39 protein-coding genes are annotated in these 43,304 nt (G+C 70.1%); 32 read left to right on the forward strand and 7 right to left on the reverse strand.

What is annotated here, in order from left to right; genetic code table 11:
• The 13 genes from chrA to GRF61_RS11470 form a co-directional block, all read left to right on the forward strand.
• A partial coding sequence (gene chrA / locus GRF61_RS11410; RefSeq protein WP_169150781.1) for a chromate efflux transporter occupies nucleotides 1–905 on the forward strand: 905 nt, incomplete at its 5' end.
• A gap of 365 nt (nucleotides 906–1,270) precedes the next feature.
• Nucleotides 1,271–1,969: a TetR/AcrR family transcriptional regulator gene (locus GRF61_RS11415; protein ID WP_169150782.1), complete on the forward strand. Its 699-nt coding sequence runs from the start codon at nucleotides 1,271–1,273 to the stop codon at nucleotides 1,967–1,969.
• A gap of 102 nt (nucleotides 1,970–2,071) precedes the next feature.
• On the forward strand, nucleotides 2,072–4,576 hold the full coding sequence (locus tag GRF61_RS11420) for an acyl-CoA dehydrogenase (protein WP_169150783.1): 2,505 nt from the start codon (nucleotides 2,072–2,074) through the stop codon (nucleotides 4,574–4,576).
• Nucleotides 4,577–4,587: 11 nt separating this feature from the next.
• Nucleotides 4,588–5,871: an acetyl-CoA C-acetyltransferase gene (locus GRF61_RS11425; RefSeq protein WP_169150784.1), complete on the forward strand. Its 1,284-nt coding sequence runs from the start codon at nucleotides 4,588–4,590 to the stop codon at nucleotides 5,869–5,871.
• A complete protein-coding gene (locus GRF61_RS11430) occupies nucleotides 5,868–7,979 on the forward strand; it encodes a 3-hydroxyacyl-CoA dehydrogenase NAD-binding domain-containing protein (RefSeq protein WP_169150785.1) in 2,112 nt (703 codons plus the stop codon). Before GRF61_RS11425 ends, GRF61_RS11430 begins: the two co-directional genes overlap by 4 nt.
• Nucleotides 7,976–8,383 (forward strand): acyl-CoA thioesterase, encoded by a 408-nt coding sequence (locus tag GRF61_RS11435; RefSeq protein WP_248281206.1) that lies wholly within the window; start codon nucleotides 7,976–7,978, stop codon nucleotides 8,381–8,383. The genes GRF61_RS11430 and GRF61_RS11435 overlap by 4 nt, the downstream gene beginning before the upstream one ends.
• 115 nt (nucleotides 8,384–8,498) lie before the next feature.
• Nucleotides 8,499–9,776 (forward strand): outer membrane protein transport protein, encoded by a 1,278-nt coding sequence (locus tag GRF61_RS11440; protein ID WP_169150786.1) that lies wholly within the window; start codon nucleotides 8,499–8,501, stop codon nucleotides 9,774–9,776.
• Between the two features lie 122 nt (nucleotides 9,777–9,898).
• Nucleotides 9,899–12,289, forward strand: a complete 2,391-nt coding sequence (locus tag GRF61_RS11445) for a 3-hydroxyacyl-CoA dehydrogenase/enoyl-CoA hydratase family protein (RefSeq protein WP_169150787.1) — start codon at nucleotides 9,899–9,901, stop codon at nucleotides 12,287–12,289.
• A gap of 23 nt (nucleotides 12,290–12,312) precedes the next feature.
• Nucleotides 12,313–13,509, forward strand: a complete 1,197-nt coding sequence (locus GRF61_RS11450; RefSeq protein WP_169150788.1) for an acetyl-CoA C-acyltransferase — start codon at nucleotides 12,313–12,315, stop codon at nucleotides 13,507–13,509.
• A 682-nt stretch (nucleotides 13,510–14,191) separates the two neighbouring features.
• Nucleotides 14,192–14,953: a GntR family transcriptional regulator gene (locus GRF61_RS11455; RefSeq protein WP_169150789.1), complete on the forward strand. Its 762-nt coding sequence runs from the start codon at nucleotides 14,192–14,194 to the stop codon at nucleotides 14,951–14,953.
• Nucleotides 14,954–15,004: 51 nt separating this feature from the next.
• Nucleotides 15,005–16,021 carry a TRAP transporter substrate-binding protein gene (locus GRF61_RS11460; RefSeq protein WP_169150790.1) on the forward strand — a complete coding sequence of 339 codons (1,017 nt, stop codon included), beginning with the start codon at nucleotides 15,005–15,007 and terminating at the stop codon, nucleotides 16,019–16,021.
• A gap of 179 nt (nucleotides 16,022–16,200) precedes the next feature.
• Nucleotides 16,201–17,253: an aromatic ring-hydroxylating dioxygenase subunit alpha gene (locus GRF61_RS11465; RefSeq protein ID WP_169150791.1), complete on the forward strand. Its 1,053-nt coding sequence runs from the start codon at nucleotides 16,201–16,203 to the stop codon at nucleotides 17,251–17,253.
• A 273-nt stretch (nucleotides 17,254–17,526) separates the two neighbouring features.
• Complete coding sequence (locus GRF61_RS11470; protein WP_248281207.1) at nucleotides 17,527–18,501, forward strand: PDR/VanB family oxidoreductase; 975 nt, start codon at nucleotides 17,527–17,529, stop codon at nucleotides 18,499–18,501.
• 169 nt (nucleotides 18,502–18,670) lie between these two features.
• On the opposite strand, the gene GRF61_RS11475 is transcribed toward GRF61_RS11470, so the two are convergent.
• Nucleotides 18,671–19,603 carry a LysR family transcriptional regulator gene (locus GRF61_RS11475; RefSeq protein ID WP_169150792.1) on the reverse strand — a complete coding sequence of 311 codons (933 nt, stop codon included), beginning with the start codon at nucleotides 19,601–19,603 and terminating at the stop codon, nucleotides 18,671–18,673.
• Nucleotides 19,604–19,921: 318 nt separating this feature from the next.
• Between GRF61_RS11475 and GRF61_RS11480 the strand changes: the two genes are divergently transcribed.
• Nucleotides 19,922–20,779, forward strand: a complete 858-nt coding sequence (locus tag GRF61_RS11480; protein ID WP_169150793.1) for an oxidoreductase — start codon at nucleotides 19,922–19,924, stop codon at nucleotides 20,777–20,779.
• Nucleotides 20,780–20,950: 171 nt separating this feature from the next.
• Nucleotides 20,951–21,751 (forward strand): enoyl-CoA hydratase-related protein, encoded by an 801-nt coding sequence (locus GRF61_RS11485; RefSeq protein WP_169150794.1) that lies wholly within the window; start codon nucleotides 20,951–20,953, stop codon nucleotides 21,749–21,751.
• 45 nt (nucleotides 21,752–21,796) lie between these two features.
• Here the strand turns inward: GRF61_RS11485 and GRF61_RS11490 are convergent, their stop codons facing one another.
• Nucleotides 21,797–22,567: a YdcF family protein gene (locus GRF61_RS11490; protein ID WP_169150795.1), complete on the reverse strand. Its 771-nt coding sequence runs from the start codon at nucleotides 22,565–22,567 to the stop codon at nucleotides 21,797–21,799.
• A 73-nt stretch (nucleotides 22,568–22,640) separates the two neighbouring features.
• Between GRF61_RS11490 and GRF61_RS11495 the strand changes: the two genes are divergently transcribed.
• The 4 genes from GRF61_RS11495 to fliW all read left to right on the forward strand — a co-directional run bounded on the left by GRF61_RS11495 (nucleotide 22,641) and on the right by fliW (nucleotide 25,701).
• Nucleotides 22,641–23,927 carry an O-acetylhomoserine aminocarboxypropyltransferase/cysteine synthase family protein gene (locus tag GRF61_RS11495; RefSeq protein WP_169150796.1) on the forward strand — a complete coding sequence of 429 codons (1,287 nt, stop codon included), beginning with the start codon at nucleotides 22,641–22,643 and terminating at the stop codon, nucleotides 23,925–23,927.
• A 15-nt stretch (nucleotides 23,928–23,942) separates the two neighbouring features.
• Nucleotides 23,943–24,530 carry a DUF2802 domain-containing protein gene (locus GRF61_RS24560; RefSeq protein WP_211165908.1) on the forward strand — a complete coding sequence of 196 codons (588 nt, stop codon included), beginning with the start codon at nucleotides 23,943–23,945 and terminating at the stop codon, nucleotides 24,528–24,530.
• Complete coding sequence (locus GRF61_RS11505; RefSeq protein ID WP_169150797.1) at nucleotides 24,527–25,162, forward strand: SPOR domain-containing protein; 636 nt, start codon at nucleotides 24,527–24,529, stop codon at nucleotides 25,160–25,162. Before GRF61_RS24560 ends, GRF61_RS11505 begins: the two co-directional genes overlap by 4 nt.
• Before the next feature lie 98 nt (nucleotides 25,163–25,260).
• Nucleotides 25,261–25,701: a flagellar assembly protein FliW gene (gene fliW, locus GRF61_RS11510; RefSeq protein ID WP_169150798.1), complete on the forward strand. Its 441-nt coding sequence runs from the start codon at nucleotides 25,261–25,263 to the stop codon at nucleotides 25,699–25,701.
• Between the two features lie 87 nt (nucleotides 25,702–25,788).
• Here the strand turns inward: fliW and GRF61_RS11515 are convergent, their stop codons facing one another.
• Nucleotides 25,789–26,124, reverse strand: coding sequence for a tetratricopeptide repeat protein (locus GRF61_RS11515; RefSeq protein WP_169150799.1), 336 nt, complete (start codon nucleotides 26,122–26,124; stop codon nucleotides 25,789–25,791).
• A 67-nt stretch (nucleotides 26,125–26,191) separates the two neighbouring features.
• On the opposite strand from GRF61_RS11515, the gene GRF61_RS11520 reads away from it, so the two are divergent.
• The 7 genes from GRF61_RS11520 (at nucleotide 26,192) to sfsA (ending at nucleotide 33,514) form a co-directional block, all read left to right on the forward strand.
• The gene (locus tag GRF61_RS11520) at nucleotides 26,192–26,572 is read left to right on the forward strand and encodes a RidA family protein (RefSeq protein ID WP_169150800.1); all 381 of its coding nucleotides are present in this window, start codon (nucleotides 26,192–26,194) and stop codon (nucleotides 26,570–26,572) included.
• Between the two features lie 198 nt (nucleotides 26,573–26,770).
• Nucleotides 26,771–28,789 (forward strand): ATP-dependent DNA helicase RecG, encoded by a 2,019-nt coding sequence (gene recG, locus GRF61_RS11525; RefSeq protein ID WP_348982384.1) that lies wholly within the window; start codon nucleotides 26,771–26,773, stop codon nucleotides 28,787–28,789.
• Between the two features lie 101 nt (nucleotides 28,790–28,890).
• Nucleotides 28,891–29,763 carry a 4-hydroxybenzoate octaprenyltransferase gene (gene ubiA, locus GRF61_RS11530; protein WP_169150802.1) on the forward strand — a complete coding sequence of 291 codons (873 nt, stop codon included), beginning with the start codon at nucleotides 28,891–28,893 and terminating at the stop codon, nucleotides 29,761–29,763.
• 39 nt (nucleotides 29,764–29,802) lie between these two features.
• A complete protein-coding gene (gene pyrF, locus GRF61_RS11535) occupies nucleotides 29,803–30,633 on the forward strand; it encodes an orotidine-5'-phosphate decarboxylase (protein WP_169150803.1) in 831 nt (276 codons plus the stop codon).
• Nucleotides 30,634–30,641: 8 nt separating this feature from the next.
• Nucleotides 30,642–32,135, forward strand: a complete 1,494-nt coding sequence (gene ubiD / locus GRF61_RS11540; RefSeq protein WP_169150804.1) for a 4-hydroxy-3-polyprenylbenzoate decarboxylase — start codon at nucleotides 30,642–30,644, stop codon at nucleotides 32,133–32,135.
• Nucleotides 32,136–32,236: 101 nt separating this feature from the next.
• Nucleotides 32,237–32,647 (forward strand): YccF domain-containing protein, encoded by a 411-nt coding sequence (locus GRF61_RS11545; protein WP_169150805.1) that lies wholly within the window; start codon nucleotides 32,237–32,239, stop codon nucleotides 32,645–32,647.
• 162 nt (nucleotides 32,648–32,809) lie between these two features.
• Nucleotides 32,810–33,514, forward strand: a complete 705-nt coding sequence (sfsA, locus tag GRF61_RS11550; protein ID WP_169150806.1) for a DNA/RNA nuclease SfsA — start codon at nucleotides 32,810–32,812, stop codon at nucleotides 33,512–33,514.
• A gap of 118 nt (nucleotides 33,515–33,632) precedes the next feature.
• Here sfsA and dacB read toward each other — a convergent pair whose 3' ends face one another.
• Nucleotides 33,633–35,108: a D-alanyl-D-alanine carboxypeptidase/D-alanyl-D-alanine-endopeptidase gene (gene dacB / locus GRF61_RS11555; RefSeq protein ID WP_169150807.1), complete on the reverse strand. Its 1,476-nt coding sequence runs from the start codon at nucleotides 35,106–35,108 to the stop codon at nucleotides 33,633–33,635.
• A 122-nt stretch (nucleotides 35,109–35,230) separates the two neighbouring features.
• Here dacB and rfbB point away from each other — a divergent pair, with 122 nt between their 5' ends.
• Genes rfbB through GRF61_RS11580 form a run of 5 tightly spaced genes read left to right on the forward strand, consistent with a single transcriptional unit; the run spans nucleotide 35,231 to nucleotide 38,981 of the window.
• Nucleotides 35,231–36,289, forward strand: coding sequence for a dTDP-glucose 4,6-dehydratase (rfbB, locus tag GRF61_RS11560; RefSeq protein WP_169150808.1), 1,059 nt, complete (start codon nucleotides 35,231–35,233; stop codon nucleotides 36,287–36,289).
• Between the two features lie 10 nt (nucleotides 36,290–36,299).
• A complete protein-coding gene (gene rfbA / locus GRF61_RS11565) occupies nucleotides 36,300–37,193 on the forward strand; it encodes a glucose-1-phosphate thymidylyltransferase RfbA (protein WP_169150809.1) in 894 nt (297 codons plus the stop codon).
• Nucleotides 37,193–37,753: a dTDP-4-dehydrorhamnose 3,5-epimerase gene (rfbC, locus tag GRF61_RS11570; RefSeq protein ID WP_169150810.1), complete on the forward strand. Its 561-nt coding sequence runs from the start codon at nucleotides 37,193–37,195 to the stop codon at nucleotides 37,751–37,753. The genes rfbA and rfbC overlap by 1 nt, the downstream gene beginning before the upstream one ends.
• Entirely contained in the window at nucleotides 37,744–38,640 is an 897-nt protein-coding gene (gene rfbD, locus GRF61_RS11575; RefSeq protein ID WP_169150811.1) for a dTDP-4-dehydrorhamnose reductase, read from the forward strand. The genes rfbC and rfbD overlap by 10 nt, the downstream gene beginning before the upstream one ends.
• A complete protein-coding gene (locus GRF61_RS11580; protein WP_169150812.1) occupies nucleotides 38,637–38,981 on the forward strand; it encodes a hypothetical protein in 345 nt (114 codons plus the stop codon). Before rfbD ends, GRF61_RS11580 begins: the two co-directional genes overlap by 4 nt.
• A 55-nt stretch (nucleotides 38,982–39,036) precedes the next feature.
• On the opposite strand, the gene lysA is transcribed toward GRF61_RS11580, so the two are convergent.
• Entirely contained in the window at nucleotides 39,037–40,299 is a 1,263-nt protein-coding gene (gene lysA, locus GRF61_RS11585) for a diaminopimelate decarboxylase (RefSeq protein WP_169150813.1), read from the reverse strand.
• Nucleotides 40,296–40,541 carry a lipoprotein gene (locus GRF61_RS11590; RefSeq protein ID WP_169150814.1) on the reverse strand — a complete coding sequence of 82 codons (246 nt, stop codon included), beginning with the start codon at nucleotides 40,539–40,541 and terminating at the stop codon, nucleotides 40,296–40,298. The genes lysA and GRF61_RS11590 overlap by 4 nt, the downstream gene beginning before the upstream one ends.
• Here GRF61_RS11590 and cyaY point away from each other — a divergent pair.
• On the forward strand, nucleotides 40,540–40,866 hold the full coding sequence (gene cyaY / locus GRF61_RS11595) for an iron donor protein CyaY (RefSeq protein WP_169150815.1): 327 nt from the start codon (nucleotides 40,540–40,542) through the stop codon (nucleotides 40,864–40,866). The two genes, GRF61_RS11590 and cyaY, sit on opposite strands and share 2 nt — an antisense overlap.
• Nucleotides 40,867–40,873: 7 nt before the next feature.
• On the opposite strand, the gene GRF61_RS11600 is transcribed toward cyaY, so the two are convergent.
• Nucleotides 40,874–43,261, reverse strand: coding sequence for a penicillin-binding protein 1A (locus GRF61_RS11600; RefSeq protein WP_169150816.1), 2,388 nt, complete (start codon nucleotides 43,259–43,261; stop codon nucleotides 40,874–40,876).
• Nucleotides 43,262–43,304: the final 43 nt, after the last annotated feature.

Genomic DNA, 43,304 nt, shown 5'->3' on the forward strand with positions numbered 1-43,304 from the left:
CGCTCATCCTGTTCGCCTACGGCCTGACCGAGTACCGGGCGCTCGCCGACGCCGGCTGGGTGCATGGCCTGAAGGTGGTTGCGGTGGCGGTGGTGGCGCAAGCCGTCTGGGGCATGGCGAAGACGCTGTGCCCGGACCGCCCGCGCGTCGCGCTGGCGCTGCTGGCTGCGCTGCTGACGCTGCTGCTGCCCTCGGCCTGGACCCAGCTCGCCGCCATCGCCGCGACCGGGCTGGCCGGCCGCTGGTGCCTGCGCCTGGCGCCGTCGGCGGCGGCGCATCCGGCGCCGCATGCGGTTTCACCGCGCCTGGGCATGACGGCCCTGGGCGCGCTCGTGCTCCTGCTGCTCGGCCTGCCGCTGTGGGCCTCGGCCAGCGCTTCGCCCAGCGCGGCGCTGATAGACGGCGTGTTCCGCGCCGGGGCGCTGGTGTTCGGCGGCGGCCACGTCGTCCTGCCCCTGCTGCAGTCGGCCACCGCCGCGGCCGGCGTGGTGGGCAATGCCGATTTCCTCGCCGGCTACGGCGCCGCGCAGGCGGTTCCCGGGCCCTTGTTCTCCTTCGCCGCCTTCCTCGGCGCGGTGGCCGACTGGCCCCTGCAGGGCTGGCGCGGCGGGCTGGTGCTGCTGGTGGTGATCTTCCTGCCGGCATTCCTGGTGCTCCTGGCCGCGCTGCCCTTCTGGGAACGGCTGCGCCGCCGCCGGCGGGTGCAGGCCGCGCTGGCCGGCATCAACGCCGGCGTGGTCGGCATCCTGCTGTCGGCGCTCTACGATCCGGTGTGGACCAGCGCCATCCACACCCGTACCGACTTCGCCCTGGCCCTGGCCTGCTTCGGCCTGCTCGTGCCGGGCCGGGTGCCGCCAGCGGTGGTGGTAGGGCTGGCCGCGCTGGCGGGGCAGCTGGCCGCCTGAGTCTGGCGGCCAGGCGTTCAGTGATTCGGACCGCACCGGTGATTTCGATGTAATGGGCGTCGATCCGGGCGATTTCTTCTTCGCTGCTTGGGGCAGATGCGTTCCGCGCCTGTTTCATCGCTGCCGGATGCGGCCGTCGGCAGGTCGTGCCAGGCGGGCGCCATCGTCCCACAGCGGGCGCGGTTGATGGCCCGGCACAATGCATGAGCACTTTCTCGCCCGTACCAGGGGCGCCACACGCGCGTGGCCGTTTTCCCAGGAGCGGGATAAGGGCTTTCCCGCGGTGAGGTCGCAAGGCTTGACATGCCATAAATGAAACGTATGATTCAAACAAACGTTTGAATCGACTCCGCCCGAGACGCCAGATGAACGACAGCGCGCTTCCCCGCCAGGCTTCCGAAACCCGCGACCGCATCCTGGATGCCGCCGAGGCGCTGTTCGTGGAGCACGGGCTGGAGGCGACTTCGATGCGGATGATCACCGGCAGGGCGAACGCCAACCTGGCCGCGGTGAACTACCACTTCGGCAGCAAGGACGCGCTCATCCAGGAAGTATTCCGCCGCCGTCTCACCGAGCTGAACCGCCAGCGGCTGGCGGCGCTGGACCGGCTGGAGGCGGAAGCGCAGGGCGCGCCGCTCAAGCCCAGCCGCATCGTCGAAGCCTTCTTCGGCACCGCGCTGGCGCTGGCGGCCGACACCGAGCACGGCGGCCACACCTTCATGCGCCTGCTGGGCCGTACTTATACCGAGCCGAACGCCTTCGTGCGCCAGTTCCTCGCCGAGGAATATGCCGAAGTGCTGGAGCGTTTCCTCGGCGCGCTCTACCGCGCGCTGGCGGACGTGCCGCGGGAGGAAATCCTGTGGCGCTTCCATTTCATGATGGGGGCGATGTCCTACGCCATCGCCGGCACCGATGCGCTGCAGCTCTTCGCCGGCACCTTCGACGATGCCGACCCGCAGCGGCTGATGCCGCGGCTGATGTCCTTCCTGCTTGGCGGCCTGCGTGCGCCGCTGCCGGTATTCAGCGCCGCGCGCGATGCTGCCGAGGGCGCCGCCGCCGCATAAAGAAACGCAGGTAGCAGGCGGGCGGCAAGGCCCGCGAACAGTCAGGTTCGAATCAAACGCGACCGCGCCGCAGACGCGCGGCGACGGAGACAGGAGACGACGATGATCTGGTGGCTGCTGGTTTTCTTCCCTCCCGTGGCAGGCGCGCTCGCCTATGGGCGAGCGCCTTTTTTTGCCTGGTACGCGGCGGGTCTGCTGTGGCTTGGCGCCTTGGCCTGGGCGGGCGGCTGGCCGCCGGCGGTGGCCTGGGTGGTGATCGTCCTCTATGCGCTGGCGCTGGGCGTGTTCCTGCTGCCGGCGCTGCGCCGCCGCCTGGTCAGCGCGCCGCTGTTCAAGGGCTTCCGCCGAGCGCTGCCGGCGATGTCGCAGACCGAGCGCGACGCGCTGGAGGCCGGCACCGTGTGGTGGGAAGGCGAGCTGTTCGCTGGCAAGCCGGACTGGCGCCGCTTCGCCGCCTATCCCTGGCCGCGGCTGAATGTCGAGGAGCAGGCTTTCCTCGACAACGAGACCAGCGAGCTGTGCCGCCGGGTGCAGGACTGGGAGGCCACCAGCCAGCACGACATGTCGCCCGAGGTCTGGCGCTACATCAAGGAGCAGGGCTTCCTCGGCATGATCATTCCCAGGGAATACGGCGGCAAAGGCTTCTCCGCCTATGCCCATTCCCAGGTGGTGACCAAGCTCTCCACCCGTTCCTCGGCGCCGGCGGTGACGGTGATGGTGCCCAACTCGCTGGGCCCGGCGGAGTTGCTGCTGCACTACGGCACGCCGGAGCAGAAGCGCCACTACCTGCCGCGGCTGGCCTGCGGCGAGGACATTCCCGCCTTCGCTCTGACCAGCCCCTGGGCCGGCTCGGACGCCGCCTCCATCCCGGACGCCGGCGTGGTCTGCCGCGGCCAGTGGCAGGGGCGCGAGGTGCTGGGCATGCGGGTGAGCTTCGACAAGCGCTACATCACGCTGGCGCCGGTATGCACCGTGTTCGGCCTCGCCTTCCGCCTCTACGACCCGGACCACCTGCTGGGTGGCGTCGAGGACATCGGCATCACCTGCGCGCTGGTGCCGCATGAGCACCCCGGCGTGGACATCGGCCGCCGCCACTTTCCGCTCAACGCGGTGTGGATGAACGGCCCCATCCGCGGCCAGGACGTGTTCATGCCGCTGGACTTCATCATCGGCGGGCCGAAGATGGCCGGCCAGGGCTGGCGCATGCTGATGGAGTGCCTGGCCGCCGGCCGCAGCATCTCGCTGCCCGGCTCCAACACCGGCATGCAGAAGCTCACCGCCCGCGCGGTCGGCGCCTACGCCCGGGTGCGCTACCAGTTCAAGACCGCCATCGGCCGCTTCGAGGGTGTGGAAGAGGCGCTCACCCGCATCGGCGCCAATACCTATCTATGCGACGCCGCGCGGGTGATGACCGCCGGCGCCATCGACCTCGGCGAGAAGCCCTCGGTGGTGTCGGCCATCGTCAAGTACCACGTCACCGAGCGCGCGCGGCAGACGGTGAACGACGGCATGGACGTCATCGGCGGCAAGGGCATCTGCCTTGGCCCGCAGAACTTCCTCGGCCGTGCCTACCAGCAGATTCCGGTGGGCATCACGGTGGAGGGCGCCAACATCCTCACCCGCAGCCTGATCCTGTTCGGCCAGGGCGCGATCCGCTGCCATCCCTATGTGCTGGAGGAAATGCACGCCGCCGGCAAGGGCGACCTCGCCGCCTTCGACCGCGCCTTCTGGGGCCACATCGGCTACACCCTGTCCAACGGCGTGCGGGCGCTGGTCATGGGCCTCACCGGCTCCCACTTCGTCGGCGTGCCGGCGGACGTGGCGCCGGAAACCCGCCGCTACTACCAGCAACTCACCCGCTTCTCCGCCGCCTTCGCCTTCCTCGCCGACCTCTCGATGGGCACCATGGGCGGCGCGCTCAAGCGCAAGGAAAAGCTCTCCGCCCGGCTGGGCGACATCCTGTCGCTGATGTACTTGGCCTCGGCCACGCTGAAGCGCTTCGAGGCCGAAGGCCGCCAGGCGGAAGACGCGCCGTTGATGCACTGGGCGATCTGGGACTGCATGTTCCGCGCGCAGAACGCCTTCGAGGGCGTCATCGCCAACTTCCCCAACCGCTTCTTCGCCATGCTGCTGCGCCGGCTGGTGGTGTTCCCGCTGGGCCGGCCCTACGTGGTGCCGTCCGACCGCCTCGGCCATGAAGTCGCCAAGCGCCTGATCTCGCCCTCGCCGACCCGCGACCGCCTCACCGCCGACGTCTTCCTGCCCACCGCAGTCGACGAACCGGTGGCTGCGCTGGAAGCGGCGCTGCTCGCCACCGTGGCGGCCGAGCCCATCGAAGCCAAGGTGCGCCGGGCGCAGAAGGAAGGCCGCTTCAAGCCGCGGCCGGCGCCCGGCGGCGGTGTGGACGCGGTGTGGCTGCAGGCGCGCGAAGACGGCGTCATCGACGACGACGAGTTGTCTATGCTGAAGCGACGGGGCGAACTGCGCGACAAGGTGATCCGGGTGGACGATTTCCCCTTCGAGTTCGGGGCAACGGTGGCGGCTGGCACGGGCGGCAGCGCGGCGGCCGCGCCCGGCGCCGCCGCGCCCACGCGGGCGGTGGCCTGAGGGCGGCGCACATGGATCGCAGCATCTACATCATCGACGGCGCCCGCACGCCTTTCCTCAAGGCGCGCAACGCGCCCGGCCCCTTCTCGGCGGCCGACCTCGCCACCGCCGCTGGCCGCGCGCTGCTGCTGCGCCAGCGCTTCGCGCCGGCCGAGCTGGACGAAGTCATCCTCGGCTGTGCCAGCCCCTCGCCGGACGAAGTGAACATCGGCCGGGTGGTCGCCCTGCGCATGGGCTGCGGCGCTGCGGTGCCCGGCTGGACGGTGATGCGCAACTGCGCCAGCGGCATGCAGGCGCTGGATTCCGCCATTGCCAACATCCAGGCCGGCCGCTCCGGGCTGGTGCTGGCCGGTGGCGTGGATGCGCTGTCGCGCGCGCCGTTGCTGTTCTCTGATGCGATGGTGCGCTGGTTCTCCGCCTGGTACGCGGCGCGCGGGCCAGTGGCGCGCCTGCAGGTGCTGCGCGGCTTCCGCCCGGCTTACCTCGCGCCGGTGATAGGCATCGTCAAAGGGCTGACCGATCCGGTGGTAGGCCAGACCATGGGCCAGACCGCCGAGAACCTGGCCTGGGAGTTCGGCATCTCCCGCGAGGAGATGGACGCTTATGCGCTGGAGAGCCACAGACGGGTGGCGGCGGCACAGGATGCCGGCCACTTCAACGACGAGATCGTGCCGCTGGTGAGCCCGGACGGCGATCTCCACGCCAGCGACGACGGCCTGCGCCGCGACGCTTCCACCGAGGGGCTGGCCAAGCTCAAACCCTTCTTCGACAAGCGCTACGGCCGCGTCACCCCCGGCAACAGCTCGCAGATCACCGACGGCGCCGCCTGGCTGCTGCTGGCCTCGGCAGCGGCGGTGGAGCGCCACCGCCTGCAGCCGCTGGGCCGCATCGTGGACAGCGCCTGGGCCGGGCTGGCGCCGGAGCGCATGGGCCTGGGGCCGGTGTACGCCAGCGCGCCGCTGCTGGCGCGCAACCAGCTCGCCAGCGCCGACATCGACGCCTGGGAGATCAACGAAGCCTTCGCCGCCCAGGTGATCGCCTGCCTGCGCGCCTTTGGCGACGAGGCCCTGTTCCTGCGCGAATTCGGCCGTCCGGCGCCCGGCGCGCCGGAGGCGGCGCGGCTCAATGTGGATGGCGGCGCGGTGGCGCTGGGCCATCCGGTGGGCGCCAGCGGCGCGCGCATCGTTCTCCACCTGCTGCGGGTGCTGCGGCGCACCGGCGGCAAGCGCGGCATCGCCGCCATCTGCATAGGCGGCGGGCAGGGCGGGGCGATGCTGGTGGAGAACCTGGCATGAACGCGGAAGCCAGCGCCCTGTTGCGCGCGGCGGCCGGCGGCCGCCACTGGCGCCTCGCCGAAGAAGCCGGCGGCCCCACCTGGCTGTGGCTGGACAAGGCCGAGTCCGCCACCAACACCCTGTCGCGGGCGGTGATGGACGAGCTGGACGAAGTGCTGGGCCGGCTGGAAGCGGCGCCGCCGCGCGCCCTCATCATCGCCTCCGCCAAGCCGGCCGGTTTCATCGCCGGCGCGGACGTCAGCGAGTTCGAGCAGCTGGATTCCGCCACCGCCGCCCGCGCCCTGGTGACGCGCGGCTGGGCGCTGTTCGAACGCGTTGCCGCGCTGCCCTTTCCCACGCTGGCGCTGATCCGCGGCCACTGCCTGGGCGGCGGCCTGGAACTGGCGCTGGCCTGCCGCTACCGGCTGGTGGTGGATGACAAGGACACCAGGCTGGCGCTGCCGGAGGTGATGCTGGGCATCGTGCCCGGCTGGGGCGGCATGAAGCGGCTGCCGGCGCTGATCGGCCCGCCGGCGGCGCTGGACATGATGCTGGCCGGCAAAAGCGTGGACGCGCGCCGCGCCAAGCGCCTCGGCCTCGCGGACGACTGCGTGCCGGCGCGGGTCATGGAGAACGCCGCCCGCATGCTGGTGCTCTCCGGCCAGCCGCTGCGCCAGCCGCCCTTGCTGGCGCGCCTGCTGGATGGGCCGCTGAAACCGCTGGTCGCCAACCGTGCCCGCAAGCAGCTGGAGGCGCGGGTGCGCGCGGAACACTACCCGGCGCCCTACGCCATCCTGGAGATCTGGGAGCGCCACGGCGGCAACGCGCTGGCGGTACCGGCCGGCCATCCGGCTTCGCTGGAGGCGCTGATCGCCTCGCCCACCACCCGCAAGCTGCTGCGGGTGTTCTTCCTGCAGGAGCGGCTGAAGGGCTACGGCAAGGAGAGCGGCTTCGCGCCGCGCCATGTGCATGTGGTCGGCGCCGGCGTGATGGGCGGCGACATCGCCGCCGTCTGCGTGCTCGCCGGCTTGACGGTGACGCTGCAGGATCAGTCGGTGGCGCGCATCGCCCCCGCCATCGGCCGTGCCGCCGAACTGTTCCGGCGCAAGCTGGGAGGCAGTGCTAAGAGCGGGCGCGGCAAAGGTGGCCGCGGCAAGGGCTCGCGCAGCGAAGACACCGAACGCGCGGTGCGCTTCGCGCTGGACCGCCTGCTGCCCGACCCGCAAGGCCACGGCGTGGCCCGCGCTGACCTGGTGATCGAAGCCATCTTCGAAGACCTGGAAGCCAAGCGCAGCCTGTTCGCCGAGCTGGAGCGCAAGGCCAGGCCGGATGCGTTGCTCGCCACCAACACCTCCAGCCTGCGGCTGGAAGACATCGCCACCGTGCTGGCCGACCCCGGCCGCCTGGTCGGTGTCCACTTCTTCAACCCGGTGCCGCGCATGCCGCTGGTGGAAGTGGTGAGCGGCGCGCAGACCGCGCCGGCGTTGGCCCAGGCCGCCGCCAGCTTCGTCCGCCGCATCGACAAGCTGCCGCTACCGGTGAAGAGCGCGCCCGGCTTCCTGGTGAACGCGGTGCTGGCGCCCTACATGCTGGAAGCGCTGCGCTGCGTGGAAGAAGGTATTGCGCCGGAAACGGTGGATGCCGCGCTGCTCGCCTTCGGCATGCCGATGGGGCCGGTGGAGCTGGTGGACACCGTGGGCCTGGATGTGGCGCTGGCCGCCGGCCGCGGCCTCACCGGCGGCGAGGCCCAGGTGCCGGCGCGGCTGGCCATGCTGGTGGAAGCCGGCCACCTCGGCCGCAAGACCGGCCAGGGTTACTACCGCTGGAAGGAGGGCAGGGCGGAGAAGTCCGCCGCCGCGACGCATGCCGCCGAGGGCGCCCCCGTGGGCCTGGCCGAACGCATCATCGCCCCGCTGCTGGCGGCGGCGCGTCGCTGCGTTGCGGAAAAGGTGGTGGCGGATGCCGATCTGGCCGACGCCGGCGTGATCTTCGGCACCGGCTTTGCGCCCTATACCGGCGGGCCCTTGCAATATCTGGAGGACGTGGGGGAATTCCGGATAGCTGGGCGTGCTGCGTTGCAGCAAAATAGCGGGGTTACAGACCAGACCCCCACGCAGGAAAAACCATGACCACCCCCCCGATCTCCCGCGAATCCCTCCCCGCCGACAAGCACCTCTCGCTGCGCGTGATGGCGATGCCGGCCGACACCAACCCGTCCGGCGACGTGTTCGGCGGCTGGATCATGTCCATGGTGGACATCGCCGGCTCCATCCCCGCCATCCGCCGCGCCAAGTGCCGCGTCGTCACCGTGGCGGTGAATTCCTTCACCTTCAAGCAGCCTGTGTCGGTGGGCGACCTGGTGAGCTTCTACGCCAAGGTGGAATCGGTGGGCCGCACCTCGGTGACGGTGGACGTGGTGGTTTTCGCCGAGCGCGGCCATGCCGAGCCGGTGTTCGTGAAGGTGACCGAGGCCAGGCTGACCTACGTGGCCATCAACGAAGCAGGGGAGAAATCCCCGATCCCGGCCGAATGACCGGGCAGTAACACCGCGGCGCCAGCGGCGCAGGCGAGCGCGGCCGACGACAACCGGGGCGGCAGTCCCCGGCGCGCCAAGGGCGGCAACGCCCGACAAAGGAGGAGACGACACGATGCAACGGAAAGAGCTTGCACGACTGATCCCGGCCGCCCTGGTGCTGATGGCGCCAGCCGCCGGCCACGCCGCCGGCTTCCAGCTCCTGGAGCAGAACGCCAGCGGCCTCGGCAACGCCTACGCCGGCTCCGCCGCGGTGGCGGACAACGCCAGCACCATCTACTTCAACCCGGCGGGGATGACCGAGCTGCGCGAGCGCGAGCTCTCGGTGGGCATCTCGGCGGTGCGGCCAGCCTTCAAGTTCGACAACGACGGCTCCAGCGGCACCGGCTTCCTGCAGGGCGACACCAAGGACGCCGGCTCCTGGGCCTACCTGCCCAACGGCTACCTGTCCTGGGCGCTGAACCGCGACGTCTACGTCGGCGTCGGCCTGGGCGCGCCCTTCGGCCTGATGACCGAGTACGACGACGACTGGGTGGGCGCCGCCCACTCGATCAAGTTCGACATCAAGACCTACAACATCAACCCCTCCATCGCCTGGCGGGTGAACGAGGTGGTGTCCATAGGCGGCGGCCTCAACTGGCAGCGCATGGAGGCGGAGTACGAACGCGCGGCGGCGGTGATCTCGCCAGCGCTGGCCGCCACCCACGCCATCCTGGAGGCGGATTCCGACGCCTGGGGCTGGAACATCGGCGCGCTGTTCAAACTCTCCGACGCCACCCGGCTGGGCGTGTCCTACCGTTCCTCCATCGAGCACAAGCTCAAGGGCGATCTCAAGGTGAAGGGGCCGGCCGCCGGCGCCACCGCGGCGCTCACCACCGGCAAGGCCGAGGCCAAGGTGGAGCTGCCGGATACCCTCATCATCAGCCTCGCCCACCGGCTGGACAGCCGCTGGGAGCTGCTGGGCGACGTGTCCTGGACGGGCTGGAGCAAGATCAAGGAGGTAGACATCGTGCGTACCTCCGGCGCCCTCGCCGGCGCCACCGTGCAGACGCTGGAGACCGAGTTCCGCGACACCTGGCGGCTGGCCATCGGCGCCAACTACCAGCTCAACGACGCCTGGAAGCTGAAGTTCGGCATCGCCTACGACCAGACGCCGGTGAAGGACAAGGAGCGCCGCCTGGTGTCGCTGCCGGACAACGACCGCACCTGGTTCACCGTCGGCGGCCAGTGGAAGGCCACGCAGGCGTCCACCGTGGATCTGGGGCTGGCCTACCTCTACGTGCCCAAGACCAAGATCGACAACAACCAGACCGCCGACGGCCGCGGCCGCGTCACCGGCGACTACGATTCCAGCGTGTGGATCGTCGGCGCCCAGTACTCGCTGGCGTTCTGAGCCTTGGCTGACTGACTCGCCCGCTCCGGCGCCGGCCGCACCCGCGGCCGCGCCCGGCTTGCGGCCGTGCCCGCGGGCGCGCGGCCGTCCCCGCTTCGCTTCGTCCCGCACCGGAGGAACGCATGAGCCGATTCATCATCCGCAAGGTCGCCGTGCTCGGCGCCGGCGTCATGGGCGCGCAGATCGCCGCCCACTGCGCCAATGCCGACGTGCCGGTGATCCTGTTCGACCTGCCGGCCAAGGAGGGCCCGCCGGACGGCGTCGTTCGCCGCGCCCTGGCCGGGCTGAAGAAGCTGGACCCGGCGCCGCTGGCGCTGCCGGAGAAGGTGGAACTGATCGAGGCCGCCACCTATGCCGACGGCCTCGCCCGCCTCGGCGAATGCGATCTCGTCATCGAAGCCATCGCCGAGAAGATGGAGTGGAAGCTGGACCTCTACGAGAAGGTCGTGCCCCATCTCAAGCCCGGCGCCATCTTCGCCAGCAACACCTCCGGCCTGTCCATCGCCGAACTGGCGATGGCGGTGCCGCCGGGCCGCCGCAGCCACTTCTGCGGCGTCCACTTCTTCAATCCGCCGCGCTACATGGCGCTGGTGGAGCTGATCCCGGCGCCGGACAGCGATGCCGCCATGCTGGACGCGCTGGAGACCTGGCTCACCAGCCGCCTGGGCAAGCGCATCGTGCGCGCCCGCGACACCCCCAACTTCGTCGCCAACCGCATCGGCGTGTTCTCCATCCTCGCCGTCATCCATCACACCGCCCGCCTCGGCCTGGGCTTCGACGAGGTGGATGCGCTCACCGGCCCGCTCGTCGGCCGGCCCAAGAGCGCCACCTACCGCACCGCCGACGTGGTCGGCCTGGATACGCTGGCGCACGTGGTGGACACCATGGCGGCCACGCTGCCGGACGACCCCTGGCATGCCTATTTCCGCCACCCCGCCTGGCTGGACGGGTTGATCGCCCAGGGCGCGCTTGGGCAGAAGACCCGCGCCGGCGTCTATCGCAAGGATGGCCGCCAGATCCTGGTGCTGGACCCGGAGAAGCGCGACTACCGCCCCAGCGCCGGCGAGGTGGCGCCGGAGGTCGCCGCCCTCCTCAAGCAGCGCGACCCGGCGGCGCGCTTTGCCGCGCTGCGCGCCAGCGACCACCCGCAAGCGCAGTTCCTGTGGGCCATCTTCCGCGACCTCTTCCATTACTGCGCGGTGCAGCTGGATGAAGTGGCGGACAACGCTCGCGATGTGGACCTGGCGATGCGCTGGGGCTTCGGCTGGGCGCAGGGCCCGTTCGAAACCTGGCAGGCCGCCGGCTGGGGCGCCATCGCCCAGGCGGTGGGCGAGGACATCGCCGCCGGCCGGGCGATGACCGAAGTACCGCTGCCCGACTGGGTGGCCGAGCGCAGCGCCTACGGCGGCGTGCACGAGCCGGACGGCTCCTGGAGCGCCGCCGAGCGGACGATGAAGCCGCGCTCCACGCTGGACGTCTACCGCCGCCAGCTCTACCCGGAGCGGGTGCTGGGCGAGGCCGCGCCCGAGGCCGGCGACACCTTGTGGGAGAACGAGGGCGTGCGCCTGTGGCGGCGCGCCGACCAGGACGCAGGCATCGGCATCGTCTCCTTCAAATCCAAGATGCACGCCATCGGCGAAGAGGTGATGGACGGCCTGCTGGAAGCGGTGGCGCGCGCCGAAAGCGAGCTGGACGGGCTGGTGCTGTGGCATGAACCGCCCTTCGCCGTCGGCGCCAACCTGCAACAGGTGGCCGCCGCCTGCGCCGCCGGCGAGTTCGGCCGCCTGGAAGCCACCGTGGCCAAGTTCCAGCAGGTGTCGATGGCGCTCAAGCACGCCCAGGTGCCGGTGGTGGCCGCGGTGCAGGGCCTGGCCCTGGGCGGCGGCTGCGAGTTCGCCATGCATGCGGCGCACCGGGTGATGGCGCTGGAAAGCTACGTCGGCCTGGTGGAAGTGGGCGTGGGCCTGATCCCGGCCGGCGGTGGCAGCAAGGAGTTCGCCCTGCAGGCGCACCGGCTGGCGCAGCGCGCCGCCGGCGGCGACGTCTTCCTCTACATCCAGAACGCCTTCCAGACCATCGCCCGCGCCACGGTGGCCAAGAGCGCCAGCGAAGCGGTGGCGCTGGGCTTCGGCCGGCCGGGCGATGACATCCTGCTGCATGCGGACGAGCTGCTCTACGTCGCCCTGCGCCGCGCCCGCGCGCTGGCCGAGGCCGGCTGGCGGCCGCCGGCGCGGGAACGCAAGGTGGTGGTGGCCGGGCGCAACGGCGTCGCCACCTGCGAGATGCTGCTCGCCAACATGGCCGAGGGTGGCTTCATCTCCGCCTATGACTACCGCGTCGGCAAGGCCGCCGCCATCGCCCTGTGCGGCGGCGAGGTGGACAGCGGCAGCGAGGTCGACGAGCAGTGGCTGCTGGAGGTGGAGCGAGCGCAGTTCGTCGCTCTGCTGAAAGAGGAGAAAACCCAGCAGCGCATCGTGCACATGCTGGAAACCGGCAAGCCGCTGCGCAACTGAGCGCCGGCCGAGGAGAACACACGATGAGCAAAGAGATACAGGACGCCTACCTCGTCGCCGCGGTGCGCACCCCGGTGGCCAGGCGCAACGGCGCCTTCCGCCGGGTGCGGCCGGACGACATGCTGGCCCATGTGCTGCGCGCGCTGCTGGCGCGGGTGCCGGGCGTGGATGCCGGCGAGATCGGCGACGTCATCGCCGGCTGCGCCATGCCGGAAGCGGAGCAGGGCATGAACGTGGCCCGCATCGGCCTGCTGCTGGCCGGCCTGCCGGAGCGGGTGCCGGGCGTGACCATCAACCGTTTCTGCGCCTCCGGCCTGCAGGCGGTGGCGGACGCCGCCAACCGCATCCGCCTGGGCGAGGCCGACGTCATGATCGCCGCCGGCACCGAGAGCATGAGCGCGATGCCGCAGATCATGGGCAACAAGGTCAGCCTCAACCCGGAGATCTTCGCCCACCCGGAGAACGTCGGCATCGCCTACGGCATGGGCCTCACCGCCGAGAAGGTGGCCGAGCGCTGGCAGGTGAGCCGCGCCGACCAGGACGCCTTCGCGCTCGAATCCCACCGTCGCGCCACCGCCGCCATCGCCGCCGGCCGCTTCCGCGACGAGATCGCCCCCTACCCGGTGCGTGCCCACCTGCCGGGCGAAGGCGGCACGGTGCGCATCGCCGAGCGCCTGGTGGAAGACGACGAAGGCCCGCGCGCCGACGCCTCCACCGAGGGCCTGGCCAAGCTCAAGCCGGTGTTCGCCGCCCGCGGCTCGGTCACCGCCGGCAACAGCTCGCAGATGTCCGACGGCGCCGGCGCGGTGCTGTTGATGAGCGAACGCGCGCTGAAGCGCTACGGCTGCGCGCCGGTGGCCCGCTTCCGCAGCTACGCGGTGGCCGGCGTGCCGCCGGAGATCATGGGCATAGGCCCGGTGGAAGCCATCCCCCGCGCCCTGGCTCGAGCCGGCCTGCACCTGCGCGACATCGACTGGATAGAGCTGAACGAGGCCTTCGCCGCCCAGGCCCTGTGCGTCTCCCGCCAACTCGGCCTGGATGCGCGGAAGGTGAATCCCTTGGGCGGTGCCATCGCCCTCGGCCACCCGCTGGGCGCGACCGGCGCCATCCGCACCGCCACGCTGCTGGCCGCGATGGCACGCGGCGAAGCGCGCTACGGGATGATCAGCATGTGCATAGGCACGGGCATGGGCGCGGCAGGGGTGTTTGAGCGGGTGTAGCGGAAAGTGGTTTGGACGTGGAGAGGTGCTGGGGAGGTGGTTTGCGGGAGGCCGGAAAGGGCCTGCCGGCAAAGGCGCCTGAATGAGGCAACCGAAAGGCGCGGTTCCTGATAGACCGCGAGCCTCCAGGGCCCGCCGCCGCTCCCCCTCTCCCCTCGTGGGAGAGCGTTGGGGAGAGGGGGAGCGCCCGCCAGGGCGCTTGCGGTTATTCAATCCCCGTAGCCTCTTTTTCCCCCACCCGCTCTCGGCTAACCCCAGGGCACTCCGGCGAGCGAAGCGGTGCTTCACATTTTCCTCCCACGCCCCATTGCCCCAGGCCGTATCGGTCCAATCGGCCAAGGCATGGCGAGGTATACGCAGCATGAAGAGTTGTATACATATAAAAGGCCGCCATGGAGCGGCCTTCTTTTTTCGCCTTGAAGCGAACTGCCGATCTCTGCCTGCCGCTAGCCTCGTCTTTACCCTCCATCGCAGCCGCAAGAACCCGCTGCCGTTCGCCCTGAGCTTGCCGAATGGCCATGACTGCAAGGTATTGCCGCCCACGGCCCGAAACGCCAGCCATCCCAGCTGAACCCGGCAACCCCATTCCATCCCGCCGTCCATAAATAAAATACTTTTATGAGTAATTCAGTTTTACTGTGTATACACTTTGCCCTGTATACACCTTGAGCTGGATTGCCCCATGGCCTCCGCCCCCATCCCTGAAGCCGCCGAAGCCACCTCCTCACAGACCGTGCGCGCACTGCTGCGCCTGCGCGAGATGATCCTGGCCGGTGAGCTGGCGCCGGGCGAGCGGCTGTCGGAGCCGGTGATGGCCGAGGCGACCGGCATTTCCCGCACGCCCATCCGGACCGCACTGGTGCGGCTGCAGGAAGAAGGGCTGCTGGAGCCGATACAGTCCGGCGGCTTCCGGGTGCGGGCCTTCTCGCTGGACGAGATCCGCGACGCCATCCAGATCCGCGCCACGTTGGAAGGGCTGTCCGCCCGGCTGGCGGCGGAGCGCGGGGTGGCGCCGGCGCTGCTGGAGGCGCTGGCCGACTGTGTGGACCAGATCGACGAAGTGCTGGCCGGCGATGAAGCACTGAGCGAAGCCCGCTTCGCCGCCTACGTGGACGGCAACGCCCGCTTTCACGAGCTCATCGCCGGCGCCTGCGGCAGCGAGGTGGTGCGCCGCCAGGTGGAGCGGGCGATGGCGCTGCCCTTCGCCTCGCCCAATGGCTTCCTGCGGGTGCAGGCGGTGGCGCCGGACGCGCTGCACACCCTGCGTCTGGCCAATGCCCAGCACCGCGCGGTGGTCGAAGCCCTGGCCGGCCGCGAAGGCGCCCGCGCCGAGGCGCTGATGCGGGAGCACGCCCGCATTCCCCAGCGCAACCTCGAAACCACGCTCGCCCACCCGGCGATCCGCGAACTCATCCCCGGCGCCAGCCTGATCGTGCCCGGATAAGGCTTTCCCGCAGCACCAACCCCACGCAAAAAACAGAGAGGAGACAAGAACATGCAGATCCATTGCAGGCCCCTGATCGCCTGTGCGCTGCTGGCCCTGCCGGCCGCCGCCAGTGCCGCCGAGGAAGTCGTGCTGAAGGTGGCGCACTCGCTGCCGCCCACTTCCGCCGCCCATACCCGCTTCATCGTGCCCTGGTGCGACAAGATCGCAGCCGAGTCGGGCAACCGGATGAAGTGCCAGATCTACACCGCCATGTCGCTGGGTGGTACGCCGCCGCAGCTGCTGCAGCAGGCGCGCGACGGCGTGTCTGACATCACCTGGACGCTGCCCGGCTGGACGCCCGGCCGCTTCCCGATCTCGGAAGTGTTCGAGCTGCCCTACTTCACCGCCAACCGCGCGGCCTCCTCCCGTGCGCTGTGGGACTTCGCCCAGGCGGACGCGGCCGCGGAGTTCGCCGGCTTCAAGCCCATCGCCACCTGGGTCACCGGGCCCTATGTCTTCCATTTCCGCGACAAGCAGGTGAAGTCGCTGGAAGACATCAAGGGCATGAAGATCCGCGCGCCCTCGCGCCTGGGCAACAAGCAGCTGGCCGCGCTGGGCGCCATCCCGGTGGGCATGCCGGTGCCGCAGATGCCGGAGAGCCTGTCCAAGGGCGTCATCGAGGGGGCACTGGTGCCTTGGGAAGTAGTGCCGCCGACCAAGACGCATGAGCTGACGCGCTTCCACCTGGAGGCCGACACCGACCGCGCGCTGCTCGCCTCCACCATGGTCTTCGTCATGAACAAGAAGAAGTACGACAGCCTGCCGCCGGAGCTGAAGAAGGTCATAGACGACAACAGCGGCCGCGAGACGTCGGCCTGGGTGTCCCAGCAGTTCGCCCCGGCGGACACCGCCGCGCGCGAGATGACGGTGGCGCGCGGCAACACCGTGTATGCGCTGACGCCCGATGAAGCCCGGCGCTGGCAGCAGGCCAGCCAGGTGGTGGCCGCCGAATGGATCAAGGAAGTGAAGGATGGCCAGCGCCTGTACGACACCGCCAACGCGCTGGTGAAGAAGTACAGCGACTGAGGCGCCGGCCGGCAGCTGCGTGCGTCGGGTCCGCCCTGCCCGCCGGCAGCCGCTGCCGGCGAGCCACGGCCCGATCGGCGGCCCCGTTCTCCGTCGCAACCGTCGCCTGTCTGCCCGAGCGACAAACCCCGCGCGGCGCGCCTGATCTGCGCCGCGCAACCCACCCCGGAGGAATAGAGATGTTTCCCAAGAACGCCTGGTACGTCGCCTGCACGCCGGACGAGATCGCCGACAAGCCGCTGGGCCGCATGGTCTGCGGCGAGCGCATCGTGTTCTACCGCCCCCGCGCCGGGGAAGTCGCCGCGCTGGAGGATTTCTGTCCGCACCGTGGCGCGCCGCTGTCGCTGGGCTTCGTCGCCGACGGCCGCCTGGTCTGTGGCTACCACGGCCTGGAAATGGGCTGCGACGGCCGCACCGTGGCGATGCCGGCGCAGCGGGTGCGCGGCTTCCCCTGCATCCGCAGCTTTCCGGTGGTGGAGCGCTACGGCTTCGTCTGGGTATGGCCGGGCGAGGCGGACAAGGCCGATCCGGCGCTGATCCATCACCTCGAATGGGCCGACAACCCCGAATGGGCCTACGGCGGCGGGCTGTACCACATCAACTGCGACTACCGGCTGATGGTGGACAACCTGATGGACCTCACCCACGAAACCTATGTGCATTCCACCAGCATCGGCCAGAAGGAGATAGACGAAGCGCCGCCGGTGACCACGGTGGAGGGCGACACGGTGATCACCGCCCGGCACATGGAGAATGTGCAGGCGCCGCCGTTCTGGCGCGCCGCGCTGCGCGCCAACGAACTCGCCGACGACGTGCCGGTGGACCGCTGGCAGATCTGCCGCTTCACGCCGCCCAGCCATGTGCTGATCGAGGTCGGCGTCGCCCACGCCGGCCACGGCGGCTACCACGCCGACCCCAAGTACAAGGCTTCCAGCATCGTGGTGGACTTCATCACCCCGGAAACCGAAACCTCCATCTGGTACTTCTGGGGCATGGCGCGCCACTTCAAGCCGCAGGACGCGGCGCTGACCGCCACCATCCGCGAGGGCCAGGGGAAGATCTTCGCCGAGGACCTGGAGATGCTGGAGCAGCAGCAACGCAACCTGCTGGCCTACCCGGAGCGCCGCCTGCTGAAGCTCAACATCGACGCTGGCGGCGTGCAATCGCGCCGCATCCTGGACCGGCTGATCGCTGCCGAGCAGCAGCCCGCGGGGGAGACGGTGCCGGCATGAGCCGCAGGCGCGGCGGCCGCGGCCTGGCGCAGGGCATGGAGGCCTGCGCGCCGGGCGGCGGCCCGGCGTAGCCGCCAGCCTGGCCGCAACGGCCCCAGCGCCGGACGAACTCCCCGCGCTCCGGCTTGTCCGCCGGACAGCGGTGGAGCGCGGCGGGACTGGCGGGGCGGAAGCCGGCCTCGCCACGAGAGAGACAGAACAAACCCTTGCGCCGACGAGTGCAAGCCTGGCGTGCCGCGGCTGCGGTCCGCCGGCGCCATAGAGGACCCCAGCATGAACATGAACACAGCAGACCTGATCAAGGTGCGCGTCGCCGCCAAGCGGCTGGAGTGTGCCGACATCGCCGTCTTCGAACTGCAGGCGGTGGATGGCGCGCCGCTGCCGGCCTTCGAGGCCGGCGCCCATGTGGATGTGCATCTGCCCGGCGGGCTGGTGCGCCAGTATTCCCTGTGCAACCCGCCGGCGGAGCGCCACCGCTACTGCCTGGGCGTGCTGCGCGAGCCCGCCTCCCGCGGCGGCTCCTGGGCGATGCACGAGGCGGTGCAACAGGGCGACCTGCTGCACATCAGCCCGCCGCGCAACCATTTCCCGCTGGCCGCCGGCGATGCACCGGCGTTGCTGTTCGCCGGCGGCATCGGCGTCACCCCCATCCTGTGCATGGCCGAGGCGCTGGCCGCCGCCGGCCGCGACTTCCGCCTGCATTACTGCACTCGCAGCGCCGCCCGCACCGCCTTCCGCGACCGCCTGCTCGCCGCCGCCTACGCCGAGCGGGTGCGCTTCCACTTCGACGACGCGCCTGCCGCCGAACGCCTGGACATCGGCGCCGCGCTGGCCGCCGCCGCGCCGGACAGCCATCTCTACGTCTGCGGCCCCAAGGGCTACATCGAGGCGGTGCTGGCCGCCGCCCGCGCCGCCGGCTGGGCGGAAAATCGGCTGCATTGCGAGTTCTTCGCCGCCGAGGTGACCCCGCAGGCAGGCGACACCGCCTTCGACGTGCGCCTCGCCAGCTCCGGCCGGGTGGTGCACGTCGCCGCCGCGCAGACGGTGGTGGCCGCGCTCGCCGCCGCCGGTGTCGAGGTGCCCACCTCCTGCGAACAGGGCGTTTGCGGCACTTGCCTCACCCGCGTGCTGGAAGGCACGCCGGATCACCGGGACCTCTACCTGACCGAGGAAGAACAAGCTGCCTGCGACCAGTTCCTGCCCTGCTGTTCGCGCGCCAAGGGCGGGCTGCTGGTGCTGGATCTCTGAGCCGGCGCGCCTGAGGCGGCACGGGGCGGTTCCCGCGCCGTGCCGCCGGTCAGCGCCGGCTGCCCCGCCGGCGCCATCCAGCCGGCGATTGAAAGCGCAATGGCCGGCGCCCGGATTGTTCCCGCAAGGCCCTGGCGGCTACGTCCCGCGCCGGGCCGCCTGCGTGCTCTCAAGGCCCGCCCAGCTCCGCCGCCTCCAGGAAGAAGGCCGGATTGCCGGCGATGCGCGCCAGCATGAACTCGATGAAGGTGCGCACCCGCAGCGCTTGCTCGCCGCGATGGCGGTAGTAGAGGTAGATGGCGTCGCGCTCAGCCACATGTGGCAGCAGCAGCGGCACCAGCCGGCCGGCGCGGATGTGGCCCACCGCCGAAAAGCTGCCGAGCTGGCCGATGGCGAGGCCGGCGAGCACCGCATCCAGTTCGGCGTCCACATCGTTGCAGCACAGCGTGGGGGTGATGTCCCGGTACACCAGCTCGTCGCCGACGCGGAACACCCAGGGCGCCAGCTTGCCGGTGTTGGCGCGGCGATAGCCGGTGCAGCGGTGGCCGGCGAGAGCGTCGATGTGGTCTGGCCGGCCGTGGCGGGCGAGGTAGTCCGGCGCGGCGCAGACGATGAGCTGTATCGGCAGCAGCCGGCGGGCGATGGCGCCGCCGGCCGGCGGCGTGCCACCGCGGAAGCCGACGTCGGCGCGGTCGGCGACCAGGTCGGTGAGGTGGTCGTCGAAAGTCACATCGAGCTGCACCTCCGGATGCACGGCGGCGAATTCCAGCATCGCCGGCCACAGCACCGAGCGCCCCAGCGCCGCCGGCGCGCTTACCCGCAGCGGGCCTGCCAGCGCCTCGCGGCTGCGGCGGGCGTCCTCCAGCGCGAAGGAAAGCGCCGCCAGCGCCGGGGCCACGTTCGCCAGCAGGCGCTCGCCTTCCTCGGTCAGGCTGAGCTTGCGGGTGGTGCGATGGAACAGCCGCACGCCCAGTGCCTTCTCCAGCTGCATCACCGTCTGGCTGGCCGCCTGGGGCGACACGCCCTGGTCGGCTGCCGCCTTGCGCAGGCTGCCCAGCGTGGCGGCGCGCACGAAGAGGGAAATGCCGCGGATCTCGTTCATGGTCTTGTTCTCCGTGGGCGCTCTGGCGGGGGCACGGCCGGCGCCGGCGTCGCTCGCGGTCCGGCATTCTTCACATGGCCCGGTGGCGGTGCCGGGGCGATGTCCGTCCGCCGCCTGGTCCATGCCACCTGCTCCGGTGTTGGCCGCAATAGGTCAGCGCGGGCGGGTAAAGGTTCGGTGGCTAAGGCAGGGGGATGATGAGGACATCCGGCAGATTATCAATTTCAGATTGATTATCTATCCAGCACTGGCCGGCTATTCGGTGAAAAACGCCCGCTCTAAGCTGCGCTCACCTTCAACCGTAGCAGGAGCAGGAACATGCAAAGCAACATCCAACAACAGGCTTACAAGCGCGTCTGGTTCATCACCGGCGCTTCCCGCGGGCTGGGCGCGCTGATCGCCGAGGCGGCGCTGGCGGATGGCAACGCGGTGGTCGCCACCGGCCGCAATGCGGCAGCGGTGGCCGAACGCCTGGGCAGCTCGCCGGCGCTGCTGCCGCTGGCGCTGGACGTTACCGACGAAGCCCAGGCCCAGGCTGCGGTGGCGGCTGCGCTGGCCACCTTCGGCCGTATCGACGTGCTGGTGAACAATGCCGGCTTCGGCTTGCTGGGCGCGGTGGAAGAAGCATCCGAGGCCGAAGTGCGCAGACTGTACGAAACCAATGTGTTCGGCCTGCTCAAGGTCACCCGCGCGGTGCTGCCGGCGATGCGGGCGCGCGGGGCCGGCCATGTGATCAATTTTTCCTCCATCGGCGGCTACCGCTCCGCCGCCGGTTTCGGCGTCTATTGCTCCACCAAGTTCGCAGTGGAAGGGCTCACCGAGGCGCTGCACGCAGAGCTCGCCCCGCTGGGCATCCATGCCACCGTGGTGGAGCCGGGCTACTTCCGCACCGACTTCCTCGATGCCAACTCGCTGGCGGTGTCCGCCGAGATGCCGGATTACGCCGCCACCGCCGGTCAGGTGCGCCGCGCCGCCGCCGGCCTCAACCACCAGCAGCCCGGCGATCCGCTGAAGCTGGCCTCGGCGATGCTGGTGCTGGCAAACGCCGCCCAGCCGCCGGTGCGCCTGCCACTCGGCTCGGACACGCTGGCGGCGATTGCAGCCAAGCATGCCGAGGTGGCGCGGGAAACGGAGGCATGGCGGGCGCTGGCGGCGTCTACGGATTTCCCCGCTTGAGGGGCAGGGAGGCCGGCGGAAAAGATGAGCGGGGCGGGCTCTCTATCCCGCGAGGGGGCGCAAGCTGCTATCAAACCCCGGCCCCGATTCCGTGATCCGCCCTCGACCGGCGGCTACACTGGAAGCAACGCCTCCGCCGCCAGGCGGGATCATGACAATGGAGACGACACCATGGCCGGAACCGTCCTGCTCGACGTGGATCAGCGGGTTGCCACCCTCACCCTGAATCGGCCGGAGGCGCTTAATGCGCTGTCGGTGGAGATGATGCAGGACCTCGCCGCCGTCGCTCGCGACCTCGCTGCGCGCCGGGATATGGATGTGATCGTCGTCACCGGCGCCGGCGACCACTTCATGGCCGGCGGCGACCTCAAGGATTTCGCCCGCCACCTGCACCTGTCACCGGAAGCGCGGCTGGCCACCTTCAAGGCCATGATCGCCCAGCACATCAACCCCACGGTGGAAATCCTGCAGGGCCTGCGCCAGCCGGTGATCGCCAAGGTGCGTGGCGCCTGTGCCGGCTTCGGCCTGTCGCTGATGCTGGGTTGCGATCTGGCGGTGTGCGCGGATAACGCCGCCTTCACCACCGCCTATGCCGGCGTCGGCCTGTCCGGCGATGGCGGCGCTTCCTACTTCCTGCCGCGGGTGGTGGGGCGGCGCAAGGCGATGGAGCTGCTGTTGCTGGCCGAGCGTTTCGACGCAGCCGAGGCGCTGCGCCTGGGGCTGGTGAACCGCAGTGTGCCGGCGGCCGAGCTGGATGCCGAAACCGGCCGCCTGGTCGCCCGCCTGTGCGCCGGGCCGCGTCAGGCGCTGTGCGAGATCAAGCATTTGCTGATGGATTCCCACGCCAACCAGCTGGAATCCCAGCTACAGAACGAAGCGGAGGCCTTCGGCCGCTGCGGCGCCACCGCCGACTTCGCCGAAGGCGTGAACGCCTTCATCGAGAAGCGCCGGCCCACCTTCCACGGCCGTTGAGCCGGGCGGGGGGCGCAGCGGAAACCCGCCGCGGGTCTCCTGCCCTCAGCGCGACAACCGGTAGGCTAGCAACCCCAGCCACTCGTGCAGCGCGAACCAGCCAGCGTAGGCGGCGGAGGCGCTGGGCAGGTGCAGCCTGTCTTCCGCGTTCTCCACCGCCTGCCCCAGCCAGGCCGTGGGCGCCGCCACCACCTCCAGCCCGGCGGCCTCGAAGGCTTCCTGGGCGCGGCGCATGTGGGCGGCGTGAGTCACCAGCAACACCTTTTGGATGCCGGCTTTGCGCAGCAGCGCGGCGGAGAGCTCGGCATTCTGGCGGGTGTCGCGCGAGGCGTTCTCCACCCAGCGGGGCGCGAGGCCGAAATCCTGCTGCAGGCTGAGGGCCATCAGGTCCGCTTCCGCGAGGCCGCCGGTGGGCGCGCCGCCGGTCACCAGCAGCGGCAGGCCGGTATCCCGCGCCAGCCGGGCGCCATAGCGCAGCCGTTCCAGCGACAGCCGGTTGATGGTTTCGCCGCCGTATTCCGGCGCGTTCTGGCGCTTGCCGGCGGCCAGCACCACGATGGCGCCGGCGTCGCCGATGGCGGATATCTCCAGCGGCGGCGGCTCCAGCGGCGTCAGCAGGCGATTGACCGGACCGGGCGTGACCAGCAGCAGCGCCAGCAACAGCCCGCCCCAGGCCAGGGCCAGCCCGAGGCGCCGGCGGCGGCGGAGCAGCAGCAGGCCGAGGGCGATGGGCAGCAGCGGCAGCAGCGGCGGCAGCAGCAGGACGGAAACCAGCTTCTTCAGCCAGAACAGCAGCAGGGGGAGGTCGAAATCCATCCGTATTTGGCGGCAGGTAGGCGGGGCCAGTATTATCAGGCGAATCTTCCTGACCGCCATGCCGGCCCCGCCCATGCCTGATCACCGCTTCGGCATCGAATCGCTCTGCCTCCACGCCGGCCAGCAGCCGGACGCCGCCACCGGCGCCCGCGCGGTGCCCATCTACCAGACCACCTCCTACGTTTTCGACTCGGCGGAGCACGCCGCCTCGCTGTTCAATCTGCAGACCTTCGGCAACGTCTATTCCCGCCTCGCCAACCCGACCGTGTCAGTGTTCGAGGAGCGCTTGGCGGCGCTGGAGGGCGGCCGCGCCGCGCTGGCGGTGTCCTCCGGCCTGGCGGCGCAGATGACCGCGCTGCTGACCCTGGCCGCTGCCGGCGACCGCATCGTCGCCGCCCGCACCTTGTACGGCGGCAGCTACTCCCAGCTGGATGTGAGCCTGCGCCGGCTGGGCATCGAGACCGTGTTCGTCGATCCCTCCGACCCGGAGAATTTCCGCGCCGCCATCAACGACCGCACCCGCGCGGTCTATGGCGAAATCATCGGCAACCCCGGCCTCAACGTATTCGACCTGGAAGCGGTGGCCGCCATCACCCGCGAAGCCGGCGTGCCGCTGGTCATCGACAGCACCCTGGCCTCGCCCTATCTGTGCCGGCCGATGGAGCACGGTGCCGACATCGTCATCCACTCCGCCACCAAGTACATCGGCGGCCACGGCACCACGCTGGGCGGCGTGCTGGTGGAGTCCGGCCGCTTCCCCTGGGACAACGGCCGCTTCCCGCACATGGTGGAGCCCTCCGCCGGCTACCACGGCGTGCGTTTCTACGAGACCTTCGGCGACTTCGGCTTCACCATGAAGGCGCGCATGGAAACCCTGCGCACCTTCGGCCAGGCGCTGTCGCCCTTCAACGCCTTCATGCTGCTGCAAGGATTGGAAACCCTGCATGTGCGCATGGACCGCCATGTGGAGAACGCCCGCGGCGTGGCGAACTTCCTCGCCAACCATGCGGCGGTGGACTGGGTCAGCTACCCCGGCCTGGAATCCAGCCCGGACTACGCCCTGGCCAGGCGCTACCTGCCCAAGGGCGCCGGCGGCATCCTGTCCTTCGGCATCCGTGGCGGCCAGGCCGCCGGCGAGCGCTTCATCGAGGCGCTGCAGATGATCAGCCACCTGGCCAACGTCGGCGACGCCAAGACGCTGGTGATCCACCCGGCTTCCACCACCCACCGCCAACTGTCCGAAGAAGAGCAGCGCGCGGCCGGCGTGCCGCCCGACATGGTGCGCCTGTCGGTGGGCATCGAAACCCTGGACGACATCCTGTGGGATCTCGACCAGGCGCTGTCGAAAGCGGCAGGCTGAGGCGGGGCGGCGGGCATGCGCGAACTGCTGTGGGCCGGCATCGCCATCCTGCTGTTGTACGGCGCCTGGCAGCTGCTGCGCGCCCTGGCCGCAGGCCGCCGGCGGGCGCAGGAAAGCGCCCGCCCGGCCCGCCGCGAAGCGCCCGCCGCGGAGGACGCCGGCGAGGACGATGAGGACGACGAAGAGGGCTTCGAGGGTGGCTTCGATTACGCCCCGGTCGCCCGCCCGCTGCCGCCGCCCGCCGCTACCGGCATTCCCCCCGCCGCGCCGCCGCCTGCCGCCGCGTCCGCACCCGCAGGGCCGGATGCCTTCCAGCTGGAACTCGAACTGCAGCGCATGCGCCGCGAGGTCGCCGGCCTGCGCGCCGCGCTGGAGGTGCAGCAGGGCGAGATCGGCGGCCTGCATGAAAGCGTGCGCCTGCTGCGCGAGCAGCTTGAAAGCGCTGCTGCCACGCCCGCCGGCGCTCCGCAATACACCGAGGCGCTGGTATTCGCCCGCCGCGGGCTGCCGGCGGAACTGATCGCCGAGCGCTGCGACATCAGCGTGGCCGAGGCGGAGCTGGTGCGCTCGCTGGCAGCGCGCGGCGAAGACGCACAACGATGAGCATGGCGCCCGAACGCAAGCAGGCCCTGATCCGCGCCGGGGCGGCCGTTGGCCTGGCGATGCTGCTTTTCGTCGGCCTGCTGGTGGCTGAGGACGGCAAGCCCCTGGTGCCGCCGAAAGCAGTGGAAAAGCCTGCCGCAGCAGCAGCGAGTGCGCCGGCTGCCGGGAGCGAAGGGCCGGCCGCGGCGGCGCAGCCCCCGGCGATCGATGTCGAAACGCCAGCGGTGGCAGCAGTGGTGGCCGGCGCTCCTGCGGCGGCGCCGGGCGGTGCATTGCCCGAACTGGCCCCAGCGCACACGCCGCCGGCGCCGTCACCGGTGGTCGCACCAGCACCCGCGCCGGTGCCGGCCGCCGCCGTGGCGCGTGCGCCGGCGAAGCCGGCCGCGGCGCTGCCGGATGGCTTCCAGGTTCAACTGGGCGTGTTCGGCGACGCCGCCAATGCCGACGCGCTGCGCCAGGAACTGGCCCGGCGCGGCCTGCCGGCGCGGGTGGAAACCCGGGTGGTGCTCGGCCCGTACAAGGATCGCCACGCGGCGGAGGCCGCGCAGGCGGCGGTGCGCCGCGACGGCCACGGCCCGGGCGTGATCGTGCCGCCCAAGGGCGGCGGGAACTCCGGCCGTCCGGCAAAGTAGACGCAATTGGGAGCCGCCCGGCGCCGCAAGGCCGGGCATTGGGGCCGCCGCAGCTGGTGGCCGGGTTGGATGAAGCGCATCGTCGCAGGAGAACAAGGATGAAGATAGAAAGCCCGGTATTCGGTACTGCGGAAATCGCCGACGACAAGGTGATCGAGTTTCCGGCGGGGCTGCCCGGCTTCGAGAGCTGCCATCGTTTCGTGGTGGTGCACGAGGCGGGCAGCGCCGCCGGTGTGTTCATGCTGCAGAGCGTGGATGAGCGCGACGTGGCCTTCTCCATCACCGGTCCGGAGCTGCTGGGCGTCACCTACGAGTTCCAGCTCAGCGACGAAGAGGTGGAATTGCTGCAGCTCAAGCGGCCGGAAGACGCGCTGGTCGCCATCATCATCCGCAAGGAAGACGCCAGCGGCTCGCCGGCCACCGCCGGCCTGCGCGCCAACTTCATGGCGCCGCTGGTATTCAACCTCAGCGCCAGGCGCGGCCTGCAGAAGGTGATCAACCGCCTGGGCTGCGACATCGTGCTGCGCGCCCAGGGCTGAGGTCGGGCGCTTTCCGCAAGTCGCCTGGCGCGGCGGCGGGGGGCCGGCGTCAGTCGTCGTGCGCCGGGTTGCCGCCGCGCGGGCTGCTCACTCCGGCGGCGTCTCCAGCTGCTTTTCCAGCCGGCGAGCGAACACCTTCATCTCCTTGGCCGCCTGCAGGTCGCCGCGTTGCTCGGCGACCGCGATGCCTTCGCGATAGGCCTGCAGCGCGCCGGCTGCGTCGCCGCTGGTGGCCAGGGCCTTGCCCAGGCCCTTCCAGGCGGCGGAGTAGGCCGGGTCGCGCGTCACCGCGTCGCGGAAGTAGCCGGCGGCGCGGGCCGGATCGCCGGCCAGCCAGCCATTGCCCAGCGAGAAACGCAGCATGGCGTTGTCGCGCGGGCCGTCCAGCAGTTTTTCCAGGTTGGCGATCATCTCTGGCGTCATGGCCGGCTGCGCTCCCATGCAGGTTTAAAATGGCGGCTTACGCCCCTCATACGAAAAGGATGATCCCATGAGCCGCAGCATCGTCTCCACCCCCAAGGCGCCCGCCGCCATCGGCACGTACTCCCAGGCGGTGAAGGCCGGCAATACGGTCTACCTGTCCGGCCAGATCGGCCTGGACCCCGCCAGCATGCAGCTGGCCGACGGCTTCGAGGCGCAGACGGTGCAGGTGTTCGAGAACCTGCGCGCGGTGGCCGAAGCCGCCGGCGGCAGCCTGGCGGACGCGGTCAAGCTCAACATCTACCTGACCGACCTGAGCAATTTCGCCAAGGTGAACGAGATCATGGCGCGCTACTTCGCCGAGCCCTATCCGGCGCGCGCCGCGGTCGGCGTCAAGGAACTGCCCAAGGGCGCGGTGGTGGAAGCCGACGCGGTGCTGGTGCTGGGCTGATCCTCGCGGCCGCCGCCCGCCCGTCCGCAGCGAGTGACGGGCGGGCGGCGGATGCGTTCCTCTCCGGCAAACCTTCCTCTTCCTCCTTCCCGCCAGCGGCACGCCTGAGGCGTCCCGCTCGAAAAGTCCGCCCGTCCTTTGTCCGCGTCCCCGCCTTCCACCGCCAGCTTCACGCCCGCGCCACGCGGCTGGCCTGGCGTGAACCCGCAACTGGCCGGCCGCCTGGCCAAGCTGGACATCCATGGCATGCGCGACCTGGTGCTGCACCTGCCGCTGCGCTACGAGGACGAGACGCGGGTGACCGCCATCGAGGTCGCCCGCGCCGGCTTCCCCGCCCAGGTGGAGGGCGAGGTGCTGTCCTGCGAGGTGCAACTGCGGCCGCGCCGGCAACTAGTGGCGCGCATCGCCGATGCCAGCGGCTCGCTGGTGGCGCGCTGGCTCAACTTCTACCCCTCGCAACAGAAGCAGCTGGCCGTCGGCAGCCGGGTGCGGCTGTTCGGCGAGGTGCGCGGCGGCTTCTTCGGCGACGAGATGGTGCATCCGCGGGTCAAGCCGGTCGCTGCCGGCGAAGGCCTGCCGGAGGCGCTGACGCCGGTCTACCCGACCACCGCCGGGGTCGGCCAGGCGACGCTGCGCAAGCTGATAGACCGCGCGCTGAAGACGGTGCCGCTGGACGACCTGCTGCCGGAGCCGATACGCCGGCAGCTGGATCTGCCCGGTTTCGCCGAGGCCATCCGCAGCCTGCACCACCCGGCGCCGGACGCGGACGCCTATTCGCTGGAGAACCGCGAGACGCCCGGCTGGCGGCGGATCAAGTTCGAGGAATTGCTGGTGCAGCAGCTGTCGCTGCGCCGCGCCTACAACGCCCGCCGTGCCCGTGGTGCCATCGCGCTGGCGCCGCAAGGCCGGCTGCCGCGGGCGCTGGTGGAGGCGCTGCCCTTCGCCCTCACCGGCGCGCAGGCGCGGGCCGGGGCGGAGATCGCCGCCGATCTGGCCTGCGCCCATCCGATGCAGCGCCTGCTGCAGGGCGACGTCGGCAGCGGCAAGACCATCGTCGCCGCACTGGCCATGCTGCAGGCGGCGGAGAACGGCTGGCAGTCGGTGCTGATGGCGCCTACCGAGATCCTCGCCGAGCAGCACTACCGCAAGCTCGCCGCCTGGCTGGCGCCGCTGGGGCTGGAGGTGGCCTGGCTGTCCGGCAGCCGCAAGAAGCGCGAGCGCGAGGCCGAGCTGGAGCGCTTGAAGAGCGGTGAGCTGCTGCTGGCGGTCGGCACCCATGCACTGATCGAAGACCCGGTGACGCTGCCGCGGCTGGCGCTGGCGGTGGTGGACGAGCAGCACCGCTTCGGCGTGCGCCAGCGCCTGGCGCTGCGCGACAAGGGCGAGCATGGCCAGCATCCGCACATGCTGATGATGTCGGCCACGCCCATCCCGCGCACGCTGGCGATGACCCACTACGCCGACCTCGACGTCTCGGTGCTGGACGAGCTGCCGCCGGGGCGCACGCCCATCCTCACCAAGCTGGTGTCCGAGGCTCGCCGCGAGGAGGTGGTGGAGCGGGTGCGCGCCGCCTGCCAGGGCGGGCGGCAGGCCTACTGGGTGTGCCCGCTGATCGAGGAATCCGAAGCGCTGCAGCTGAAGACCGCGGTGGAAACCTACGAGGCGCTGGCGGAGGCGCTGCCGGAGCTGAAGGTGGGCCTGGTGCATGGCCGTCTCAAGCCGGCGGAGAAGTCCGCCACCATGGCGGCGTTTTCCGCCGGCGAGCTGCAGGTGCTGGTCGCCACCACGGTGATCGAGGTCGGGGTGGACGTGCCCAACGCCAGCCTGATGGTGATAGAGCACGCCGAGCGCTTCGGCCTCGCCCAGCTGCATCAGCTGCGCGGCCGCGTCGGCCGCGGTACCGCCGAATCGGTGTGCATCCTGATTTACGCCCAGCCGCTGTCGGAAACCGGCCGCGCGCGGCTGAAGGTGATCTACGAGCACACCGACGGCTTCGCCATCGCCCGCGAGGATCTGCGCATCCGCGGCCCCGGCGAATTCGTCGGCGCCCGCCAGAGCGGCCTGCCGCTGCTGCGCTACGCCGACCTGGAGCGCGACGCCGAGCTGATCGAGGCCGCGCGCGAACTGGCCGAACGCCTGCTCACCGAGTCGCCCGCCGTGGCCGACCGCCTGATGGCGCGCTGGCTGGGCGGCCGCGAGGCGCTGCTGCGCGCCTGAGCGGGGCCGGTGCTGCCACCCACGGCCGGCACGCCCGGCGCTGACCCCGTGCCGGTGCGCGCGGTATCATCCGGCCCGCGCCTTCCCGGACCCCCCGCCCCATGATGCTCGCCGAACGCCTTCCCCACTACGCACGCCTGATGCGGCTGGACAAGCCGATCGGCACGCTGCTGCTGCTGTGGCCCACGCTGTGGGCGCTGTGGATCGCCGCCGACGGCGTGCCGCCGCTGCACATCCTGCTGATCTTCGCCCTCGGCACGCTGCTGATGCGCTCCGCCGGTTGCGTCATCAACGACTACGCCGACCGCGATTTCGACGGCCATGTGGAGCGCACCCGCAACCGGCCGCTCGCCACCGGCGCGGTCAGCGGCCGCGAGGCGCTGTGGCTGGCGGCGGCGCTGGCGCTGGTCTCCTTCCTGCTGATCCTGCCGCTGGACGCGGCGGTGATCTGGCTGTCGCTGCCGGCGCTGTTCCTCGCCGCCAGCTATCCCTTCACCAAGCGCTTCCTCGCCATTCCGCAGGCCTACCTCGGCATCGCCTTCGGCTTCGGCATCCCGATGGGCTTCGCCGCCATCCAGGGCACGGTGCCGGCGGTGGGCTGGGCGATGCTGCTGGCCAACATCTTCTGGGCGGTGGCCTACGACACCGAATACGCCATGGTCGACCGCAACGACGACCTCAAGATTGGCATCAAGACCTCGGCCATCACCTTCGGCCGCTTCGACGTCGCCGCGGTGATGCTGTGCTATGCCGCCGCTCTCGCCATCCTCGCCGCCATCGGCGTGGCGGTGGCGCGCGGCCCGGCCTACTTCCTCGGCCTCGCCGGCGCCGCCGGCATCGCCCTCTATCACTACCGCCTGATCCGTGGGCGCGAGCGCATGGCCTGCTTCAAGGCCTTCCGCCACAACAACTGGCTGGGCGGCGCTATCTTCCTCGGCCTGCTGGTGGACGACCTGCTGCGCCGCCTCGGCTGAACCCGCCGGGCGCCGCGCCCGGCCCACAAGGACTCCCACATGCATTTCATGACCGCCCTCGCCGACGCCTGGCGCCAGCACGACAGCCTGCTCTGCGTCGGGCTGGACCCCGATCCGGCCCGATTTCCCGCCCACCTCAAGGGCCGGCCGGACGCGATCTTCGAATTCTGCGCCGGCATCGTGGATGCCACCGCCGACCTCGCCTGCTGCTTCAAGCCGCAGATCGCCTACTTCGCCGCCCAGCGCGCCGAGGCGCAGCTGGAAGCGCTGATTGACCACATCCACGACCGTCATCCGACGGTGCCGGTGATCCTGGATGCCAAGCGCGGCGACATCGGCAGCACCGCCGAGCAGTACGCCATCGAAGCCTTCGAGCGCTACCGGGCGGATGCCATCACCCTCAGCCCTTACATGGGCCGCGACTCGGTCGAGCCCTACTTTGCCTATCCCGACAAGGGTGTGATCCTGCTGTGCCGCACCTCCAACGCCGGCGGCTCGGACCTGCAGTTCCTCAACGTCGCCGGTGGTGCCGGGGAGGAACGCCTGTTCGAACGCGTCGCCCGGCTGGTGGCGGAGGAATGGAACGCCAGCGGCAACTGCGCGCTGGTGGTGGGCGCCACCTTCCCGACCGAGATCGCCCGGGTGCGCGAGCTGACCGGCGACATGCCGCTGCTGGTGCCCGGCATAGGCGCGCAGGGCGGCGACATCGAAGCCACGGTGAAGGCCGGCCGCAGCGCCGCCGGCACCGGGCTGATGATCAGCTCCTCCCGCGCCATCCTCTACGCCAGCCAGGGCGAGGACTACGCCGAGGCCGCCCGCCGCGCCGCGCTCGCCACCCGCGACGCCATCAACGCTCATCGCCAGGGCTGAGACGCGCCATGAAATACCAGGACCTGCGCGACTTCGTCGCCAAGCTCGAAGCCCGCGGCGAGCTCAAGCGTATCCGCGTGCCGGTGGACACCCACCTGGAGATGACCGAGATCGCCGACCGCGTGCTGCGCGCCGGCGGCCCGGCGCTGCTGTTCGAAAAGCCCACCACCCGCGGCGTGCCGCAGGCCATCCCGGTGCTGGCCAATCTGTTCGGCACCCCACAGCGGGTGCTCTACGGCATGGGGGAGGACGTGGGCGAGGGCGGCGACTGGCGCGAGCCGCTGCGCGAGGTCGGCCGCCTGCTCGCCTTCCTCAAGGAGCCGGAGCCGCCCAAGGGCCTGAAGGACGCCTGGGAGAAGTGGCCGGTGCTCAAGCAGGTGCTCAACATGGCGCCCAGGGAAACCCGCAACGCGCCCTGCCAGGAGCAGGTGTGGGAGGGCGACGAAGTGGATCTCGGCCGCCTGCCCATCCAGCACTGCTGGCCGGGTGACGCCGCGCCGCTGATCACCTGGGGCCTGGTGGTGACGCGCGGCCCGCACAAGAAGCGCCAGAACTTGGGCATCTACCGCCAGCAGGTGCTGGGGCGCAACCGGGTGATCATGCGCTGGCTGGCGCACCGCGGCGGCGCGCTGGATTTCCGCGAACACCAGCAGGCCAAGCCCGGCCAGCCCTTCCCGGTGGCGGTGGTGCTGGGCTGCGACCCGGCGACCATCCTGGCAGCGGTGACGCCGGTGCCCGACACCATCTCCGAATACCAGTTCGCCGGCCTGCTGCGTGGTGCCAAGACCGAGCTGACGCAGTGCCTGGGCTCCGACCTGCAGGTTCCGGCCAGCGCCGAGATCGTGCTGGAAGGCGTGATCCACCCGGACGACACCGCGCCCGAAGGCCCCTACGGCGACCACACCGGCTACTACAACGAAGTGTCCGAGTTCCCGGTGTTCACCGTGGAGCGCGTCACCCTGCGCCGCGACCCCATCTACCACTCCACCTACACCGGCAAGCCGCCCGACGAGCCGGCGATGCTGGGGCTGGCGCTGAACGAGGTCTTCGTGCCGCTGCTGCGCAAGCAGTTCCCGGAGATCACCGACTTCTACCTGCCGCCGGAAGGCTGTTCCTACCGCCTCGCCGTGGTGAGCATGAAGAAGCAGTACCCCGGCCACGCCAAGCGGGTGATGTTCGGCATCTGGAGCTTCCTGCGGCAGTTCATGTACACCAAGTTCATCATCGTGGTGGACGACGATGTGGACATCCGCGACTGGAAGGAGGTGATCTGGGCGCTGACCACCCGGGTGGACGCCACCCGCGACACCACGCTGGTGGACAACACGCCCATCGACTACCTGGACTTCGCCAGCCCGGTCGCCGGCCTGGGCTCCAAGATGGGCATAGACGCGACCAACAAGTGGCCTGGCGAAACCAGCCGCGAGTGGGGCACGCCCATCGTCATGGACGCCGAAGTGAAGGCCAGGGTGGATGCGATGTGGGGCGAGCTGGGCTTGTGATCCGCGGGGCCGCCCAGATGTAGATGGGGCGGCGCCGGCCTGAACCCTGGCGCCGCCGGCAACTCTGACCGGTATTCCCCTGCCTGCACTGGAGCCCCTGGATGTCCCAGCCCGACTACTCCGTTGTCACCGGCGCCCCCGGCGACAAGCTGCTCACGCTGACCCACCTCATCTACGCCCTGCATGCCTTCGCGCTGTTCACTGCGGTGGTCGGCTCGACCACCATCGTCTTCGGCTTCGTCGCCAGCCTGCCCTCCATCGTTGCCGTTATCCTCAACTACTGGAAGCGCGGCGAGGTGCGCGGCACCTGGCTGGAAAGCCACTTCCGCTGGCAGATCCGCACCTTCTGGTTCGCGCTGCTGTGGATCGTGGTATCGGTGCTGTTCTTCATCACCATCATCGGTCTGCCTTTCGCCCTGCTGCTGATGGGGGTGGCCGGCCTGTGGGTGCTCTACCGGGTGGTGCGCGGCTGGTGGACCCTGGGCGGCCGGCGCAGCCTGCCGATGGACTGAGGCGATGCGGCGGCCCTTGCTCACGCCGGCCGGCGCTGTTTGGTTTCCGCCGTCGGTTTGCCTGCGTGCGGCTCGTTCGTCCCCCCTCGTTGATGCCAGGGCCGTCGAGGTCTGGCCCGTCGCCGGGCCTTTGACGCGCGGCGGCTGCGCCGGAGCCGCCGCATGAAACTCCCGCCGCTGGTCGAAGGCCGGCTGCTGCGGCGCTACCAGCGCTTCTTCGCCGAGATCGAACTGGCGGATGGCCGCCGCGTCGTCGCCCATTGCCCCAACACCGGCTCCATGACCGGCTGTGCGCAGATCGGTGCGCAGGTGTGGCTGTCGGCGGCATCGAATCCGCTGCGCAAGCTGGCCTGGACCTGGGAACTGGTGGAGGCGCGGCCCACCGTGCTGGTGGGCGTGCACACCGGCCGCATCAACGCGCTGGCGCGGGAGGCAATCGATGCCGGCTTGCTGCCCGGCCTCGCCGGCTACCAGCGCTGCCGCGCCGAGGTGCGCTACGGCGTGGCCAGCCGCATCGACTGGCTGCTGGAGTCAGATGGCTGGCCGCCGATCTATGTGGAGGTGAAGAGCGTGACCGCGGTGGGCGAGGACGGCATCGGCTTCTTCCCGGACGCAGTGACCAGCCGCGGCGCCCGCCATCTGGCCGAGCTGTCGGCGATGGCGGCAGCCGGCGCCCGCGCGGTGCTGCTGTTCTGCGCGCCGCGCGCCGACCTGGTGGCGGTGCGGCCGGCGGATGAGATCGACCCGGCCTACGGCCGCGCGCTGCGTGCCGCGCTGGCGGCGGGTGTGGAGGTGCTGGCGGTGTCGGCCCAGGCCAGTCCGGAAGCGCTGACGCCGTTGCATGCGCTGCCGGTGCGGGTGAGCTGAGGGGAGGGAACGCACTTCGCTGGAAGGAGAGGCCGATGCGCCATCCTGCCTGACCGCATCGGAGGGGATGCGGCCTCGGCGCGGGTAGCGGCGCCCGGCCACCGGATCGTTCAAACCTTCAACCCTGCTGCGCCCACACCCATTCGAGCAGCGCATCCTGCGCCGCCTGGCTGGCGGCGGCTTCCGGGTGATTCACCAGCATCACCACGATGTGGCGATGGCCGTTGCGGTCCAGCACATAGCCGCCCATCGCGCGCACGCCGTTGATGGTGCCGGTCTTGATGTGGGCCTGGCCGTTGGCCGGGCTGTCCGCCAGCCGGCGGCGGGCGGTGCCGTCCACCCCGGCCACCGGCAGCGCGGCGATGTACTCCGGCATCCAAGGCCGCCGCCAGGCGACCGCCAGCAACTGCCCCAGCGTGGCGGCGCTGACCCGCTCCTGGCGCGACAGCCCTGAGCCGTTCTCCAGCACCAGGCCGGCGGTCGGGATACCGGCCGCGTTCAACTGATCGAAGGCGACGTAGGCGCCGGCCCTGACCATGTCCGGCGCCCGCGACGGCGCGGTGCTGCCCAGCGTGGCCAGCAGCTGACGGGCGATGACGTTGCTGGACCACTTGTTCATGTCGCGCACCACGTCCGCCAGCGGCGGCGAATCCTCGCGCAGCACCTCGCCGGCCTGCACTGGAGCGGGGCCGGCGCGCACCTGGCCTTCCACCCGCCCGCCCAGTTCCTTCCACAAGGCGGCGGTCAGCGCCAGCGCGTAGTCGGCCGGCGGCAGCGGCGCGGCGCTCCAGTCGCGGCGGCCGCAGCTGGCGGGCAGGCTGCCTTCCAGCACCAGCCTGGGGCCGGGCTCCAGGCGGGCGTCCAGGCCGGAATACCACACCGGGCAGGGGCCGTCGCTGGTCTTCAGGCGGTTGATCACGTTCAGCCCGGCCAGCGGCGGATCGGTGGCGACGCGCACCTCGCCGCCGGCACGCGGCGCCGGCAGCAGCGACAGCCGCAGCGAATTGAACTGCATCAGCAGGCCGTAGGGGCCGGCGTTGTAGGGGCGCAGGCCGCGGCCGTCGAAAGCGTCCGGATCGTGCGGGGGAAGCAGCAGCGCGCTGTCGTCCAGCACGATGTCGCCATCCACCGTGTCGATGCCGGTGAGGCCGCGCAGCTGGCGCAGCAGTTTCCACAGGCGCTCGTAGGTGAGAAAGGGGTCGCCGCCGCCGACGATGTAGAGATTGCCGTGCAGCACTCCGTGGCGCACGGTGCCGGTGGTGGCGATGCGGGTGGTCCACTGGTAGGCGGGGCCGAGGCGGTCCATGGCGGCGAAGGCGGTGACCAGCTTCATCACCGAGGCCGGGTTCATCGGCCGCTCGGCGTTCAGTTGCAGCGTGGGCGCCGGCACATCCACCGGCTGCACCCACACCGACACCGCATCCGCCGGAATGCGCGCCGCGCCCAGCGCGGCCGCCACCGGTGCGGGCAGCTCGGCGGCGAATGCGATCTTGCTGCCTGAAACGAGCACAAGGAGCAGGGCGGCCAACAGGCTGGCAAAGCGGGCGGAAGAGGGGGCGGAAAAGAGAGGGCGGAGGCAGGGCAGGAGCGTCATGTAAGCAGCGTACCGTCACCGCATGCTGCGGCGCGGCAGGATAGAATTGCGTCCTCGGCGGGCCGCGACCGACGCATTCTACCCGCCTGGCTCCGCCCCGATTTTTCGCACGGAACGACGACATGATCCTAGTGACTGGCGGTGCAGGCTTCATCGGCGCCAACTTCGTTCTCGACTGGCTGGCGACGCAGGACGAGCCGGTGCTGAATCTCGACGCCCTGACCTACGCCGGCAACCTCGAGAATCTCGCCGCCCTGGCTGGCGATGACCGCCACCACTTCGTCCACGGCGACATCTGCGACCGCACGCTGGTGGACCGCCTGCTGGCCGAGCATCGACCGCGCGCCATCGTGCATTTCGCCGCCGAGAGCCATGTGGACCGCTCCATCCACGGCCCCGGCGCCTTCGTGCGTACCAACGTCGAGGGCACTTTCACCCTGCTGGAGGCGGCGCGTGCCTGGTGGGGCAGCCTGGGCGTGGAGGAGGCTGCCGCCTTCCGCTTCTTGCATGTGTCCACCGACGAGGTGTATGGCTCGCTCGGCCCCAACGATCCGGCCTTCGCCGAGACCAAGGCCTATGAGCCCAACAGCCCGTACTCGGCGAGCAAGGCCGCCAGCGACCACCTCGTCCGCGCCTGGCATCACACCTACGGCCTGCCGGTGCTCACCACCAACTGTTCCAACAACTACGGCCCCTACCAGTTCCCGGAAAAGCTCATCCCGCTGACCATCGCCAACGCGCTGGCCGGCCGGCCGCTGCCTATCTACGGCGACGGCCGCAATGTGCGCGACTGGCTGTACGTCGGCGACCACTGCTCGGCGGTGCGCGAGGTGCTGGCGCGCGGCGGCGTGGGCGAGACCTACAACGTCGGCGGCTGGAACGAGCAGCCCAACATCGACATCGTGAACATCATCTGCGGGCTGCTGGACGAGCTGCGTCCCGATCCGGCCGGGCCGTACGCGCGGCTGATCACCTTCGTCAAGGACAGGCCAGGCCACGACCGCCGCTACGCCATCGACGCGCGCAAGATCGAACGCGAGCTGGGCTGGCGGCCGGCGGAAACCTTCGCCAGCGGCATCCGCCGCACGGTGCAGTGGTATCTGGAAAACCAGGGCTGGGTGGAAAACGTGCAGAGCGGCGCCTACCGCGCCTGGCTGGAACGCAACTACGCATCGCGCTGAGGGGGTGGGAATGACGACGTCTCTGGCCCGCAAGGGCATCATCCTGGCCGGCGGCTCCGGCACCCGGCTGCATCCGGCCACGCTGGCGGTGTCCAAGCAGCTGCTGCCGGTCTACGACAAGCCGATGATCTACTACCCGCTGAGCACGCTGATGCTGGCCGGCATACGCGAGATCCTGATCATCTCCACGCCGCAGGACACGCCGCGCTTCGAGCAGTTGCTGGGCGACGGCGCGCGCTGGGGGTTGAAGCTGGAGTACGCGGTGCAGCCCAGCCCGGACGGCCTGGCGCAGGCCTTCCTGATCGGCGAGGACTTCCTCGCCGGCCAGCCTTCCGCGCTGGTGCTGGGCGACAACCTGTTCTACGGCCACGAGATCGCCGACGACCTGCGCGCCGCCGGCCAGCGCGAGCGCGGCGCCACGGTATTCGCCTATCCGGTGCAGGACCCGGAGCGCTACGGCGTGGTCGAGTTCGACGAAGCGGGGCATGCGGTCAGCCTGGAAGAGAAGCCGGCCCAGCCCAAGAGCCGCTACGCGGTCACCGGCCTGTATTTCTACGACAGCCGGGTGAGCGACATCGCCCGCGGCCTCAAGCCCAGCCCCCGCGGCGAGCTGGAGATCACCGACATCAACCGCCGCTACCTCGAGTGGGGCGATCTGGACGTGCAGGTGATGGGCCGCGGCCACGCCTGGCTGGATACCGGCACCCACGAGAGCCTGCTGGAAGCCGGCCTCTTCATCCAGACCATAGAGAAGCGGCAGGGGCTGAAGATCGCTTGCCCGGAAGAGATCGCCTGGCGCGCCGGCTGGATAGACTCCGACCAGCTGCGCGGGCTGGCCAGGCCGCTGGCCAAGAACGGCTATGGCCAGTACCTGCTGCGCATGCTCGAAGAAAAGGTGTTCTGATGCAGATAAAAGAAACCGAGATCCCCGACGTATTGATCCTGGAGCCGCGCGTCTTCGGCGACGCCCGCGGCTTCTTCATGGAAAGCTACAACGCCCGCGCATTCCGCGAGCTCACCGGCCTGGACGTGCAGTTCGTGCAGGACAACCATTCCCGCTCCGCCCGCGGCGTGCTGCGTGGGCTGCACTACCAGATCCAGCAAGCGCAGGGAAAGCTGGTGCGGGTGCTGCGCGGCGCGGTGTACGACGTGGCGGTGGACCTGCGCCGCGGCTCGCCCACCTTCGGCCGCTCGGTCGGGCTGGAGCTGTCGGAGGAAAACAATCTGCAGCTGTGGATCCCGCCCGGCTTCGCCCACGGCTTCCAGGTGCTGTCCGAGACCGCCGACTTCCTCTACAAGACCACCGATTACTACGCGCCGGAGCATGAGCGCAGCCTGCTGTGGAACGATCCGGCGCTGGGCATAGCCTGGCCGCTGGCCGGCGAGCCGCTGCTGGCGGCCAAGGACAAGGCTGGCCTGCCCTTCGCCCAGGCCGAGGTCTACGAGGACCTGCCGTGCGCCTGATGCTCACCGGCGCGCGCGGCCAGGTAGGCTGGGAGCTGGCACGCAGCCTGATGCCGCTGGGCGAGGTGCTGGCGCTGGACCGCGCCGGCTGCGACCTGTCGCGGCCGGAGACGCTGGCGGCGCGGGTTGCCGAACTGGCGCCGGACGTGATCGTCAATGCCGCCGCCTACACCGCGGTGGACAAGGCGGAGACAGAGGAAGCGCTGGCGACCCGCATCAACGGCGAGGCGGTCGGCGAACTGGCCCGGCTGGCGCGGGCGCGCGGCGCCTTGCTGGTGCATTACTCCACCGACTACGTGTTCGACGGCAGCAAGCCGGCGGCTTACGTCGAGAGCGATGCGGTGGCGCCGCTGAACGCCTACGGCCGCGGCAAGCTGGCGGGCGAGCAGGCGATTGCCGCCTCCGGCTGCGACCATCTCGTTTTCCGCACCACCTGGGTCTATGCCGCCCGCGGCGGCAACTTCGTCCGCACCATGCTGCGGCTGGGCGCCGAGCGGGAAGCCTTGCGGGTGGTGGCCGACCAGATCGGTGCGCCGACCTGGGCGCGCAACATCGCCGATGCGACCGCGCAAGTTGTCGCCCAGGCAATGCGGGAGCGGCGCGAGGGGCGTTTCGAATCCGGCGTGTTCAACCTTGCCGGTGGTGGCGAGACCAACTGGTGCGAGTTCGCCCGGACCATTTTCGATGAAGCGTCCCGCGTGCTGCCGGGTTGGCAGCGCAAGGTGACGACGGTGGAGGCCATAGGTAGCGGCGATTATCCGACGCCCGCCCGCCGGCCTCTGAATTCGCGGCTGGATCAGCGCCGCCTGGCGGAACGCTTTGGCGTGACGCTGCCCGATTGGCGTGCGGCGCTGGTGCGCTGCCTGGAAGAGCTGGGGGAAAGATGAGCGGTTTTGGTCACTACGAGCGCGACGCCGAAGAGCTGGAGCGGGAGATCGTCAAGCGCGGCATCGTGCTCGGCCTGGACTGGCAGGACGAGAACCAGATGCGGGAGCTGGCGCGTGAGGCGCTGACGACTTCGGCGCAGGAGAGCATGGCGGAATTGCGTGGCGACGATCTGCAGGCGCGCGCGCGCATCGAGCTGTTCGGCCTGGCCGCGCTGATGCTGGAAACGATGCGCCAGAGCGCCGAGATCGGCGTGCATACCCACGGCGGCCCGGCGTGGAAGGCCTTCGGCCATGCGCTGATCGTGGAGTCCCAGCGGCTGGGCGGCGAAGCCGCCCACTGAAGATGAAGGAGGTCCGGCAGGCCGCACGCTTGGGCGGCCTGCCCGCTTGCTGCCATTACGGAAGCGGGCGCTCCAGCGCGTAGAGCGATTCCACCGTTTCCCGTGCGCGCACTTCATGCATCTGTGCGCCGTCCACCATCACCTCGGCGGCGCGGCCGCGGGTGTTGTAGTTGGAGCTCATCGTCATGCCATAGGCGCCGGCGGACAGCAGGGCGACGAGGTCACCTTCGGCCAGCGCCAGCTCGCGGTCGTGGGCGAGGAAGTCGCCGCTCTCGCAGATAGGGCCGACGATCTCGTAGCGCTGCGCAGGCATTTCGCGGGTCTTGACCGCTACCGCCTCGTGGTAAGCGTCGTACAGTGCCGGGCGGGCGAGGTCGTTCATGGCCGCGTCCACGATGGCGAAGTTCTTCTCCTCGCCATGCTTCAGGTACTCCACCCGCGTCAGCAGCAGGCCGGCGTTTCCCACCAGCGAGCGGCCGGGTTCGAAGCAGAGCTCTTCCTTGCGGCCGGCAAAGATCTCCAGCAGCGGCGCCAGATAGGTGGCGACCGAGGGCGGCATCTCGTCCTGGTAGCGGATGCCCAGGCCGCCGCCGAGATCGATGTGATCCAGCGCGATGCCTTCGGCAGCCAACTGATCCACCAAGCCCAGCACTTTGCCTGCCGCCTCAGCGACTGGCGCCGGGTCCAGCAACTGCGAGCCGATGTGGCAGGCGATGCCGGAGATGGCGAGGTGGGGCAGGCTGGCGGCGCGGCGATACAGCGCCAGTGCTTCGTCGAAGGCAACGCCGAACTTGTTGCTCTTCAGGCCGGTGGAAATGTAGGGATGGGTCTTGGGATCGACGTCCGGATTCACCCGCAGCGCGATCGACGCCTTCTTGCCGGTCTGGCCCGCCACCTCGTTCAGGCGCTCCAGCTCAGCGGCGGATTCGACATTGAAGCAGCGTATGCCCTGCTCCAGCGCATAGCGCATTTCGGCGCGGCTCTTGCCCACCCCGGAAAAAACCACCTTGTCGGCGCTGCCGCCAGCGGCCAGCACACGCGCCAACTCGCCGCCGGAAACGATGTCGAAACCCGCACCCAGCTTGGCGAAAACCGACAGCACCGCGAGGTTGGAGTTGGCCTTGACCGCATAGCAGACCAGGGCGCGGCGGCCGGCCAGTGCTTGCTGCCAGCTCTGGAAGGCTGCGGTGAGCGCGGCGCGGGAGTATACGTAAGTCGGCGTGTCGAAACGCTGGGCGATGGCTTCCAGCGCGACGTCTTCCAGGTGAAGTGAATCGGCGACGCTGCGCAGGGTGGTGACGGGGTAAGGCTGGGTCATTCGGAGGTCGTGCCGGCGGGTGTGGTGGGTTTGCTATGATCGGCGCCCGTTTGGGCCGAGGGCCTTTCGATCTGGCTGCTGGAGTTGGAACTGGATTTGGGCTGGCTGCCGGGCAGGTAGAGCGGGCCCTTGATGCCGCAGCCCGATAACACCAGGGCGCAGGTCAGTGCCGCGGCGGGGAGGAAGACTCGCATGGCGGTCGATCGAGGAAAAACGGGAATCCTAACAGAAGGAATCGACATGGAAGAATCCGCATTCAACGCCTCGGCCGAGGCGGAACTGGCCCGCATCGAGGCGGCGCTGGAAGCCAGCGGGCTGGACATCGACATCGAGCCCAAGCCGGGAGGCGTGCTGGAAATCGAGTTCGACAACGGCAGCAAAATGATCATCAACCGCCACAGTGCGGCGCGGGAAATCTGGGTGGCGGCGAAATCCGGCGGTTTCCACTTCCGCCTGGAGAGCGGCCAGTGGCTGGCTAGCCGGGACGGTGCGGAACTCTATGCGCTGCTGTCCAGCCTGGTGAGCGAGCAGGCCGGCGAGGCGGTGACGCTGTCGCCTGCGGCCTGATCCGCTTTCAGCGCTGGACCGGCGTGGGCACACGGTCCACGACCGGCGCCGGTGGCTGGGTAGCGCGCGGCGGCGCTGCCGGCACCTGCGGCAGCGCTTCCTCCGGCGCCTCGGTGGCCGGGCCGTGGTCGGAGAACAGGCTGGCCGGCAGGTCGGGCAGGACCGGCGGCGTCGCCGGCTTGTTCTCCTCGTAGACGAAGTCCTCCCGCAGGCCATCGCCAGTGGGTACGGAGACCAGGCCGGGCGGCCGCTCCCTGGTTTTCTCCGGCGAGTTGGCAAGCGCGGTCTTCATGTAATTCACCCAGATAGGCAGGGCGGAAGAACCACCGGTTTCGCCCCGGCCCATGTTCTTGGGTTGGGAGAACCCCATCCAGGCGATGGCGACCAGATCCGGGTTGTAACCGCAGAACCAGCCGTCCAGATAATCGTTGGTGGTGCCGGTCTTGCCGGCGAGATCGTTGCGGCCGAGGGCGCGGGCGCGGGTCGCGGTGCCGCGGCGGACGACGTCCTGCATCATCGAATCCATCAGCCAGGCGTTGCGCGGGTCGATGACCCGTGGCGCGCTCTCGCCGGCCACCGGCGGATCCATCTTGGCTACCAGCTTGCCGGTGCCGTCGTAGATTTCCTTGACGATGTAGGGCTCGACCCGGTAGCCGCCGTTGGCGAACACGCCGTAGGCGGAGGCCATCTCCCACGGGGTCACGCCGCCCGCGCCCAGCGCCATGGTGAGATAGGGCGGATGGCGGGCAGGGTCGAAGCCGAAGCGGCTGACGTAGTCCTGCGCATACTGCGGGGTGATGGACTGCAGCACGCGGATGGAGACCAGGTTCTTCGAGCGGGCAAGGGCGTCCCGCAGCGTCATCAGGCCGTCGTACTTGCCGTCGTAGTTCTTCGGCTCCCAGGCTTGCGAGCCGGTGACGCCGGCGGGGAAGTAGAGCGGCTCGTCCTCGACCAGGCTGCCCGGGCCATAACCGCGCTCAAGCGAGGCGGAGTAGATGAAGGGCTTGAAGCTGGAGCCCGGCTGGCGGATGGCCTGGGTAACGTGGTTGAACTTGTTGCGATTGAAATCGAAGCCGCCCACCAGGGCACGGATGGCGCCAGTGTGGGGGTCCATGGACACCAGGGCAGACTGGACCTCGGGCAATTGGAGTATCTCCCAGCCCTTCTCGCCAGTATCGCGGATGCGGACGATGGCGCCGCGACGGATGCGACGAGCCTGCGGCGCCTTGTCGCTCAGCATCGGCGTGACGAAGCGCAGGCCGTCGTCGGTGATTTCCAGCGTGGTGCCGTGGCGATAGACCTTGACGCTCTTGGCCGAGGCGTCGAGGACGAGGGCGGCGAGCAGGTCGTCGTAGTCGGTGGTGTCGGCGAGGGCCTCGTCGTAGCGCTCCTCGTCGATGCCGGCGGGGAGGTCGACGAAGGTTTCTGGGCCGCGGTAGCCGTGACGCCGGTCGTAGTCCAGCACGCCTCGGCGCAGCGCCGCATAGGCGGCATCCTGGTCGGCCTGGGTGACGGTGGTGACGATGCGGATACCGAGCTGGTAGGCCTCCTCGCCGAACTGTTCGACGGCGATCTGGCGTGCCATCTCTGCCACGTAGTCACCGTGGCTGACGCTGCTGCGGCGGAGCGGCTCTATCGCCTTCGCCCGCACCGTGGCGGCTTCGGAGGCGTCGTGATAGGTGGCCTCATCGATGAAGCCCGCCTCCACCATGCGCCGCAGCACATATTGCTGGCGCAGCGCTGCCCGAGAGGGATTCACGATGGGGTTGTAGGCGGAGGGCGCCTTGGGCAGCCCGGCCAGCATGGCCGCCTCCGGCAGGGTGATCTCCGCGAGCGGCTTGTTGAAATAGGCGCGGGCGGCGGCGGAGAAGCCGTAAGCGCGCTGCCCCAGGTAAATCTGGTTGATGTACAGCTCGAGGATCTGGTCCTTGCTCAGGCTGCGCTCGATCTTGAGCGCCAGCAGAATTTCGTAGAGCTTGCGGTTGTAGGTCTTTTCGCGCGAGAGGAAGAAGTTGCGCGCGACCTGCATGGTGATCGTCGAAGCGCCTTGCCCGCGGCCGCCGCTGGCGATGTTGGACAAGGCTGCGCGTGCGATACCGAGGACGTCGATACCAGGGTGCTCGTAGAAGCGCTCATCCTCGGCGGCCAGGATGGCCTGCTTCAACGTAGGTGGTACATCGGCGATGCGCACCACGGTGCGCCGTTCCTCGCCGAATTCGCCCAGCAGGTGGCCGTCCGATGTATATACTCGCAGCGGAATGCGAGGGCGATAATCCGTGAGGGATTCAAGGGAAGGCAGGTTTGGCCAGGCGAGGATGGACATCGCGGCCAGGGTGGCCATGCCGAGGATCGCCAGCGCAACCAGACCGGCGATCGGATAGAGGACCCAGCGCATTCGCAGTCCTGATCTTGGATAGGGGTGGGCGGGCATTATAAGG

The sequence above is a fragment of the Azoarcus sp. TTM-91 genome, assembly GCF_012911025.1.
Taxonomy (GTDB): domain Bacteria; phylum Pseudomonadota; class Gammaproteobacteria; order Burkholderiales; family Rhodocyclaceae; genus Azoarcus.

Bases quoted from the DNA above. Each gene is read 5' to 3' on its own strand.
- GRF61_RS11415 (WP_169150782.1), top strand. From the start codon at position 1,271: ATGAACGACAGCGCGCTTCCCCGCCAGGCTTCCGAAACCCGCGACCGC.
- GRF61_RS11420 (WP_169150783.1), top strand. From the start codon at position 2,072: ATGATCTGGTGGCTGCTGGTTTTCTTCCCTCCCGTGGCAGGCGCGCTC.
- GRF61_RS11425 (WP_169150784.1), top strand. From the start codon at position 4,588: ATGGATCGCAGCATCTACATCATCGACGGCGCCCGCACGCCTTTCCTC.
- GRF61_RS11430 (WP_169150785.1), top strand. From the start codon at position 5,868: ATGAACGCGGAAGCCAGCGCCCTGTTGCGCGCGGCGGCCGGCGGCCGC.
- GRF61_RS11435 (WP_248281206.1), top strand. From the start codon at position 7,976: ATGACCACCCCCCCGATCTCCCGCGAATCCCTCCCCGCCGACAAGCAC.
- GRF61_RS11440 (WP_169150786.1), top strand. From the start codon at position 8,499: ATGCAACGGAAAGAGCTTGCACGACTGATCCCGGCCGCCCTGGTGCTG.
- GRF61_RS11445 (WP_169150787.1), top strand. From the start codon at position 9,899: ATGAGCCGATTCATCATCCGCAAGGTCGCCGTGCTCGGCGCCGGCGTC.
- GRF61_RS11450 (WP_169150788.1), top strand. From the start codon at position 12,313: ATGAGCAAAGAGATACAGGACGCCTACCTCGTCGCCGCGGTGCGCACC.
- GRF61_RS11455 (WP_169150789.1), top strand. From the start codon at position 14,192: ATGGCCTCCGCCCCCATCCCTGAAGCCGCCGAAGCCACCTCCTCACAG.
- GRF61_RS11460 (WP_169150790.1), top strand. From the start codon at position 15,005: ATGCAGATCCATTGCAGGCCCCTGATCGCCTGTGCGCTGCTGGCCCTG.
- GRF61_RS11465 (WP_169150791.1), top strand. From the start codon at position 16,201: ATGTTTCCCAAGAACGCCTGGTACGTCGCCTGCACGCCGGACGAGATC.
- GRF61_RS11470 (WP_248281207.1), top strand. From the start codon at position 17,527: ATGAACATGAACACAGCAGACCTGATCAAGGTGCGCGTCGCCGCCAAG.
- GRF61_RS11475 (WP_169150792.1), bottom strand. From the start codon at position 19,603: ATGAACGAGATCCGCGGCATTTCCCTCTTCGTGCGCGCCGCCACGCTG.
- GRF61_RS11480 (WP_169150793.1), top strand. From the start codon at position 19,922: ATGCAAAGCAACATCCAACAACAGGCTTACAAGCGCGTCTGGTTCATC.
- GRF61_RS11485 (WP_169150794.1), top strand. From the start codon at position 20,951: ATGGCCGGAACCGTCCTGCTCGACGTGGATCAGCGGGTTGCCACCCTC.
- GRF61_RS11490 (WP_169150795.1), bottom strand. From the start codon at position 22,567: ATGGATTTCGACCTCCCCCTGCTGCTGTTCTGGCTGAAGAAGCTGGTT.
- GRF61_RS11495 (WP_169150796.1), top strand. From the start codon at position 22,641: ATGCCTGATCACCGCTTCGGCATCGAATCGCTCTGCCTCCACGCCGGC.
- GRF61_RS24560 (WP_211165908.1), top strand. From the start codon at position 23,943: ATGCGCGAACTGCTGTGGGCCGGCATCGCCATCCTGCTGTTGTACGGC.
- GRF61_RS11505 (WP_169150797.1), top strand. From the start codon at position 24,527: ATGAGCATGGCGCCCGAACGCAAGCAGGCCCTGATCCGCGCCGGGGCG.
- fliW (WP_169150798.1), top strand. From the start codon at position 25,261: ATGAAGATAGAAAGCCCGGTATTCGGTACTGCGGAAATCGCCGACGAC.
- GRF61_RS11515 (WP_169150799.1), bottom strand. From the start codon at position 26,124: ATGACGCCAGAGATGATCGCCAACCTGGAAAAACTGCTGGACGGCCCG.
- GRF61_RS11520 (WP_169150800.1), top strand. From the start codon at position 26,192: ATGAGCCGCAGCATCGTCTCCACCCCCAAGGCGCCCGCCGCCATCGGC.
- ubiA (WP_169150802.1), top strand. From the start codon at position 28,891: ATGATGCTCGCCGAACGCCTTCCCCACTACGCACGCCTGATGCGGCTG.
- pyrF (WP_169150803.1), top strand. From the start codon at position 29,803: ATGCATTTCATGACCGCCCTCGCCGACGCCTGGCGCCAGCACGACAGC.
- ubiD (WP_169150804.1), top strand. From the start codon at position 30,642: ATGAAATACCAGGACCTGCGCGACTTCGTCGCCAAGCTCGAAGCCCGC.
- GRF61_RS11545 (WP_169150805.1), top strand. From the start codon at position 32,237: ATGTCCCAGCCCGACTACTCCGTTGTCACCGGCGCCCCCGGCGACAAG.
- sfsA (WP_169150806.1), top strand. From the start codon at position 32,810: ATGAAACTCCCGCCGCTGGTCGAAGGCCGGCTGCTGCGGCGCTACCAG.
- dacB (WP_169150807.1), bottom strand. From the start codon at position 35,108: ATGACGCTCCTGCCCTGCCTCCGCCCTCTCTTTTCCGCCCCCTCTTCC.
- rfbB (WP_169150808.1), top strand. From the start codon at position 35,231: ATGATCCTAGTGACTGGCGGTGCAGGCTTCATCGGCGCCAACTTCGTT.
- rfbA (WP_169150809.1), top strand. From the start codon at position 36,300: ATGACGACGTCTCTGGCCCGCAAGGGCATCATCCTGGCCGGCGGCTCC.
- rfbC (WP_169150810.1), top strand. From the start codon at position 37,193: ATGCAGATAAAAGAAACCGAGATCCCCGACGTATTGATCCTGGAGCCG.
- GRF61_RS11580 (WP_169150812.1), top strand. From the start codon at position 38,637: ATGAGCGGTTTTGGTCACTACGAGCGCGACGCCGAAGAGCTGGAGCGG.
- lysA (WP_169150813.1), bottom strand. From the start codon at position 40,299: ATGACCCAGCCTTACCCCGTCACCACCCTGCGCAGCGTCGCCGATTCA.
- cyaY (WP_169150815.1), top strand. From the start codon at position 40,540: ATGGAAGAATCCGCATTCAACGCCTCGGCCGAGGCGGAACTGGCCCGC.
- GRF61_RS11590 (WP_169150814.1), bottom strand. From the start codon at position 40,541: ATGTCGATTCCTTCTGTTAGGATTCCCGTTTTTCCTCGATCGACCGCC.
- GRF61_RS11600 (WP_169150816.1), bottom strand. From the start codon at position 43,261: ATGCGCTGGGTCCTCTATCCGATCGCCGGTCTGGTTGCGCTGGCGATC.